General features: G+C 63.5%; 56 protein-coding genes (2 of these 56 only partly in view). 25 read left to right on the plus strand and 31 right to left on the minus strand.

Annotated features, from left to right (window positions below):
• From RFM68_RS01610 to RFM68_RS01640, 7 genes are all read right to left on the minus strand, one after another.
• Positions 1 to 232, minus strand: partial view of an anti-sigma factor gene (locus RFM68_RS01610; protein ID WP_320230898.1) — the beginning only. It extends 692 nt beyond the left edge of the window; only the first 232 of its 924 coding nucleotides appear in the window; its start codon is at positions 230 to 232; the stop codon falls past the left edge of the window.
• The gene (locus RFM68_RS01615) at positions 219 to 788 is read right to left on the minus strand and encodes a sigma-70 family RNA polymerase sigma factor (RefSeq protein ID WP_320230899.1); all 570 of its coding nucleotides are present in this window, start codon (positions 786 to 788) and stop codon (positions 219 to 221) included. The genes RFM68_RS01610 and RFM68_RS01615 overlap by 14 nt, the downstream gene beginning before the upstream one ends.
• Before the next feature lie 16 nt (positions 789 to 804).
• Positions 805 to 1,014, minus strand: coding sequence for a hypothetical protein (locus tag RFM68_RS01620; protein ID WP_320230900.1), 210 nt, complete (start codon positions 1,012 to 1,014; stop codon positions 805 to 807).
• 3 nt (positions 1,015 to 1,017) lie between these two features.
• On the minus strand, positions 1,018 to 1,143 hold the full coding sequence (locus RFM68_RS01625; protein ID WP_320230901.1) for a hypothetical protein: 126 nt from the start codon (positions 1,141 to 1,143) through the stop codon (positions 1,018 to 1,020).
• A 120-nt stretch (positions 1,144 to 1,263) separates the two neighbouring features.
• Positions 1,264 to 2,652, minus strand: a complete 1,389-nt coding sequence (chrA, locus tag RFM68_RS01630; protein WP_320230902.1) for a chromate efflux transporter — start codon at positions 2,650 to 2,652, stop codon at positions 1,264 to 1,266.
• Positions 2,649 to 3,467, minus strand: coding sequence for a chromate resistance protein ChrB domain-containing protein (locus tag RFM68_RS01635; RefSeq protein ID WP_320230903.1), 819 nt, complete (start codon positions 3,465 to 3,467; stop codon positions 2,649 to 2,651). The genes chrA and RFM68_RS01635 overlap by 4 nt, the downstream gene beginning before the upstream one ends.
• A 169-nt stretch (positions 3,468 to 3,636) precedes the next feature.
• Positions 3,637 to 4,425 (minus strand): 3-hydroxybutyrate dehydrogenase, encoded by a 789-nt coding sequence (locus tag RFM68_RS01640; protein WP_320230904.1) that lies wholly within the window; start codon positions 4,423 to 4,425, stop codon positions 3,637 to 3,639.
• Positions 4,426 to 4,648: 223 nt separating this feature from the next.
• Between RFM68_RS01640 and RFM68_RS01645 the strand changes: the two genes are divergently transcribed.
• The 3 genes from RFM68_RS01645 (at position 4,649) to RFM68_RS01655 (ending at position 7,618) form a co-directional block, all read left to right on the plus strand.
• Complete coding sequence (locus RFM68_RS01645) at positions 4,649 to 5,437, plus strand: acetoacetate decarboxylase (RefSeq protein WP_320230905.1); 789 nt, start codon at positions 4,649 to 4,651, stop codon at positions 5,435 to 5,437.
• On the plus strand, positions 5,430 to 6,590 hold the full coding sequence (locus RFM68_RS01650) for a patatin-like phospholipase family protein (protein WP_320230906.1): 1,161 nt from the start codon (positions 5,430 to 5,432) through the stop codon (positions 6,588 to 6,590). The genes RFM68_RS01645 and RFM68_RS01650 overlap by 8 nt, the downstream gene beginning before the upstream one ends.
• Before the next feature lie 185 nt (positions 6,591 to 6,775).
• A complete protein-coding gene (locus RFM68_RS01655) occupies positions 6,776 to 7,618 on the plus strand; it encodes a DUF8737 domain-containing protein (RefSeq protein WP_320230907.1) in 843 nt (280 codons plus the stop codon).
• A gap of 116 nt (positions 7,619 to 7,734) precedes the next feature.
• Here RFM68_RS01655 and RFM68_RS01660 read toward each other — a convergent pair whose 3' ends face one another.
• The 3 genes from RFM68_RS01660 to RFM68_RS01670 form a co-directional block, all read right to left on the minus strand.
• Positions 7,735 to 8,763: a CorA family divalent cation transporter gene (locus RFM68_RS01660; RefSeq protein ID WP_320230908.1), complete on the minus strand. Its 1,029-nt coding sequence runs from the start codon at positions 8,761 to 8,763 to the stop codon at positions 7,735 to 7,737.
• A gap of 78 nt (positions 8,764 to 8,841) precedes the next feature.
• Entirely contained in the window at positions 8,842 to 10,443 is a 1,602-nt protein-coding gene (locus RFM68_RS01665; protein ID WP_320230909.1) for an inorganic phosphate transporter, read from the minus strand.
• Between the two features lie 111 nt (positions 10,444 to 10,554).
• The gene (locus RFM68_RS01670; RefSeq protein ID WP_320230910.1) at positions 10,555 to 11,088 is read right to left on the minus strand and encodes a TetR/AcrR family transcriptional regulator; all 534 of its coding nucleotides are present in this window, start codon (positions 11,086 to 11,088) and stop codon (positions 10,555 to 10,557) included.
• 147 nt (positions 11,089 to 11,235) lie between these two features.
• On the opposite strand from RFM68_RS01670, the gene RFM68_RS01675 reads away from it, so the two are divergent.
• Together RFM68_RS01675 and RFM68_RS01680 are read left to right on the plus strand one after the other, a co-directional pair.
• Positions 11,236 to 12,543, plus strand: coding sequence for an efflux RND transporter periplasmic adaptor subunit (locus RFM68_RS01675; RefSeq protein ID WP_320230911.1), 1,308 nt, complete (start codon positions 11,236 to 11,238; stop codon positions 12,541 to 12,543).
• Positions 12,540 to 15,623 carry an efflux RND transporter permease subunit gene (locus tag RFM68_RS01680; protein WP_320230912.1) on the plus strand — a complete coding sequence of 1,028 codons (3,084 nt, stop codon included), beginning with the start codon at positions 12,540 to 12,542 and terminating at the stop codon, positions 15,621 to 15,623. The genes RFM68_RS01675 and RFM68_RS01680 overlap by 4 nt, the downstream gene beginning before the upstream one ends.
• A gap of 117 nt (positions 15,624 to 15,740) precedes the next feature.
• On the opposite strand, the gene RFM68_RS01685 is transcribed toward RFM68_RS01680, so the two are convergent.
• Positions 15,741 to 16,196: a L,D-transpeptidase gene (locus RFM68_RS01685; RefSeq protein ID WP_320230913.1), complete on the minus strand. Its 456-nt coding sequence runs from the start codon at positions 16,194 to 16,196 to the stop codon at positions 15,741 to 15,743.
• Positions 16,197 to 16,556: 360 nt separating this feature from the next.
• Between RFM68_RS01685 and RFM68_RS01690 the strand changes: the two genes are divergently transcribed.
• Together RFM68_RS01690 and RFM68_RS01695 are read left to right on the plus strand one after the other, a co-directional pair.
• Entirely contained in the window at positions 16,557 to 16,886 is a 330-nt protein-coding gene (locus RFM68_RS01690; RefSeq protein WP_320230914.1) for a hypothetical protein, read from the plus strand.
• Positions 16,887 to 16,919: 33 nt separating this feature from the next.
• Positions 16,920 to 17,084 carry a hypothetical protein gene (locus RFM68_RS01695; protein ID WP_320230915.1) on the plus strand — a complete coding sequence of 55 codons (165 nt, stop codon included), beginning with the start codon at positions 16,920 to 16,922 and terminating at the stop codon, positions 17,082 to 17,084.
• A gap of 74 nt (positions 17,085 to 17,158) precedes the next feature.
• Here RFM68_RS01695 and RFM68_RS01700 read toward each other — a convergent pair whose 3' ends face one another.
• On the minus strand, positions 17,159 to 17,860 hold the full coding sequence (locus RFM68_RS01700; RefSeq protein WP_320230916.1) for a winged helix-turn-helix domain-containing protein: 702 nt from the start codon (positions 17,858 to 17,860) through the stop codon (positions 17,159 to 17,161).
• Between the two features lie 94 nt (positions 17,861 to 17,954).
• Between RFM68_RS01700 and RFM68_RS01705 the strand changes: the two genes are divergently transcribed.
• Both RFM68_RS01705 and RFM68_RS01710 read left to right on the plus strand, forming a co-directional pair.
• Positions 17,955 to 18,680, plus strand: a complete 726-nt coding sequence (locus RFM68_RS01705) for a response regulator (RefSeq protein ID WP_320230917.1) — start codon at positions 17,955 to 17,957, stop codon at positions 18,678 to 18,680.
• Positions 18,681 to 18,816: 136 nt separating this feature from the next.
• On the plus strand, positions 18,817 to 20,916 hold the full coding sequence (locus tag RFM68_RS01710) for an ATP-binding protein (protein WP_320230918.1): 2,100 nt from the start codon (positions 18,817 to 18,819) through the stop codon (positions 20,914 to 20,916).
• A gap of 279 nt (positions 20,917 to 21,195) precedes the next feature.
• On the opposite strand, the gene RFM68_RS01715 is transcribed toward RFM68_RS01710, so the two are convergent.
• On the minus strand, positions 21,196 to 21,606 hold the full coding sequence (locus RFM68_RS01715) for a hypothetical protein (RefSeq protein ID WP_320230919.1): 411 nt from the start codon (positions 21,604 to 21,606) through the stop codon (positions 21,196 to 21,198).
• 463 nt (positions 21,607 to 22,069) lie between these two features.
• Here RFM68_RS01715 and RFM68_RS01720 point away from each other — a divergent pair, with 463 nt between their 5' ends.
• On the plus strand, positions 22,070 to 23,272 hold the full coding sequence (locus RFM68_RS01720; protein WP_320230920.1) for an aromatic ring-hydroxylating oxygenase subunit alpha: 1,203 nt from the start codon (positions 22,070 to 22,072) through the stop codon (positions 23,270 to 23,272).
• A 247-nt stretch (positions 23,273 to 23,519) separates the two neighbouring features.
• Here RFM68_RS01720 and RFM68_RS01725 read toward each other — a convergent pair whose 3' ends face one another.
• Positions 23,520 to 24,938, minus strand: coding sequence for an aminotransferase (locus tag RFM68_RS01725; protein WP_320230921.1), 1,419 nt, complete (start codon positions 24,936 to 24,938; stop codon positions 23,520 to 23,522).
• A gap of 291 nt (positions 24,939 to 25,229) precedes the next feature.
• On the opposite strand from RFM68_RS01725, the gene RFM68_RS01730 reads away from it, so the two are divergent.
• Genes RFM68_RS01730 through RFM68_RS01740 form a run of 3 tightly spaced genes read left to right on the plus strand, consistent with a single transcriptional unit; the run spans position 25,230 to position 28,070 of the window.
• Entirely contained in the window at positions 25,230 to 26,150 is a 921-nt protein-coding gene (locus RFM68_RS01730) for an ABC transporter permease (RefSeq protein ID WP_320230922.1), read from the plus strand.
• Positions 26,147 to 26,968, plus strand: coding sequence for an ABC transporter permease (locus RFM68_RS01735; RefSeq protein ID WP_320230923.1), 822 nt, complete (start codon positions 26,147 to 26,149; stop codon positions 26,966 to 26,968). Before RFM68_RS01730 ends, RFM68_RS01735 begins: the two co-directional genes overlap by 4 nt.
• 28 nt (positions 26,969 to 26,996) lie before the next feature.
• Positions 26,997 to 28,070, plus strand: a complete 1,074-nt coding sequence (locus RFM68_RS01740) for an ABC transporter ATP-binding protein (RefSeq protein WP_320231048.1) — start codon at positions 26,997 to 26,999, stop codon at positions 28,068 to 28,070.
• On the opposite strand, the gene RFM68_RS01745 is transcribed toward RFM68_RS01740, so the two are convergent.
• The 5 genes from RFM68_RS01745 to RFM68_RS01765 form a co-directional block, all read right to left on the minus strand.
• Positions 28,034 to 29,332 (minus strand): flavin monoamine oxidase family protein, encoded by a 1,299-nt coding sequence (locus RFM68_RS01745; protein ID WP_320230924.1) that lies wholly within the window; start codon positions 29,330 to 29,332, stop codon positions 28,034 to 28,036. The genes RFM68_RS01740 and RFM68_RS01745 overlap by 37 nt on opposite strands.
• Entirely contained in the window at positions 29,329 to 30,405 is a 1,077-nt protein-coding gene (locus RFM68_RS01750; RefSeq protein WP_320230925.1) for an extracellular solute-binding protein, read from the minus strand. The genes RFM68_RS01745 and RFM68_RS01750 overlap by 4 nt, the downstream gene beginning before the upstream one ends.
• A gap of 408 nt (positions 30,406 to 30,813) precedes the next feature.
• A complete protein-coding gene (locus tag RFM68_RS01755) occupies positions 30,814 to 31,896 on the minus strand; it encodes an ABC transporter substrate-binding protein (RefSeq protein WP_320230926.1) in 1,083 nt (360 codons plus the stop codon).
• A 48-nt stretch (positions 31,897 to 31,944) separates the two neighbouring features.
• A complete protein-coding gene (betI, locus tag RFM68_RS01760; protein WP_320230927.1) occupies positions 31,945 to 32,631 on the minus strand; it encodes a transcriptional regulator BetI in 687 nt (228 codons plus the stop codon).
• Positions 32,632 to 32,637: 6 nt separating this feature from the next.
• Positions 32,638 to 33,432, minus strand: coding sequence for a class I SAM-dependent methyltransferase (locus RFM68_RS01765; protein ID WP_320230928.1), 795 nt, complete (start codon positions 33,430 to 33,432; stop codon positions 32,638 to 32,640).
• A gap of 199 nt (positions 33,433 to 33,631) precedes the next feature.
• Here RFM68_RS01765 and RFM68_RS01770 point away from each other — a divergent pair, with 199 nt between their 5' ends.
• The 4 genes from RFM68_RS01770 to RFM68_RS01785 are packed head-to-tail and all read left to right on the plus strand — an operon-like array spanning position 33,632 to position 38,333.
• The gene (locus tag RFM68_RS01770) at positions 33,632 to 35,251 is read left to right on the plus strand and encodes a phytoene desaturase family protein (protein ID WP_320230929.1); all 1,620 of its coding nucleotides are present in this window, start codon (positions 33,632 to 33,634) and stop codon (positions 35,249 to 35,251) included.
• Positions 35,238 to 36,812 carry a phytoene desaturase family protein gene (locus tag RFM68_RS01775; RefSeq protein ID WP_320230930.1) on the plus strand — a complete coding sequence of 525 codons (1,575 nt, stop codon included), beginning with the start codon at positions 35,238 to 35,240 and terminating at the stop codon, positions 36,810 to 36,812. Before RFM68_RS01770 ends, RFM68_RS01775 begins: the two co-directional genes overlap by 14 nt.
• Positions 36,813 to 36,814: 2 nt before the next feature.
• A complete protein-coding gene (locus RFM68_RS01780; RefSeq protein ID WP_320231049.1) occupies positions 36,815 to 38,074 on the plus strand; it encodes an aminomethyl transferase family protein in 1,260 nt (419 codons plus the stop codon).
• 1 nt (position 38,075) lies between these two features.
• Positions 38,076 to 38,333 (plus strand): hypothetical protein, encoded by a 258-nt coding sequence (locus tag RFM68_RS01785; protein ID WP_320230931.1) that lies wholly within the window; start codon positions 38,076 to 38,078, stop codon positions 38,331 to 38,333.
• A 133-nt stretch (positions 38,334 to 38,466) separates the two neighbouring features.
• On the opposite strand, the gene RFM68_RS01790 is transcribed toward RFM68_RS01785, so the two are convergent.
• The 4 genes from RFM68_RS01790 to RFM68_RS01805 form a co-directional block, all read right to left on the minus strand.
• Entirely contained in the window at positions 38,467 to 39,525 is a 1,059-nt protein-coding gene (locus RFM68_RS01790; RefSeq protein ID WP_320230932.1) for a dipeptidase, read from the minus strand.
• Positions 39,526 to 39,796: 271 nt separating this feature from the next.
• Complete coding sequence (locus RFM68_RS01795; protein ID WP_027166574.1) at positions 39,797 to 40,096, minus strand: GNAT family N-acetyltransferase; 300 nt, start codon at positions 40,094 to 40,096, stop codon at positions 39,797 to 39,799.
• A complete protein-coding gene (locus RFM68_RS01800) occupies positions 40,097 to 40,726 on the minus strand; it encodes an alpha/beta hydrolase (protein WP_320230933.1) in 630 nt (209 codons plus the stop codon).
• A gap of 3 nt (positions 40,727 to 40,729) precedes the next feature.
• Positions 40,730 to 41,662, minus strand: coding sequence for a VOC family protein (locus tag RFM68_RS01805; protein WP_320230934.1), 933 nt, complete (start codon positions 41,660 to 41,662; stop codon positions 40,730 to 40,732).
• 214 nt (positions 41,663 to 41,876) lie between these two features.
• On the opposite strand from RFM68_RS01805, the gene RFM68_RS01810 reads away from it, so the two are divergent.
• Positions 41,877 to 43,445, plus strand: a complete 1,569-nt coding sequence (locus RFM68_RS01810) for an alkaline phosphatase family protein (protein ID WP_320230935.1) — start codon at positions 41,877 to 41,879, stop codon at positions 43,443 to 43,445.
• A 106-nt stretch (positions 43,446 to 43,551) separates the two neighbouring features.
• Here RFM68_RS01810 and RFM68_RS01815 read toward each other — a convergent pair whose 3' ends face one another.
• On the minus strand, positions 43,552 to 44,925 hold the full coding sequence (locus tag RFM68_RS01815) for a PRC-barrel domain-containing protein (RefSeq protein WP_320230936.1): 1,374 nt from the start codon (positions 44,923 to 44,925) through the stop codon (positions 43,552 to 43,554).
• 250 nt (positions 44,926 to 45,175) lie between these two features.
• Between RFM68_RS01815 and RFM68_RS01820 the strand changes: the two genes are divergently transcribed.
• Complete coding sequence (locus RFM68_RS01820) at positions 45,176 to 46,096, plus strand: diacylglycerol/lipid kinase family protein (RefSeq protein ID WP_320230937.1); 921 nt, start codon at positions 45,176 to 45,178, stop codon at positions 46,094 to 46,096.
• An 8-nt stretch (positions 46,097 to 46,104) separates the two neighbouring features.
• Here RFM68_RS01820 and RFM68_RS01825 read toward each other — a convergent pair whose 3' ends face one another.
• The 3 genes from RFM68_RS01825 to RFM68_RS01835 form a co-directional block, all read right to left on the minus strand.
• Positions 46,105 to 46,308, minus strand: coding sequence for a hypothetical protein (locus tag RFM68_RS01825; RefSeq protein ID WP_320230938.1), 204 nt, complete (start codon positions 46,306 to 46,308; stop codon positions 46,105 to 46,107).
• Positions 46,309 to 46,610: 302 nt separating this feature from the next.
• Entirely contained in the window at positions 46,611 to 47,075 is a 465-nt protein-coding gene (locus RFM68_RS01830) for a phage holin family protein (protein ID WP_320230939.1), read from the minus strand.
• A gap of 6 nt (positions 47,076 to 47,081) precedes the next feature.
• A complete protein-coding gene (locus RFM68_RS01835) occupies positions 47,082 to 47,408 on the minus strand; it encodes an ElaB/YgaM/YqjD family protein (RefSeq protein ID WP_320230940.1) in 327 nt (108 codons plus the stop codon).
• Positions 47,409 to 47,941: 533 nt separating this feature from the next.
• Between RFM68_RS01835 and RFM68_RS01840 the strand changes: the two genes are divergently transcribed.
• Positions 47,942 to 48,322: a response regulator gene (locus RFM68_RS01840; RefSeq protein ID WP_320230941.1), complete on the plus strand. Its 381-nt coding sequence runs from the start codon at positions 47,942 to 47,944 to the stop codon at positions 48,320 to 48,322.
• A gap of 38 nt (positions 48,323 to 48,360) precedes the next feature.
• Here RFM68_RS01840 and RFM68_RS01845 read toward each other — a convergent pair whose 3' ends face one another.
• Positions 48,361 to 48,912 (minus strand): RNA polymerase sigma factor, encoded by a 552-nt coding sequence (locus RFM68_RS01845; protein WP_027166584.1) that lies wholly within the window; start codon positions 48,910 to 48,912, stop codon positions 48,361 to 48,363.
• A gap of 3 nt (positions 48,913 to 48,915) precedes the next feature.
• Positions 48,916 to 49,119 (minus strand): NepR family anti-sigma factor, encoded by a 204-nt coding sequence (locus RFM68_RS01850; RefSeq protein ID WP_320230942.1) that lies wholly within the window; start codon positions 49,117 to 49,119, stop codon positions 48,916 to 48,918.
• A 203-nt stretch (positions 49,120 to 49,322) separates the two neighbouring features.
• Here RFM68_RS01850 and RFM68_RS01855 point away from each other — a divergent pair, with 203 nt between their 5' ends.
• The 5 genes from RFM68_RS01855 to RFM68_RS01875 all read left to right on the plus strand — a co-directional run bounded on the left by RFM68_RS01855 (position 49,323) and on the right by RFM68_RS01875 (position 52,823).
• Positions 49,323 to 50,117, plus strand: coding sequence for a response regulator (locus RFM68_RS01855; protein ID WP_320230943.1), 795 nt, complete (start codon positions 49,323 to 49,325; stop codon positions 50,115 to 50,117).
• 172 nt (positions 50,118 to 50,289) lie between these two features.
• Positions 50,290 to 50,454, plus strand: a complete 165-nt coding sequence (locus tag RFM68_RS01860; protein ID WP_018429836.1) for a DUF1328 domain-containing protein — start codon at positions 50,290 to 50,292, stop codon at positions 50,452 to 50,454.
• 233 nt (positions 50,455 to 50,687) lie between these two features.
• A complete protein-coding gene (locus RFM68_RS01865; protein ID WP_320231050.1) occupies positions 50,688 to 51,659 on the plus strand; it encodes a sensor histidine kinase in 972 nt (323 codons plus the stop codon).
• Between the two features lie 265 nt (positions 51,660 to 51,924).
• Positions 51,925 to 52,095 carry a hypothetical protein gene (locus tag RFM68_RS01870; RefSeq protein ID WP_320230944.1) on the plus strand — a complete coding sequence of 57 codons (171 nt, stop codon included), beginning with the start codon at positions 51,925 to 51,927 and terminating at the stop codon, positions 52,093 to 52,095.
• A gap of 482 nt (positions 52,096 to 52,577) precedes the next feature.
• A complete protein-coding gene (locus tag RFM68_RS01875) occupies positions 52,578 to 52,823 on the plus strand; it encodes a YMGG-like glycine zipper-containing protein (protein WP_320230945.1) in 246 nt (81 codons plus the stop codon).
• A 94-nt stretch (positions 52,824 to 52,917) separates the two neighbouring features.
• Here RFM68_RS01875 and RFM68_RS01880 read toward each other — a convergent pair whose 3' ends face one another.
• Together RFM68_RS01880 and RFM68_RS01885 are read right to left on the minus strand one after the other, a co-directional pair.
• A complete protein-coding gene (locus RFM68_RS01880) occupies positions 52,918 to 54,558 on the minus strand; it encodes a CHASE domain-containing protein (RefSeq protein WP_320230946.1) in 1,641 nt (546 codons plus the stop codon).
• A 252-nt stretch (positions 54,559 to 54,810) separates the two neighbouring features.
• Positions 54,811 to 55,403, minus strand: the 3' portion of a protein-coding gene (locus RFM68_RS01885) for an ATP-binding cassette domain-containing protein (protein WP_320230947.1). 208 nt of this gene lie beyond the right edge of the window; 593 of the gene's 801 nt are visible here — the last part of the coding sequence; its start codon lies beyond the right edge, outside the window; the stop codon is at positions 54,811 to 54,813.

Here is a 55,403-nt window from a genome sequence, read left to right on the forward strand (position 1 = left end):
CCAGGAAATCGTCGCTGACGGTCGGGCGCGGCACATTGGCGACAGCGCCGCTCAGCGCCACCAGGCGCGCATGTTCGGCGGCAAGCTCAGGATCGGCAGCCATCCGGCGCTCGACCGCCAGGGCGGCCGCGGCATCGAGCTCGCCATCGACAAGGGCGTGGATCATCAGTTTCATATCCTGCGGGTCTTCCGGCAATCCATCCTCACGCGGGCGATTTTCATGCGGGCTCATGGCGCCCTCCAAGTTCCGTCATCAAGAGGCCGCGGGCCCGTGCCAGCCGAGACATCACCGTGCCTTGCGGCACGCCAAGCATGGCGGCGATCTCGCGGTAGCTGAGACCGTTTATGTCGCGCAGCACCAGTGTTTCGCGAAACGCTTGCGGTAGCCTTGCGATCGCTGCTTCCACCGCCGCCGAATTCGCCTTGGCGATCAGCGCCGCCTCTGGGCTGTCGGCATCATTGTCCGGTGGCGGCGAGACGTCGTCGAGATCGGCGAGGTCGCCGACGGCCACCACGCTGCGCGAGCGATTGCGCGCCATCCACGTGTAGGAGGCGTTGCGCACGATGGTGAGCAGCCAGGCGCGCGCATTGCCGCCGGCAAAGCCGGCAATGCCCGCATGCGCCTTGAGGCAGGCCTCCTGCACCACGTCCTCGGCATCGGCTTGATTGCCGGTCAGCCAGCGGGCGAGCGACAGCGCGTCGCCGAGATGCGGCAGCACCACTTCGGCGAAACGCGCGGCCAGCATCTTTTCGCTCAACACCGTTCCGCCGTCGGGCGCTCCCGCCATGGGCCTGCCGCCGCCCTCAGCGGGAGGCAGCGATCTGTCCCCGCTCGTGCGGGCGAAGATCGCGACCGCAGGCGATGGCGCCTGCTTCGAGGGAGGAGAAGGCATTGGTGTCACCGGAGTCAAGTGTCTCGGAAGCAGGGGGCGCCTCGGAAGGGGATGGCGCATCGTTGGCTGCAATGAGATGCTCGCCGTCATGGTCGTGGATCTCGATGGTTGCGATCGGCACGGATCAGGACCGGCGGCGGGGCAGTATCGCCCAGAACAGATGCGCCCAGCTCATCCGCTCCAGAGGACGCCGGCAACTGATGCCTTCGCCCTCTTCAGTCTTCGCGCTTTTATCTTCATGCCGCTTCATGATCCTCTCCTGCCGTTGCGCACAAATGGCGCATGCCCTGGAGACCAGCGGACTTCGCCGTTTATTCCCGGCGGTCGGCTTTTTTCGTTCACGCTGATGTGATCGTTTGCTGGGCCGGCCTCACAGCGCCAGCAGCGCAAGCCCCGCCAGCGCCGATCCTGCCAGCGTCGGCAGCATGCCGAGTTTCAGCCTGAACATGGCGACCATCGCCGCCGCCGACAGCAGCGCGGCGCGCCAGTCGAGCGAGGACAAGACCGGAACCTCCACGCCCCAGCCGACGCTCTCGACCTTGCCGAAGACGACGTGCAGCGCAAACCACAGCGCCAGGTTCATGATCACGCCGACCACCGCCGCCGTGATCGCGCCGAGCGCCGCCGACAGCGCCTTGTTCTGGCGCAACTGCTCGATGTAGGGCGCGCCGAGGAATATCCACAAAAAGCACGGCGCGAAGGTGGCCCACAATGTCAGCCCCGCCCCCATTGATCCCGCCAGCAGCGGGCTGATCGGACCAGCGTGGCGGTAGGCGGCGGCGAAACCGACGAATTGCAGCACCAGGATCAGCGGCCCGGGCGTCGTCTCCGCTAGCCCGAGCCCGTCGACCATTTCTCCGGGCGACAGCCAGCCGAACGAGGTGACCGCCGCCTGCGCGACATAGGCCAGAACCGCATAGGCACCGCCGAAGGTGACGACGGCCATCAGGCTGAAGAAGCCGCCGATCTGCGCCCACACGCTGCCCGGACTTGTCAGAACCGCGATCAACGCCACCGGCCCGAGCCAGACCGGCAGCCAGATGGCGATGATGCGGATGGCATGCCACCGCTTCGGTATGGTGTGGCCGAGTTCGCCGCGCTCGAACATCAGGTCCACCGCGCCCTTTCCCTCGGCACCGGCGGTGCCCTTGCCGTGCGCCGAAGCGGAAAACAGTCTGGGCGCGAAGCGATTGCCGGCCCAGCCGATAAGTCCCGCTGCGAGCACGATCAGCGGGAACGGCAGCCTAGCGACATAGATGGCGAGGAACGCCGCCACCGCGATTGCCACCATGGCACGGTTCTTCAGCGCCCGCCTGCCGATACGGATCACGGCTTCGACGACAACGGCCAGCACCGCGGCCTTGACGCCGAAAAACAGCGCCTCGACCACCGGCGCGTCGTTGTAGAGCATGTAGAAGCTGCTCAGGCCCAGCATGACCAACGCGCCGGGCAGCACGAACAGGATGCCGGCGACGAGACCACCTGCCGTCCGGTGCAGCAGCCAGCCGACATAGATGGCGAGCTGCTGCGCCTCGGGCCCAGGCAGCAGCATGCAGTAGTTGAGTGCATGCAGGAAGCGCTCCTCGCCGATCCAGCGGCGTTCCTCGACCAGTTCCTTGTGCATCAGCGCGATCTGTCCGGCCGGCCCCCCGAAGGACAGCAGCCCGATCTTTGCCCACAATCGCGTCGCTTCGCGGAAGCTCGGCACGGCCGGGATCGCGGCCGGCCGCGCGGCGCTGTCCTTAGCGAGCGCTGTCATTGCGCCTTGCCTCCGACAGGCCAGTTGTGGGTCTCTTCCGCTGCGTCGCGGCACCAGCGGAAGAAGGCGTCGTAGAGCAGCATGCCGGCTTCGAGCTGCTCGAGATCGTCGCGGAACATGCGCGACAGGCCGAGCGAGGCGGCGAGGAACCCGGCCGCCTGCGGGATAAGGTCGAGGCGCGCCGTGTCGGCCGCGCGCACGATCAGCGCCAGGCGATCGAGCGCATCGACGCGCAGTCCGAATTCCTCGATCATCGTGTCGAAGCTGCAGCGATCGCCACGATGGCTCCAGAACACGCCTTCGATGTCGAAGGGAACAGCGGCGAAGCGATCGGCCACCAGAGTCACCTCGGCCGGATCGACGAACAGGAACACCGCATCGGGATCGACGAAGCGGCGGATCAGCCAGGGGCAGGCAATGCGGTCGACTTTTGGCCGGGACCGCGTGACCCATACGGTGCGGCCGTTCTCGTCGCGAGGCGGGATCGCGCTGGCCGCGACCAACGGCGCCTTGGCGGCGGCCCAGGCCTCGAAGCCGCCTTCCAGCGACTCCGCTGGAATGCCTTCGTGGCGCAGCCACGCGGCAACGCCTTGCGAGAGCTTCTGCCCTCTCTGGCAGATCACGACGACTTTGCGTCCGGAAAATTCCGCCGCCCAGGTCGAGACAGTCCTGAAATCGCGCCGGCATGACGCCGGCAACAGGCGCGGATCGGCTTCATAATCCTCGTCGGTGCGCACATCGACCAGGCAAGGCGCGTCGGGCAGACCGACGAGACGGGAAAGCTGCGGAACGGTAATTGCGGTTGTTGACGGCATGGCGTCCACCTCCTGAACAAAGAGAGTCTGGACGCGATCGTTGGGCTGACGCCTCACGGGGTCGTCGCGGGGAACCCCTTGCCAGGATGCTGGAGCGGCGTCAGCCGATTGTCAAGGAAGACGGCAGACGGCCTCTGCCACGCCTTCCTTTGAAAAACAGCTTTACGCCTTACTGAGCCGTCCAGCCGCCGTCCATCGGCAGGGTCGTGCCGGTGATCTGCTTGGCCGCGTCGGTGCACAGGAACAGCGCAAGTGCCGCCAGTTCCTCGACGGTGACGAATTCCTTGGTCGGCTGCGCTGCCAGCAGCACGTCGTGCTTGACCTGCTCCTCGGTCATGCCGCGTGCCTTCATCGTGTCGGGGATCTGCTTCTCGACCAGCGGCGTCCAGACATAGCCGGGCGCGATCGCGTTCACGGTGATGCCGTTCTGCGCCACTTCCAGCGCCACCGTCTTGGTCAGCCCGGCAATGCCATGCTTGGCCGAGACATAGGCCGACTTGAACGGCGAGGCGACCAGCGCATGCGCCGAGGCCGTGTTGATGATGCGACCCCATTTGCGGCTCTTCATGCCGGGCACCACCGCCTTGATGGCATAGAAGGCGGCGAGCAGGTTGATGCGGATGATGGCTTCCCATTTATCGTCGGGAAACTCCTCGATCGGCGCGACGTGCTGGATGCCGGCATTGTTGACCAGGATGTCGAGGCTGCCGAACGCCTCCTCGGCCTCGTGGATCATGGCGGTGACCGCGGCGCCGTCCATCATGTTGGCGTCCGAGTAACGGCACTTGACGCCGAAATCCTTCTCGATGCCGGCCCGCTCCTGCTCGATCGCCGCGGCGTCGCCCAGACCGTTGATGGTGACGTTGGCGCCCTTGGCGGCAAAAGCTCGGGCGATTGCCAGGCCGATGCCGCTGGTCGAGCCGGTGACGAGCGCATTCTTCGAAGACAGGGAACCCATGGGATATCTCGCAAGAAGTGGGAGGGACTGTTGGTGCAGATAGTTTGTGCGGCGCAACACGACAATGCCACGGCCATGTGTCGGCTCGATTACAGCCCCGCAGAGGCTTTGCCGGCTTTCGCCAGATCCCGTCTTCGCGCTGACACGGCATTGTCATGCTGCCGTGCAACATATTTGCCAGCGCATTCGCGCGGGTCATTTCAAACCTGTCGGGGCACCAGCTATGGAAATCGCCGATGTCGTGAAGCGCGCCTATGCGATGCCGCTCACCAACCCGTCCTTCCCGCCCGGCCCGTATCGTTTCTTCGACCGCGAATACGTCATCATCACCTACCGCACGACGCGCGAAGCGCTGGAAGCGGTCGTCCCGGCGCCGCTCGAGATCGACGAGCCGCTGGTCAAGTATGAGTTCATCCGCATGCCGGACTCGACCGGCTTCGGCGATTACACCGAGACCGGCCAGGTCATCCCGGTGCGATACAAGGGCCAGCATGGCGGCTTCGTGCACTCGATGTATCTCGACGACGACGCGCCGATCGCCGGCGGCCGCGAACTCTGGGGTTTCCCCAAGAAGCTCGCCAGCCCCAAGATCGTGCATGAAGGCGAAGTGGTGGTCGGCACGCTGCACTATGGCAGCGTTCTGTGCGCCACCGGCACCATGGGCTACAAGCACCGCGAGGCCGACCACGACCAGGTGCTCGCCTCGCTCGCCGCGCCCAATTTCCTGATCAAGATCATCCCGCATGTTGACGGCTCGCCGCGCATCTGCGAACTGGTCCGCTACTACCTCACCGACATCACGCTGAAGGAAGCCTGGACGGCGCCCGCCGCGCTCGACCTGCGGCCGCATGTCATGGCCGACGTCGCGAAGCTGCCTGTGCTCGACATCGTCTCGGCCGTTCACTTCACCGCCGATCTAACGCTCGGTCTCGGCGAAGTCGTGCATGATTACCTCGCCGGCCACAGCCAATCCGTTGCCGGCGCGAGCCAGTTGGAGAAAGCCAGTGCTTGAGCGCACCCGCAACAAGGCAGCTGCCGCCACCATCCAGGAAATCACGGCGCAATATGACCGTATCGCCCTGGTGTTCCAGGGTGGCGGCGCGCTGGGCGCCTACCAGGCCGGGGTCTATCAGGCGCTTGCCGATGCCGGCTGCGAGCCGACCTGGCTCTCCGGCGTCTCGATCGGCGCCATCAATGCCTCGATCATCGCCGGCAACGAGCCGAGCCGCCGCCTGCAGCGCCTCGAGCAGTTCTGGCAGACGATCTCGGGCCGCAAGATCTGGGCCTATACGCCCGAAGGCGACATCTATCGCGACATCCGCAACCAGACATCGTCATTCATGACGATGACGATGGGCCAGCCCGGCTTCTTCAAACCGCGCAGTCCCAACCCCTGGGTCCAGTTGTCGGGCGCGGAAGGCGCCACCAGCTTCTACGATACCGCCGAACTCAAGGACACGCTGGAAAGCCTGATCGACTTCGATGTGCTGAACGACGGCAAGAAGCGGCTGAGCGTCGGCGCGGTCAACGTCCGAACCGGCAACTTCGTCTATTTCGACACAGACAAGGTGCGCATCGGGCCGGAGCACATCATGGCGAGCGGCGCGCTGCCGCCGGCCTTCCCCTCGATCCGCATCGAGGGCGAGTACTATTGGGATGGCGGCATCGTTTCAAACACGCCGCTGCAATATCTGCTCGACCAGGAAGAGGACCGCTCCTCGCTGGTGTTCCAAGTCGACCTGTTCAGCGCCCGCGGCGTGCTGCCGCGCGGCATGGCCGACGTGCTGTCGCGCCACAAGGACATTATGTATTCCAGCCGCACGCGGCAGAACACTGACAATTTCGAGCGCATCCATGCGCTGAAGATGAAGCTGCTCGATGCGCTGAAGCGCGTGCCGCCGGACCAGCTCAAGGACGGCGAGAAGGAGCTGATCGCTGATTATTCCGATGCCGGCGTGGTCAACATCGTCCACCTGATCTATCAGCACAAAGGCTATGAAGGCCACGCCAAGGACTACGAGTTCTCGGGCACCTCGATGCGCGAGCACTGGGAGATGGGGCTGGAGGACACCGAGCGCACGCTGCGCCACAAGAAGTGGCTGATGCTGCCCACCAATGTCGAGGGCGTCGCCATCCACGACCTGCATCGCGAAGACCCGACCTGACACTTGCATCCGCCACAAGCGGAGCATCTCGAGAAAAAGGCACAGCGGTCACTCGCCTGGAAGCCCGTAAAACTGTGAAGCTCTGCTTCACAGGCCATCAACATTATCGCGGATAGCCGCTCGCCGAGAGCGGGCTTACGTCTGGGCGCCAGCAAAAAAGCGCTGGGCTCGATGGAGTACCGCTGATGACCGCCGAGGCTGCTTCCTCCTCTGCTATCGTTCTGTCGCGCTGGCGCGGCCTGCTCTGGTTTGCGCCGCTCACGGTGCTGTGGCTACTCTTGATCTATCGTTGGCCGGCGATCCCGGCCAGCGGCATTCCGACCACAGCCCACCAGCTCGCAGCCCACGGGCTCATCGCGCTCGGATTGTGGCTCGGCCTCGAACATACGAGCCTGACACCGGGTCAACGCCGCGCGACCTGGTTGGCGATCATGATCCCGGACACGCTGTGGCTCGCCGTCGCCTGGAGCGCCGCGATCAATGGCGTCTTCCACCCGGACACCACGTCTTTACCGGCGTTGCCATCGGCCATCTTCCTGCCGGTGATCATCGGCGCGCCGTTGTTGCTGTTTTCTAAGCGGATCGGGCAGGTGCTCGATGCGATGCCGGCGAGCTGGCTTATCGCGGTTCAGCTCTACCGCGTATTCGGCAGCTGGGCTCTCGCGGCGTGGCTGCATGGTGCGCTGCCCGGCGTCTTCGCGGTGCCTGCAGGCACCGGCGACGTGCTGACGGGACTGTTCGCGTTGCCGGCGGCGATCGCAGTGGCGACCGGCACAGCCGAGGGCCGGAGGGCGGCAACTCTCTGGAACATCCTCGGCCTTGCCGACTTCGCTGTCGCGATCACCATGGGTATGATCACCTCGCCCGGCCCGTGGCAGTTGATCGTTCCGGATGTGCAGAGCATCGGCGCTGGCGATTATCCGGGTGTGCTGACCCCTGCTTTCGTGGTGCCAAGCTCAATCCTGCTGCATGTTTTGTCGCTGCGCCAGCTGCGCCGCCGTAGCAGGGCGGAGGTTGCGCGACGATAGGAGTGCGCCTCGCGCTCTACGAATTCCGCATCAGCGCCGACTGGACCGAGTGCATTCGGCCCGTCACGTCGATATCGGGACTATCGAGGGAGCCGCTCCCGAAGGCGACATCCAATTTAGAATTTGAGATCGGCGCCGGCGCGCAGCAGCAGCCAGTAGAACAGCCCCGTCGCGCCACCCGCAAGCAGCATCGCCAGCAGGAAGCCGCCATGCGTATGCGTCAGCGGCAATCCTTCGGTGTTCATGCCGAAAATGCCGACGATCAGCGTTCCCGGCAGAAGCAGCGCGCTCATCACCGCCAGCGCCTTGAGGCTTCGATTGGATTCGTCCGCAAGCTCTGCCGCGACCTCTTCCTGCAGCAGCCTTGCCCGGTCGTTGACCATGACGACTTCGCGGTCGAGCCTTTTGAGGCGGGCCGACAGCTTGCCCAATATGTCATGTGCGCCGGCCGACAGCTCCCAGCCGGCGCGGTTCTCTTCCTGGAACAGCGCCGCCTGCGCCGAGATCGGCCGGTGCAGCGAGACTCCCAGACGGCGCACATCCTTGATCCGCCGCCGCTCGTCGGCCAGACGCTCGGTGACGAGATGGTCCTCGACCTCGTCCAGCTGCTTCGTGGCCAGCGCCAGCCGGCCGGTGGCGCTCTTGCAAAAGCCGAGCACGATCGCCCCGAACAGCTCGAAGGCCGTAGCCGGCTGAAACCCTTCCGACAGCGCTTTGTTGACTTCCTCGACAGCTGCCAGCGAGTGCCGCCGGCCGGTCACCAGCAGGCGGTCCGTCACGGCGAAATGCAGCCTGCCGATGGTGGTCGAACGGCGCCCAATCTCGCCATGCAGGTCGGCAGCGATACCGTGCACGACACCCTTCTCATGCGCCAGCGCCATGCTGTCCTCATGGCCTTCGAGGATCGCATGCGCCGATTGCGGCAGCGCGCAAGCCTGGCTGATCCAGGAATGCGCGCGCTGGTCGATAAGATCGACATGCAGCCATACCCAGCCGTCCTGCGCGGCGATCGCGGCCTCGATGTCTTTGGGAGCGATCGGCTGCGCCGGTGCATCGGCGTTGCCGCGATAGGCCCAGATCAGGCCGGGGGCATGATGCCGGCTGTCGTCCCAGGCAAGCAGCGTCAGATGCGATGCGTCGTTCATGGCCGCCACTCGTGCTCAAAAGCATGACGGCGCCGAAACCGGCGCCGTCTTTGTTACCGATCAGGCATGAACCGCCGCTCAGAAAACGTGGCGGAGGATCACGAACAGCACGAAGGCCAGCGCGATCGAGCAGGGCAGCGTGAGCACCCAGGCAAGCAAAAGGTTGCGCACGGTCGACCACTGCAGGCCGGAGCCGTTTGCCGCCATCGTGCCGGCGACGCCGGACGACAACACGTGGGTGGTCGATACCGGCAGGCCGAGGCGATCGGCCATGCCGATGGTGATCATCGCGACCAGCTCGGCGGCGGCGCCCTGGCCGTAGGTCAGGTGGCTCTTGCCGATCTTCTCGCCGACGGTGACGACGATGCGCTTCCAGCCGACCATGGTGCCGAGCCCGAGCGCCAGCGCCACGGCGACCTTCACCCAGAGCGGAATGAACTTCGTCGCGTTGTCGACCGCCTTGTGATAGTCGGTGACCGCCTTGAGGTCGGCATCCTGCATCGGCAGCAGCTTCTTCTTGTCGATCAGCTTCAGCGCTTCGCCGATCAGGTAGATGTCGTTGCGCGCGTTGCTGACCAGATCGGTCGGTACCTTGTCGACCGAGGCGTAGGGCTGCAGCTCGGCGGTCGTATTGTGGATATAGGTCTGCAGCGCGACGGTCGTCTGGTCGTTCCAGGTCTTGGTCCGCACGGCATCCTGCACGGCTGCCTTCGCATCGGCGACCGTAACGCCCGGCTTGACGTATTTGCCCAGCGCCGTCTCGACGGAGACCGAGGCCGCCTTGTAGGCCTCGAGATAATTGATGTCGGGCGTGCGGTTGAGCGCATAGGCCGTCGGCACCACGCCGATCAGGATCAGCATGATCAGGCCCATGCCTTTCTGGCCGTCATTGGAGCCATGCGCGAAGCTGACGCCGGTGCAGGTGAAGATCAGCAGAGCGCGGATCCACCACGGCGGCGGCGTGTTGCCCTTCGGCGCCTCATAGAGCGCCGGATTGCGCACCAGGAGCTTCATCACATAGAGCAGGATGGCGGCGGCGAAGAAGCCGATGATCGGCGAAACCAGCAAGGTGGTGCCGACATTGGTTGCCTGTCCCCAGTCGACGCCGCTGGTGGCGCTGCCGGCGGGAGCCATGAACTGGTTGGCGAGACCGACGCCGATGATGGAACCGACCATCGTATGCGAGCTTGACGCGGGCAGGCCGAGGAACCAGGTGCCCAGGTTCCACAGGATGGCGGCGACCAGCAGCGCGAACACCATGGCAAAGCCCGACGACGAGCCGACCTGCAGGATAAGCTCGACCGGCAGAAGGGACAGGATGCCGAAGGCCACCGCGCCGCTCGAGGTCAGCACACCGAGGAAGTTGAAGAAACCTGACCACATGACGGCGAACTCGGCCGGCAGGGAACGCGTGTAGATGACAGTGGCGACCGCATTGGCGGTGTCGTGGAAGCCGTTGACGAACTCGAAGCCCAGCGCAATCAGAAGCGCGATGCCGAGCAGGATCCAGGGCACCGTCTTGGCGATGGCCAGATCCTGGCTGAGCGCATAGCCGACATAAATGATGCCGACGAGCACCAGCACGCCGAAAGCCGGCAGGAACCATTTGGCACCGCCCGATTGTTCTAGGGGATGATCCGGTCTCGGGATCCCCGCCTCACTGGAAACTAGGTCCACCATTGTCCCACTCCTTTTGCATCGCAGCAAAGAACCGCGGAGAACGCTATGTCCGTAGGATGAAGCTGGTGTGACGCTCTTAACCGTTTGGTCACCACCAAACCGTCTGGTGACCTACCCGGCTATCTTCAGGAGCGAGGCGACCAGCAGCTCGCGCTCGCCCTGCGACAGCACGTCTGAATCAAAGAGATTCATGCTGCGCATCCCCTCGATGGCGAGAAAGCAAACCAGCAGCGAGCCAAGGTCGTTCGTCTCCTCCTTCAGCCGCTCGAACAGCTGTCGTTTGAACGCCTTTATCGGCGTCAGGAAATCGGGGTCCTCCGCGATCGCCGAGAACATCCAGGAAGCCGAGGGTTTCGGCTGCTCGCAATCGTCGGCCGACAGCTTGATATAGGCCGAGAGCACGCCTTCGTGGCCGGCCGCAGCCGCGCGTGCTTCCAGCGCCTTCTGGAAGTTGTTGAGATAGCTCTCGACAAGGCCCTGCATCAGCTTGGCCTTGGTGGGAAAATTGTAGAGCAGCCCGCCCTTCGACACGCCGGCGCGGCTGGCGACCGCTTCGAGCGACAGGCTTCCCGGCCCCGCCTCGCGCGCCACATCGGCGGCTGCGGCAAGTATCTTTTCGCGTGAGTTTGCTCTGCGTACTCTCATCGCGCCTCCCGTACATTAGCCTAGGCGGAATTGACAAGACCGTCCAGCCGGTACAGTAAGGCGCCCGCCATTTGAAATCGGGACTTATCGTCGATATGTGTCCCGGCATCGATTGTTTTGCCGGTTGCCGGCTCGAGGGGACTGTCCGTGAAGCGCTTTTTCATCATCGCCGGATTCTTGCTTTTGCTCGCCTTCGTGTGCGTCGGCATTGTCGGCTTCAACTTCATGCGCGATGCCGGCATCAAGCAGTATTTCGCCACCATGAAGCCGCCGGCCGCGACGGTTTCGACAGTGACCGTCAAGCCTTCGGAGTGGACGCCGGGCGTTGAGGCCATCGGTACCGTCAATGCCGTACGCGGCGTCGACCTCACCGTCGAAACGAGCGGCATCGTCAAGGACATCCTCTTCCACGCCAACCAGAAAGTCGCTGCCGACGCCGTGCTCTTGCAGTTGGACGACGCGGTCGAGAAAGCCGACCTGGTGGCGCAGAAGGCGCAGGCCGCCTCGGACCAGGCGGCGCTGGCCCGCGCGATCGAATTGCAGCGGCGCGGCGTCGGCACCGATGCCACTCTTGACGCCGCGAGGGCGGCGGCGGACGCCTCGGCCGCGCAGGTCAATAAACTGCAGGCCGTGCTTGACCAAAAGCAATTGTCCGCGCCCTTCGGCGGCACGGTCGGTATTCCGAAGATCGACATCGGCCAGTACCTGGCGCCAGGCAACTCGGTCGTCACGATCCAGGATCTAGATACGATGCGTGTCGACTTCACGGTTCCGGAACAGCAACTGCCCCTGTTGAAGATCGGCCAGACCGCCAAGCTCGGCGGCAATCTTTCCGACATGTCCTTTGCCGGCACCATCCGCGGCATCGACCCCAAGATCGATCCGGCTAGCCGGCTGGTCTCGATCCGCGGCGAGGTCGCCAATCCGGAAGGCAAGCTCACCCCGGGCCAGTTCGTCCAGATCCGGGTTGAGTTGCCGCAGGAAAACAACATCATCTCCGTGCCGCAGACGGCGGTGACGACGAGCCTCTACGGCGATTATGTTTTCGTCGTCGAGCAGGCAAAGCCTGCTGCCGCTGCTGCGCCGGCAAAGCCTGAGGACCAAAAGCCCGCCGGCGATGCCGCCAAGCCGCAGGCCGATGCTTCCAAACCCGCGACTGACGCGACCAAACCCGCTGACAATGCGATGAAGCCCGCGGACAAGGCCGACAGCGCCAAGCCGAATGCCGATGGACCCAAGCCGGCCGATGCCGCGCAGCAGCCGGCGCTCGTCATCTCGCAAGTGTTCGTGAAGCTCGGCCGCCGCAACAACGGCATGGTCGAGATCACCGAGGGCCTCAAGGCTGGCGACCAGGTCGTCACGGCCGGCCAGAACCGGCTCTTCAATGGCATGTCGGTTGCCGTCGACAACACCGTCGACCCCAGCAAATCGGCGAACAAGCAGGTTCAGCAATGAGCTTCTCCGACCTCTTCATTCGCCGGCCTGTCCTCTCGACGGTGCTGGCCTGCATGATCCTGCTGCTGGGGTTCCAGGGCATCTTCGGCCTGTCGATCCGCCAATACCCCAAGGTTGACGAGACCGCGATCACCGTCACCACGGCTTATCCGGGCGCCAGTGCCGACCTGATCCAGGGCTTCATCTCGGCCCCGATCGCGCGCGCCGTCGCCTCGACCGAAAACATCGACTACGTGACTTCGTCCAGCCGTCCGTCCTCGAGCACGGTGACGGTGCAGATGAAGCTCGGCTCCAATCCGGACGTCGCGCTCACCGAAGTGCTGTCCAAGGTCCAGGGCGTGCGCGGCACCTTGCCGGACGCCTCCAAGGATCCGGTGATCGTCAAGGGCACCGGGCAGCAGTTCGCGATGATGTACATCTCGATGCAGAATCCGAACATGACGAAGGAGCAGCTTACCGAATATATCGAGCGCGTCATTCGTCCGCGCATCTCGACCGTTGAAGGCGTTGCCGACGTTCAGATCTTCGGCGCCCAGGAATATTCGATGCGGATCTGGATCGATCCGATCCGCCTCGCCGCCCGCGGCGCCACGGCCGCCGATGTGCTGACCGCGATCAACAATTCGAACTTCCTGTCGGCGCCCGGCAACACCCAGAACGAGTATGTGGTTTCCTCGATCACCGTTCGCTCGACCCTGCAGACGCCCGAGGCCTTCGCCCAGTTGCCGGTCCGCTCGACGGATGGACAGGTGGTGCGCCTGCGCGACGTGGCGCGTGTCGAGCTCGGCGCGAAGAACACCGACACGAGGGTGAGCTTCAACGGTAAGCCGGGAACCTTCCTCGCCATCTTCCCGACACCGGCGGCCAACCCGCTGACGACGGCGGCGGCGCTCACCAAGCTCGTCCCGGTGATCCAGGAGACGTTGCCGAAAGGCATGACGATCGAGGTCGTCTACGACGCCACCGGGCAGATCAGCGCCTCGATCGAGGAAGTGTTCAAGACCATCGGCGAGGCGGTCGCCATCGTCATCGTGGTCATCCTTTTGTTCCTGGGTTCGTTCCGCTCGGTGATGATGCCGATCGTCACCATCCCGCTGTCGCTGATCGGCGTCTGCTTCATCCTGTTTGCGGTCGGCTACTCGATCAACCTTCTGTCGCTGCTCGCCATGGTGCTGGCGATCGGCCTCGTCGTCGACGACGCCATCGTGGTGGTGGAGAACATCCATCGCCACATGGAGGAGGATCACATGTCGCCGATGCAGGCGGCCTTCAACGGCATGCGCGAGATCTTCTCGGCCATCGTCGCCATGACCATCACGCTGGCCGCGGTGTTTACACCGCTTGCCTTTACCGGCGGTCTGACCGGTGCTTTGTTCCGCGAATTCGCGGTCACGCTTGCCGGCTCCGTAGTGCTGTCCGGCCTGATCGCGGTGACCATCACGCCAATGATGTCGGCGCGCCTCCTGAAGGCCGGCGCGCATGGCCGCTTCCAGCGTGTCGTCGACGGCATCTTCGGCCGCGTCGAGCATGTTTACGAGCGCGCGGTCACCGCCTCCCTGAGAAACCGGCCCGTGACGCTGATCATCGTCATCGCGCTGGTCGCGCTCACCGGCTTCATGTTCACCAAGACCTCGACCGAGTTGGCGCCGGAAGAAGACCAGGGCTTCCTGCTCTCGATCGTGACCGCGCCACGCTATGCGACGTCGGACTACACCGAAACCTACGTCAACCAGATGCTCGGCCTGGTGAAGGATATCCCGGAAACCAGGGCGCAGTTCTCGGCCGTCGCCTTTGGCGGCGCGACCAACGGCGCCTTCGTCGGCTTCGCCTTCAAGGACTGGGCCGAGCGCAAGCGCGGTTCCAAAGAGCTTCAGGCCGATATCCAGGGCCGCCTCGCCAAGGTGGCGGGCGTCGAGGCCTTCGTCTTCGCGCCGCCGACGCTGCCTGGCTCCGGCGGCGGCCTGCCCATCTCCATGGTGGTGCGCTCGACCGGCGACCCGTCCGAGGTCTTCGACCAGGCGGAGAAGATAAAGAAAAAGGCGCAGGCTTCCGGCCGCTTCATCGTCGTGCAGGATTCGATGTCCTATGACGCGCCGCAGGTGACCGTCACTATCGACCGCGAGCGCGCCGCGGCGCTCAACCTGCCGATCGCCGACGTCGGCCGCACGCTGACGCTGCTGGTCGGCGGCGCCGAAGTGGCGCAGTTCGACCGCGACTCCAACAGCTACGACATCATTCCGCAGGTGCCGCAGGAGTTCCGTGACAACCCGGAGAAGCTCGGCGAGTATTTCGTGCGCAGCGTGGACGGCAAGATGGTGCCACTGTCGGCGGTCGTGAAGATTTCGACCAATGCCTCGCCGGCGGCAATCGAGCAGTTCAATCAGCTCAACTCGGCGACGATCTCAGCCCTGCCTTTGCCCGGCGTGACCACCGGTGACGGCCTGAAGGTGCTGGAGGATCTTGCCAGGGAAACGCTGCCCGACACCTTCTTCATAGACTATTCCGGCCAGTCGCGGCAGGAGAAGGAACAGGGCAACACCATCCTGATCGCCTTCGCGGCGGCCGTGATCGTGATCTATCTCGTGCTCGCTGCCCAGTTCGAGAGCTTCCGCGATCCGTTGATCATCATGATGGCGGTGCCGCTGTCGATCTTCGGCGCGATCGTGCCGCTCAACATCGGCCTCGGCACGCTCAACATCTACACCCAGGTCGGCCTGATCACGCTGATCGGCCTGATCACCAAACACGGCATCCTGCTGGTGGAATTCGCCAACCAGCAGCGTGAAATACATGGCATGCGGCGCCGCGACGCCATCATCGCTTCGGCCAAGGTGCGCCTGCGGCCGATCCTGATGACCACGGCGGCCATGGCGCTCGGCGTCGTGCCGCTGATCGTCTCCAGCGGCGCGGGCGCGGCCGCGCGCTACTCGATGGGCCTGGTCATCTTCACCGGCATCCTGGTCGGCACCATGTTCACGCTCTTCGTCGTGCCGATGTTCTACACCTTCATCGCCAGCAAGGACCTGCCGCACCTTGCCGAAAAGCCCGATCCGAATCTGATGCCGGCGCTGCCGAGCTGAGAAAGCCGGCGCCGAAGAAAAGAGGCCGGAATTTCCGGCCTCTTTTTTGGCGGTGGCCTCACGGCTTCGGCATAAATAGCCGAAGGCGGCAACCTGCCTGCTACTTGAGCCAGCCTGCTACTTGACAATGACGATGCTGGTGTTGCCGGGGCCGAAGACCTCGACGAGCTGATAGAAATCGGCCGCGGCATCGGGATGCAGCCGCACACAGCCATGCGAGGCGGGACGGCCGAGGTGGCTGATGGCATAGGTGGCATGAACCGCGTAGCCGCCGCTGAAGAACACCGAATGCGGCATCGGCGCGTTGTCGTATTTCTTCGAATACCACATCTGGTGCATGCTGGTCGGCTTGAACGACCCGGTCGGCGTGATGTGCGCCCTGTCGCCTGTCGAGACCTTCCAGGTGAAGGTCGGCCGGCCGTCGACCGTGACTTCCATGATCTGCTGCGACAGCGAAACCTTGGCGACGATCTGATTGGCATGGGCGGCGTTGCCGGCGCCGAGGAACAGCGCCGCACCGGTGAGCACGGCGGCAGTAACATTGATGAGCTTGGCGGAAATGGCGGTATGCATGACGATCCCTCTGTTTCTTGCCGTTGTGTCCGGCTTCAATTTCGATGGACGTCTTATCGGGTTTGTCCGTTTCAGACCTATTTCGCTTGATGCTCGTTTATGTTTCGAATTCGTTTCGAAAAGTTAACAAGAAACCCGTGACGGGTACCGGCCAGATTCCTCCCAGATTCCTCCAGGCTTAGGCGATTGGGTATCGCACAATGAGCTCGGATCAGAAACGAAAGTTCATATCATGCGTATATGAAAGGCGTTGGGCTGTTTTCGAAACCAACTTGCAACAAAGCGCGGCTCCGGCGGCATGATGCTGATACAGGCCGGCATCAGATTTGACGCAACGGGAACAGACATACGCAAACGAAAATGGGCAGGAAATCGAAACTCCCCTCCTGGCTCAGGATCAGCGTCGCGGCCATCATCCTGGGTGGCGCCGGCTCCGTGGCCGGCAACGCTGTGACGAGGCTGGCGGCGATGAGTTCGGGCGAGGTTTCGACCCTGCACATGTCTCTGTTCATCGCCACGGTCTGGATTGTTTCCAGCCTGCGCGTCCACCGGCCGAAGGCCTTCTGGCGGGTCGGCTTTCGGTTGATGAGGACACGCGGCCCCTCCGGCTACTTGCGGCCGAGAGGACCGAAGGCCCGCGCCGCAGCGGGGGGCTCCGTCAGCGGCGCGGGCGCTTCGGGAGTTTCCTGAAGCACCACGATTTTCGAGTTAGGGATTAGACAGATGAAGACGAAATTCGCTGCCTCGGTGCTTTCGGCGCTCCTCTACGCGCAAGGCTTGCTCGGCTTTGCCGCACTGGCGACGGTGCTGATCAAGGAACGCGCCCAAACCGAGATAACCGCCAGCGCCGACGTTCCATCCGGCCCCTCGGTCATCGTGGTGCGCTGAGCGCCAGGCGTCGGACCCGAAATGACCGGCGGTTTGGGGGGAATCCGATGCTCAAAGGCCCAACTCACTCGAACTCACTCGTTGCGCGCGACCGGCGGATCGAAACGGTAGCCGGCGCCCCTGATGGTGGTGATGGTCTCGGTGTCGAGCTTGCGGCGCAGCCGCACGATGCGCGAGTCGATCGAGCGGTCGAAAGCGTCGGCATTCTCGGCCGGCGCCGCGGCAATGATGTCGTCGCGCGTCAACACCTTGCGCGGGCTCGCCAGAAACAGCTTGAGCAGCGCGACCTGCCCCGGAGAAAGCTGGTCCTCCGCTCCCGAGCGATGCATGACCATGGCCGACCGCAGGTCGACGGTGGCGTTCTCCAGCACGATCAGTTCCCCGGCGGCCCTGCCGCGTCTCATCAGCAGGCCACCGATGCGCGCGGCAAGCTCGCGCACGTTGAGCGGGCTTTCGATCACGTCGGCGGCGCCAAGCTCGAGCGCCAGCACCTTGTCGACGAGGTCACGCGGCCGGCAGATCAGGATGAAGTCGGGGCCGCCCTCGCCACCCCCTCCCTGGCTGCTATAGCGCCTGAGCAATTCGCGGCCCTCGGCCTGGGTGACATCGTCACCGACGACCACGACATCGATGCCGCCTGCCGAAAGCAGCGTCTCCGCCTCCCAGGGCTGGCGCGCCTGGCGCACGTCGTGCCCGCGCCGGTCGAGATGGTTGGCGAGAGCGCCCGCCACCACGTCGGCGACCGACACAAGCGCAATGACGGACCGTGCGGCCATTTTCTCCACCCCCGCCACAGACAACTCGAGATGAGTGCTGGACATCATGTTTATACCCAATCTACTTTCCACTGAAAGCGGGAGCGAGCGCGTCGTGAAGGCACGCATTATCGTCATCGAGGACGAACCGGATCTGAGGGAAGCCGTGGCCGAGTATCTCGGCGCCAGCGGCTTTGACGTCGCCACCGCCGAGAGCGCCGCGGCCGCGCGTGCCCTCTTCGAGACGCAGTCCTTCCATGTCGCCATCCTCGACATCGCCATGCCCGGCGAGGACGGGCTGTCGCTCGGCCGCTGGCTGCGTTCGAAGACGCATATCGGCATCATCTATGCCACCGCCGCGGGCACCGCGCTCGACCGCATCGTCGGGCTGGAGCTCGGCGCTGACGATTACATCGTCAAGCCGTACGAATTGCGCGAAGTGCTGGCGCGGGTGCGCAGCGTGCTGCGCCGCGTGCCGCAGCCGGCCGAACCGCAAGCGGCGAAAGCCGAAACCGGTAACCGCCGCCTCATGAATTTCGGAGGCTTCCAGGCCGATTTCGACGGCCGCCTGGTCATCGGCGCCAATGGTGCCGTCATCGAGATGGCCAAGAGCGAGTTCGACGTGCTCGAGGTCTTCCTCACCCGCGTCAACCGGCTTCTGACGCGGACCGCCATTTCCGAAGCCATCGGCTTCGTCGAGGACCCGGAATCGTCGCGCGCGGTCGACATCCGCATCATGCGGTTGCGAAAGAAGATCGAGGCCGATCCCGCCAATCCGAAATTCCTGCGCACGGTGCGCGGCGAAGGCTATATCTTCTCGCTGCCGAGCGACAGCAATTGAGCCTGCCCAATGCATGTTGTCCAAAAGTGCGCAGCGGTTTTGGAAAAACGACATGCATCAGAAACACGGGCTCAAGCGCGTCGCTCGATCCTTTTCGACACGACACGCTTAAGCGGGCTCCGAGAGACGGCCGACCATGACTGCTGATGCAGTGCGCACCGATATGCATGCCTCGCGTCCGGGCGGCGCCGCGATGGCGGCCGTTCATGTCGTGCGCCGCCTGCGCGAGGCCGGCGACTGGCAGCGCGAGATGGACGGCATACTGGGAACGATGTGCCGCAAAATGGACTGCCAGCGCGGCATCCTCTTCCGCCTGCGTGAACTGCCGGGCGAAGGTTTCGCCCAGTCGGTCGCCTCCTACTGGATCGACGCGGATTTCGGCGGCGAATTGGCGTCTCCCACGGTGATCATGCAGTCGATCATCAACTCGGACACGCTGCTGGGGCAGCTCCAGGAGGACGAGCGGCAGGGCAAGATTTTCTCCGGCCATACGCGCGACCTCGACGGTTTCCTGCGGGCCGATTTCGAGAAGCAGAACATCAAGTCGTTCCTGTCGGTCTCTGTTTTCGCCCATGGCCACCTCTGGGGCACGCTGGCCGTCAACGACTGCGTCGCCGAGCGCGAATGGACGGACGAGGAAGAAGCGACGCTGCACATCATCGCTTTGGCCATCGGCGACGCCATCGAGCGCTCGCCATCCGAGGCGCATGCCAGCGAAGTGATCCGCCGCACCATGCTGCAGGCCTCGCTCGACGCCATAATCGTCATCGACGAGGCGGGCTCGATCATCGAGTTCAACCCGGCCGCCGAGAAGATGTTCGGCTTCCAGCGCAGCGCCATCCTTGGCAAGGACCTTCTCGATACCATCGTTCCGATATACTACCGCAAAGGCTATGCCTCGGGTGCCGAATACATGGCCGGCCGCGGCGCGCCGATGGTCGGCCAGCGGCTGGAGACCGTCACTCAAAACGCCGCCGGCGAGATTTTTCCGATCGAACTGACAGCCACGGAGATGCGCGTTGCCGACCGCCGCCTGATCTTCGGCTCGATCCGCGACCTGCGCGAAAAGCTGCAGGCGGAGGAAGAGATCAACCGCCAGCGCGAGAAACTTCATCAGAACGAGAAGATGGCGGCGATGGGCTCGCTGCTTGCCGGCGTCTCGCATGAGCTCAACAACCCGCTGGCGGTGGTGGTGGCGCAGTCGACGCTGCTGCATGAATTCGCCAGTGACCCGCAGACCAAGGTGCGCGCCGAGAAGGTGCGTGCCGCCGCCGAACGCTGCGGCCGCATCGTCAAGAGCTTCCTGTCGATGGTGCGACTGCACCCGACCGAGCGAGCCGAGACCGATCTCAATCAGGTGGTGAGGGCGGCGCTCGAAGTCACCGCCTACGGCGCGCGCTCCAGTGGCATCATCATCGACGCCGATTTCGCCAACGGGCCGCTGCTTGCCATGGCCGACGCCGACCACGTCACCCAGGTCGCGGCGAACTTCCTCATCAACAGCCAGCACGCGCTGGCCGGCATCGGCGAGCGGCGCATCAAGGTGCGGACTTTCCGCAGCGAGCAAGGCAATCCGGGCTTCTCCGTCGAGGACAATGGCCCGGGCATTCCCGAGGCGATCCGCTCGCGCATCTTCGAATCCTATTTCACCACCAAGCCGGTCGGCGTCGGCACCGGCATCGGCCTGTCGATTTCGAAGTCGATCGTCGAGCGCCACAACGGCAACATCTGGTTCGAGGAGGTTGAGCCGCACGGCGCGCGCTTCGTCGTGCAGTTGCCGGCGATCGCGGGCAACAGCGCCACGCCCGGCGAAGGCCCTTCGCGTTCGAGCGGGCTGCGCCATGCTTTGGTGATCGACGATGAGCCGGACGTCGCGGCCTCTTTGTCCGACATACTCGAGCTGATGGGCCTGAAGTCGCGCATCGTGGCAAGCTGGACATCGGCCGCGGACGTGTTGAACGGTCATATGTCGCCGGACATCGTCTTTTCCGATCTGCGCATGCCAGGCATCAGCGGCATTGCGATCTACCGAGAACTGCTTTCGCAGCGGGCCGCGCTGGCCAAGCGTTTCGTGCTGGTGACCGGCGACATGATCGGCGCCAAGGCGGAGATTGAAGCGCTGCCGCCGCAGCAGCGCCCGCATATACTGGAAAAGCCTTTCTCGACGCTCGACGTCCGCGGCATCCTCTCGACCGTTGCCGACGAAGCCGCAGCCGATAACGGCGCTCATATCTGAGGTTGCTCCCGTCCCCCGTCTATCCAGATTCGGATCAGGCTGACCTGGAGAAAGCGCCTGCGCGGGGTCTGTTCAGATTCAGGTCAGGCCGAGTCGAAAATGACGGGTTCCGAGAACCGGAGCGGAGCGTACTCAAGGTACGCGAGCACCGGAGCGCAGGAAGCCGCCATTTGCAGACCGGCCTCACCTGAATATGGATAGACCCCAAAAAAGAGGCTCCCGACCGACTTCGCGGCGGGAGCCTGACTTGAGCGCAGGAGGAGCGCTCTGGGGAGGGCTTTAAAAAGTGTTCGGCGTGTTGGTGAGCGGCGCGGCGTTGGCGATCATGCGCACCGCGCGCTCCCGGTGCTGTCCGGACTGCTCGGCGATGGCACGCAGGCAGTCGACGCTCTCGGCGCCCCAGTTCTGGCCCTTGCAGGCAAAGTCGATCGAGGGTTCCGGCAGGCGGGCGGTCTTGAGCGTGGTCTGCGCACCCTCGACGACATTGGCCGGCGGATTGATCGAGGCGAAAGCCGGGCCCGAGGCAGGTGCGGCCAGCAAGCCGACGAAGGCGCAGGCGCCGATCAGCATGAACATCGTCATCGGATGATCGCTGGCGCGCTGGCGCAACGCGAGCTTCGGCCGGCGGTCGTTGCGCTCCGGGCCATTCAGGCGGCGATTGCTATTGGCAATCCGGACTTTCGCGAACATTGGTTAGTCCCCTTCGTTATCTTTCTTTTAGCCATGAAACGAACTTAATCGCACCAGGTAACAGCCGGATGGTTGGCGGCGATCGCCTGTGTAACAGGATTGAAACAAGCGCTGTACGCCGGCCTTCTCGACCTGCCGCAACCATTCGATGGCTGTCGAAGCTGGTCGCGGGACATATGCGCCTGTTGCGCCCTGCCGACTGTAAACGGCCTCACACAAGCGCGCTGAATCGAGAGCCGCCGACACACCTGAGCCCCATCGGAACAGGCCTCCTCGGAAGCAGCGTCCGCGCTCGGAATCGCTGCTACGCTTCCTCGATTAACACCCGGATTTTCCGGGATTTTTTCGGCTTGGGCGAGCCATAACGTGCCGCCACGGAATTTCCATATTTCCGCAAGCCATTGCATTTCAATGCAAAATATGTCTATATTGAATGAGTATTCAACAAAAAGAAGAGCATCCCATGAACCCGCACCTCCGTGACGTGGCGATCCCCAACGATTGGGACCGGCGGGGTTTGCCGGGGTGGAGTTACCATTCCAATGCCCTTCTCGAACTTGAGAAAGAATACGTCTTTCGCAATCACTGGCAGATCGCCGGCCACGTCTCCGACGTGCCGAATTCGGGTGATTATCTGACCATGGACGTCATCGGCGAGCGCGCGCTGATCGTGCGCGGCAAGGACGGCGTCGTGCGTGCCTTCAACAACATGTGCCGCCACCGCGGCAGCCGCGTCGTCGCCGACAGCCAGGGCACCTGCAAGAACGCGCTGGTCTGCCCGTTCCATGGCTGGGTCTACAATCTCGACGGCACGCTGCGCGGGGCGGCTCGCCCGCGCTCCTTCCCCGAGCTCGACAAGACCGAATTCGGCCTGATGCCGCTCGACCTCGAAATCTGGTTGGGCTTCATCTTCATCCGCTTCCGCAACGGCGGCCCTCAGCCTTCCGTGGCCGAGTTGTTGAAGCCGATCGAATCCGAGATGGCGCATTACAATATCGCCGACATGGTCCCGTCCTGGGGCATCTGGACGCAAAAGTCTCCGGTCAACTGGAAGTCGGTGCGCGACGTCGACAATGAAGGTTATCACGTCGCCATGGCGCATCCCGCCCTGCAGGACCTCTATGGCGCGACCTATTTCGACGAGCCGTTCATCAACGGCGTGTCGCGGTCCTTCGCCACCTACAATCCGCATGCGGGACGGCGCTGGAGCGTACGCGAATATATCAAGCTCGCGCCCGACGCACCCCACCTTCCGGAGCATCTGCGCAAGGCCTGGATCTATTACGGCATCTTCCCCAACAACGCGCTGTCGATCATGCCGGAATCCGTCCAGTTCTATCAGGAGTTCCCGCTGTCGACCGGCGAGACGTTGCTGCGCGGCGCCATCTATCGCTACAAGGACGAGACCAGGGAGCAGGCGGCGGCGCGCTACCTCGCCTACCGCATCGACCGCGACACGATGAACGAGGACGTTCAGCTTTCAGTGTGGTCGAACGAATCCATGCTGTCGGAGGCCTTCGAGGGCTTCTACCTCTCCGACCTCGAATATGGCGTGCGCACCCATCACGACCACTTGCGCAAGCAGGTTCCGGTGCTGAACCTCGAGACGGCGCCTGAGGAAAAGGACATGTGGGGGTTGAACGACGCGCTGAGGTCGCGGGGGTAAGCTCTTCCTTCTCCTCGTGAACGGGGAGAGGGTGCCCGAAGGGCGGATGAGGGGCGGCGCCAGCACCTGCGATTGGCTTGGCCCCTCAGCCTCGGAAAGCCATCGTCTGATTTGCAAGCCGGTGTAGCGCAGGCTGGCGAAGTTATCGATGACGTCCCTCATACGCGGCCAATCGCCAATGTCAGCGCCGCCCCTCATCCGCCCGTTGGGCACCTTCTCCCCGTCAACCGGGGAGAAGGAAGAACCTTTACCCGCGCCACACGCCCTCTTTCCTTAAATCGTCCATCGTGCGCGAGATCCCTTCGCGCAGGATCGCCACCATGTCGTCGACCTGCTCGCTGCTGATGATCAGCGGCGGCGACATCACGCACATGTTGATCAGCGGCCGCACCAGAAGGCCGAGCTCGTGGCAATGCGCGTCGATGCGTTTTCCCACATCCTTGTCGAGCTGCAGCGGGTCCTTGCTCTCGCGGTCGGCAACGCATTCGACGCAAGCCATCAGGCCGAGGCCGCGCACCTCGCCGACCAGCGGCAGCTCTTCCAGCGTCTTCAGCCGCGCCTGGAAATAAGGCGCGATCTCGCGCGCGTGCTGAAGTACGCCTTCTTCCAGCAAGTCGAGGTTCTTCAGCGCGACCGCGCAGCCGATCGGATGGCTGGTGTAGGTGAGGCCGTGGCCGAACAACGCGTCGGGATGGTTGGAGCGGCGCAGTTCTTCGAGCAACCGCTCCGAGATGATGACGCCACCGAGCGGGAAATAGCCCGAGGTGACGCCCTTGGCGAAAGTGATCATGTCGGGGTCGATGCCGAACACATCGCCCGATGCAAAGACGTGGCCGAGCCGCCCGAAGCCGGTCACCACCTCGTCCGAGACATAGAGGATGTCGTTCTCGCGGCAGATCTCGCGGATGCGCTTGAGATAACCGTCGGGCGGAACGATGACGCCGCCTGAAGCCTGCACCGGCTCGCCGACAAAGGCGCCGATCCGATCGGCGCCGACGCGCGCGACGGTGTCGCGGAACTGGTCGACCAGGAAATCGGTGAAGGCAGCGGTGCTCATGCCTTTCGGCCGGCGGAACGGGTCGGGCGAGGACAGCTTCACCACAAGGTCGTCGGCACCGTCCATCCAGTCGCGGTCGCGCGGGCGGCCGTTGAGCGAGGCCGACAGATAGGTTGAGCCATGATAGGCGCCGCCGCGGCTGAGAATCAGCTTCTTCTCCGGCCGTCCCCGCACATTGTTGTAGAACTGCATGAAGCGCAGCGCCGTCTCCACCGCGGAAGAGCCGCCGGTGGTGAAGAAGGTGTGGCTGAGATCGCCCGGAGCGGCATCCGCGATACGCTTCGCGAGTTCGGCCGAGGGCGCATTCATCGTGTACCAGGGCGTGTTGTAGGAGAGCGCCATCGCCTGGTCGTACATGACCTTCGCCAGCTCCTCGCGGCGATGGCCGACATTGATGCACCACATGCCGGCCGGCCCGTCGATCAGGCGCTTGCCGGAGGCGTCGGTGATATAGATGCCGTCGCCCTCGCCGATCAGCGCGCGGGCCTCATTGCCGACCGAGCCGGCATAGGGCCAGGGCTGGACGAGATGACGCTTGGCGAGCGCCACCGCGTCGTCATCGCCAGGCTCGATGATTTCGCTTGCCTTGATCTTGCTTTGAGCCGCCATTTTCGCCTCGCATCGCCAGTTTGCATAATTTTCATCGGATATCGAACGACGTGGAAAACCACGGAAATTCGGCTTTTCACCACTTCATTTTGAATGTCCGTTCAATCAATATTGCAGAAATAGCGCTTGATTTCAATCCGCGGATGCGCTCATGATGAAAGAACGCAGGCAAGCCAGGGAGCGATCGCGCTCCGAGCATAAATCGGGAACAGGCAGCCGGCGCCACGAATGGGAAGGCCGCATGGCGGGAAAGTCCGAGCCAGCTACTGAAATCACGCCCGGAGCGCAGCAATGACGGTGGCTGCGGAGGGGGCGCCGCCGCCGTTACGCATGGCGGGAGCCAGACGAAGTCCCCTTCTGCAATCGGAAGCCGTCCAGGGCTTTGCCCTGATCAGCCCGACTTTCGTTTATGCCCTTATTCTTCTCGTCCTGCCGATCCTGGTCGTCATCGCGCATTCCTTCTGGACGCAGGACTACCTCACCATCGACCACACATTCACGCTGGAGAACTACCGGATCGCGCTGACCGAGCCGATCTACCGCGACCTGCTCTGGCGCTCGCTCTACATCTCGCTGACGGTCAGCCTGCTGACCGTCGTGCTTGCCTACCCGGTCGCCTATTTCATTTCCTTCCATGGCGGCCGCCACAAGAGCCTTTGGCTCTTCCTCATCACCATCCCGTTCTGGACCAGCTACCTGCTGCGCGTGATGTCGTGGAAGGTGATTCTCGGCTACAACGGCGTGCTCAATTCCGGCCTGATGGGCCTCGGCATCATCGATGAGCCGTCGACGGCCCTGCTTTATAATTCCACCGCCGTCATCATCACGCTCACCCATGCCTGGGCGACCTTCGCCATCCTGCCGATCTTCGTTTCGTTGGAAAAGGTCGACCGCACCCTGGTCGAAGCGGCGACCGATCTCGGCGACGGGCCGTTGCGTTCCTTCCTGCGCGTGACCCTGCCGCTGTCGGCGCCCGGCGTCATCTCGGCGGCACTGATCGTCATGATCCCGACCGTCGGCGACTATGTCACGCCGAAGCTGGTCGGCGGCAAGGACGGCGTCATGATCGCCAACGCCATTCAGGCGCAGTTCGGCAAGGCCTCGAACTGGCCGCTTGGCGCGGCACTTTCGGTCACCACCATGGTCATCGTCTCGCTGATGGCAGGCGCTACCGTGCTCGTCATGCGCGCCCTGCAGAGGCTGGCACGATGACGGCGATCAGACGTTACCTGCCGGGATGGCTGTCGAGCTACGCCGCTCTCTACATATTGTTCCTTTATCTGCCCGTGATCTTCCTGCCGATCTTTTCGATCAACACGGCGGCGACGCCGAAATTCCCGCTCTCCGGCGTCACGCTTCATTGGTATGAGGATCTTCCACGCACGCCGGCGCTGATCGACGCCACCTGGAACAGCCTCATCGTCGGCGTCTCAGCCTCGATCCTGTCGACCGTGCTCGGCATCCTCGCCGCCCGCTCGATCACCCGCTACCGCTACCCCGGCCGCCGCACCATCAACGGCTTGATCATGGCGCCGCTGGTGCTGCCCGAGGTGATCGTCGCCATATCGATGCTGCTGGTCATGCTGCAGCTCGGCTTGAGCCTGTCGCTGTTCACCGTCGTGCTCGGCCATGTGCTGGTCTGTATCCCCTATTCGATGACGGTGCTGACTTCAGGCTTCGAAGGTTTCGATCGCAGTCTCGAAGAGGCTTCGGCCGATCTCGGCGAGAGCGCCTTCGGCACCTTCCGGCGCGTGACGCTGCCGATGGTCGCGCCGGCGATCATTTCCAGCCTGCTCGTCTGCTTCACCATCTCGCTCGACGAGTTCATCATCGCCTTTTTCCTCACCGGCACCGAGGCGACGCTGCCGATCTACATCTGGGGCCAGCTGCGTTTCGCGGCCAAACTCCCCGGCGTGCTGGCGCTCGGCACCTTGCTGCTCTTCGCGTCCTTCCTGCTGATGACAATCGCCGAAATCCTGCGCCGCCGCGCGGCGAGACGCACCCAGACCGAGGGAGGCCTCTATGCTTGAGCGGGTCCAGTCGCAATCAGATCGCACCATGATCGAGATCCGTGACGTCACGCGCAGCTACGGCGTCTTCAAGGCGCTGGACAATGCCTCGCTGGCGATCCGCGAGGGCGAGTTTTTCTCGCTGCTCGGCCCATCCGGCTGCGGCAAGACCACGCTGTTGCGGATGATCGCCGGTTTCGATAATCCGACCAGCGGCTCGATCGCCGTTGGCGGCCAGCCGATGGACGGTATCCCCGCCAACCGGCGGCCGACCAACATGGTCTTCCAGAGCTACGCGATCTTCCCGCATCTCAACGTCGAGCAAAATGTCGCCTACGGGCTGAAGCGCCTTAAGCTGCAAGGCTCGGAGGAAAAGCGCCGCGTCGAGGAAGCGCTGGCGCAGGTGTCATTGACCGGGCTCGGCAAGCGGCTGGCGACCGAGCTCTCCGGCGGCCAGCGCCAGCGCGTGGCGCTCGCCCGTGCGCTGGTCATGCGACCCAAGGTGCTGCTGCTGGACGAGCCGCTTTCGGCGCTCGACAAGAAGCTGCGCGAGCAGATGCAGGTCGAATTGCGCCGCCTCCAGCAAGCGGTCGGAATCACCTTCGTGCTGGTCACCCACGATCAGTACGAGGCGCTGGCCATGTCGGACCGCATCGCCGTGATGTTCGGCGGCCGTATCGCCCAAGTCGCGTCGCCGAAGGAGATCTACCAGCGCCCGGTCAACCGTCAGGTCGCCGACTTCCTCGGCGGCATGAACTTCGTCAAGGCCGAGATCGTCGAGGAAAACAGCGCTTCGCTGGTGCTCGACACGCTGGGCTTCGGCCGCGTCAGGACCGACAAGCCGAAGGCCTTCCTACACAATGGCGGCGGCACGACACTCGGCATCCGGCCGGAGCGGCTGCGCGTGCTGTGGGACAATGCGAGCGCGAAATTCGAGGTCGCCGGCAAGGTTGTCGAGCGCCACTATTTCGGCGAGATCACGCATCTGATCGTCGAGATACCGGGACTGGAAAAGCCGCTCTCGGTGACCGAGACCAACGATTTCGGCGCCGACGACATCCCGGTCGGCGCGCCGATCCGCCTCGCCTACGACCCCGAAGCCCTGGTGGCGATGGCTGACTGAATCTTCCCGGTCGCGATGCGACCGGCGACGATCGCGCCTTCGACATAGCCGGGAAAAGACGGCGAGACTTCCGAAGCGGCGAAATAGACGGGCGGCGCGCCGGCGAGGATGGTGCGCTCGGCATCGCGCGCGGTCACATCGACGATGAGGTCGCTATAGGCGCCGCCGCTCCAGCGGTCATGCGTCCAGTCGCGCGAGTTGAAGTCGATTATGTCGGCGGCCTGCGGGCCGAGCGCCTCCACGAGCCTTGCGCTGACTTCCGCGCGCAACGCCGCTTCGCCGAGCGGATGCCAGCGCAGCGCCAGAGGCCCGCCGACAAAGACGACGAGCGCGGCATGGTCGACATCCGTGCTGGCGTCGCAAGCAAACAGCCCCGGCTGGTCGCGCCACATGACCATGCCGCACAGGTCCCGCTCGCGCCAGAATGGACTGGCATAGCGCACCAGGATTTTGATCACCGCGCCGCTTTCCCAGACGCCCAAGGCCTTCGCAAGGTCCACCGGCAAGGCTGGCGCGAAGTCGAGCTTCGAGGCCGTCGCCGGCGGCAGGGCGATCAGGACTTCGCGCGCTTCGATGACCCCGTTGCTTGAGACGACACGAACGCCTTGCTGTCCACGCTCGATCCGCGTCGCGGCTTCGCCAAGCCGCAGCTGGCCGGCGAGGTCGCCGGCCAGATCGTCGGCCAACGACTGCATGGTCTCGCGCAAGAAATATTGTAGCTCGAACGTCTCATTGGTGATGCGGCGATCATTGTCGATCAGGTACCACAACGGCACCTTGTCCAGCGCCAGGCACCACAGGCCTTCGATCATCGAACGGAAAGCGGCCTTGGCGTCGGCCGGATCCTGCTGGCGTTCCAGCCATTCTGCGACGGTCAATCCGGCAATCGCGGGATCGTCCGGATCGATCCTGTTCATGCGCTCCCGGATCGCCATCGAGACATGGTAGGTGCGCTCGGTTCTCGCCGGGGTCAGCGACGGATGGGTGATGAATTCGCCGTCGACATAGGTCTCGACGAAGGTCTTGCCGCGCGCCCTGGCCAGCGCCATCAGCTCAGGCATGTCCTGGCACAGGAACTGGCCGCCGCTGTCGATCAGTTCGCCAAGCCCGTTTCGCGTCGCTTCCACGCGCCCGCCGACGCGGTCCCGTGCCTCAAGGACAAGGAAATCGATGCCTGCGCGCTTCAATTCGAGCGCGGCGGACAGTCCGGTGAAGCCGGCGCCGACGATGACGACGTCGGTTCTCTCGATGATGCTGTTCAATAGCCGGCCTTGATCTTCTCGAACTCGGCGACCATCCGCTGCTTGAGATCCGGCGCCACCGGCTGCTGGAACAGTGTCTTGTCGAGGAACTTGTCGAGATTGTCGAAGCCGCGGTCGGTGAGCAGCTTCTGATCCATCGCCGCCATGCCGGCGCTGTTGCCGTGACCGTAGCCGAAGGTCTTCACCATATACTCCGAAACATCCGGCGCGTTGACCGCGCTCAGGAAATCATAGGCCTGGTCGAGCTTGCCCGGCGCATCCTTCATCAGCACATAGCCGCAAACCCAGGTCGAGATGCCTTCCTTGGTGTCGCGGTTCATGGCGATCGGCATGCCCTGCCCTTTCAACGTCACATAGGTCTCGTTCCAGCCCCAGACCAGGTCGACCTCGTTGCCCGTGAAGGCCTGGTTGAGGTCGGTGTCGTCGGTCCAGTAGAAACGGACATTCTTGTGCACGTCGCGCAGGAAGGCGGAAGCTTGGCTGAACTGCTCGTCCGTCATCTTGGTCCAATCCTTCAGGCCGATGACGAGGCTTGCCAGCGCATAGGCGTCGTCGACATTGTCGCCGATGGTGACGCGGCCCTTGAACTTCGGATCGGCGAAGATTTTGAGCGATTGCGCCTCGTCCGCCGTCACCTTGTCGGTGCGGTAGAGCAGCGAGGTGTTGCCCCAGTCGAAAGGCATGAACCAAGCCTTGCCGTCGGCGGTGGTGGCGAGATCCTTCATCGCCATGATGCCGGGATTGAGGTCCTTCCAGCCGGCGATCTTCGAGGTGTCGAGCGGCTGCAGCAGCCCGGCCTCCCGCCATTTCACCACGCTTTGCGAGCAGGGATGCGCGATATCGGCCCTGAAGCCGGCGCGCATCTTCTCGAACGCCTCGTCCTCGTCGCCGAAGAAGGAGAAAGTCGGCTCGGCGCCATGTTTTGCCGTATAGGCCGGATGCAGCAGCGGGTCCTCGTAACCGGACCAGTCGAAGACGACGAGATCGCCGCCACCTTCGGCAAGCGCATAGGCGGTGCCCACGCCGACGGTGACGACGGCGGCCAAGGCAAGGCGGCGAAGCATGGATGTCATGGCGCGAGAACTCCCCCATCGCGATCGCTGCGGACGAAGTTAAGAGAATTCCCGAGCTTTGGCGAGCCCGCCTGCTTAAGGCGCTGGATACAGCAATTACTGTTCCAACTCATGGCCGAGAGTAATGCCGAGAGTAATATTGTCGAAGTCAGCGCTGCCCCTCATCGCCCTGCCGGGCACTTCTCCCCGTATAGTGACGGGGAGAAGGGGCTGGCCGCAACTTCAGCGCGCTTCTTGCAACGTTGGCGATTGGCGAAATCGCGATGAGAGCTTCCCTCTCCCCGTCACTATACGGGGAGAGGATGCAGGCAGGTGAAGGGCGGCACCAGCGCTCGAATCGAAAGGACGTTCAGGGAACCCGCGCGATCACCTTAGTTCCACTTCCAAGCGAGCACCCGAAAACAAGGCTCAATAGCCGGCTTTGATCTTCTCGAATTCGGCGATCATCTTGAGCTTGAGTTCCGATGGCAGCGGCTGCTGGAACAACGTCTTGTCGACGAATTTCTCGACATTATCGTAGCCCTTTTCCTTCAGCACCGCCGGGTCGACACCGGCCATGCCTTTTGCATTGGCCTGGCCGTAGCCCCAGTCCTTGACCAGCGTCTTGGCGATTTCCGGATCGTTGACGGCGTTGAGGTAGTCATAGGCCTTGTCGATGTTGCCGGGCGCGTCTTTGAACAGCACATAGCCGCACACCCAGGTCGAGATGCCCTCGTCGGTGTCCTTCTTCGACTTGATCGGCACACCGGCGGCCTGCGACTGCACCGCGGCGTCGTTCCAGGTCCAGGCGAGGTCGACCTCGCCGCCGGAGAGCAACTGGACGATGTCGGTGGTGTCGGTCCAGTAGGAGCGCACATTCTTGTGCACCTGGCGCAGGAAGTCGGAGGCCTGCTTGAACTGGTCATCCGTCATCTTCGTCCAGTCCTTGAGCCCGATGGCGAGACTGGCCAGCGCATAGGCGTCGTCGACATTGTCGCCGATCGAGACCCTGCCCTTGTATTTCGGGTCGGCGAACGCTTTCAGCGACTGTACGTCCTTCTCGTTGATCTTGTCGGAATTGTAAGTGAGCTGGGTGTCGCCCCAATCCCACGGCATGAACCAGGCCTTGCCGTCGGACGTCGTGGCGAGGTCCTTCATCGCCATGATGCCGGGATTGAGATCCTTCCAGCCGGTGATCTTGGAGGTGTCGAGTGGTTGCAGCAGCCCCGCCTCGCGCCACTTCACCACGCTCTGCGAGCAGGGATGGCCGAGATCGGACTTGAAGCCGGAGCGGATCTTTTCGAACGCCTCGTCCTCGTCGCCGAAGAAGGCGAAGGTCGGCGAATCGCCGTTCTTCTCGACATATTTGCCGTGGAAGCTCGGATCCTCGTAGCCGGACCAGTCGAACACGATCAGGTCCTTGTCGGCGGCCATGGCGAACGCCGCCGCGGAGGCCGCGAGCGCGCCGCCAAGCGCCAAAGTCAATGTCAGGCGTCGGCTAAGATTTTTCATGCTGTTCCATCCTCTTTTGGTCTTGCCGGTCTTGTGGGCCGGCTGTTGCTAACCGTAATGCTTCGGAAATGCGGCGGCCAAAAATGCGTTGGCCGCCTGCAAGGCGGTCTCGCGCGTGGTGTCCTCGGTGCCCATCATCAACCGCAGCCACAGCCCTTCCAGCATGGCCGACAGCGCCAGCGCCATCACCTGCGGCTCATAGGCATAGGAGCCGCTGTGCTTCAGCGTTGTGCAGAGGTCAATGAAGACCTGCTGGTAATAGGCGTCGCGCGAGCTGCTCAGCGCCTGGTAGGTCGGCCGTGACTTGGCCTCGCCCCAGAAGGCCAGCCAGGCGGCGAGCTTGCGCTTGTTGCAGATCGAACGATCGAAATCGGCCCATACCAGTTGCTGCAGCTGCCTGGCCGGATCGTCGCCGGCCTTCTGCAGGGCGGTGCGCCAATGCGCCGAATACTCGTCATACATGTGCTGCAGCGTGGCGATGAGCAGCTTTTCCTTGCTCTCGAAATGGAAATTGACGATGCCGCGCGACAGGCCGGCACCATCGGCCACGTCCGCCATCGTCGTTTCGGCATAGCCGCGCTTGGCCAGTGAATCGATCGTCGCCTCGATCAGTTGCACCCGCCTGACCTCTTTCGAGGCCTTGCGTCCACGCTTTTCGGCATCGCCTTTTCGCGCCGGTTCGGGGAGAGCGTCGCTCGCCTCTGCAGTCTTCATGGGTGTGGCGGCCTCCAGCATTGCCGGCTATCCAACCGGCTTCCAACCGCGCAGATGAGTGGGGCGGTGCTCGCCACTGTCAAGCACCTTCTGCATCGCCTCCCAGGTCTTGATGTTCTTGTCGACATAGGCCGCGCCGACCGCTGCCGCGGCCCGAGCGTAGAGCGGTCCATTCAGGCGCGCCAGTTCCTCCCGCGCGACCTCGCGGTACCATGGATTGCGGTCGCGGACCGTGATGTCGGTAAAGCCGGCGCGGCGCATCGCTTCGGCATAGCGCGCCGGCGAGGCCATGGCGAAGGAGAGCCCTTCGGCCGCGACATAGGCCTTCATTTGAAGCGACGGCTCGCCGTCATGCGCAATCATCCAGTTCGATGCGGCAAAGACCCCGCCCGGCTTCAGCACGCGGAAGATTTCGGCGAACAGCGCGTCCTTGTCCGGCACATGCAGCAGTGCGTCCTTGGAGAAGACGACATCGAAGGAGGCGTCGGTGAAAGGCAGCGGTCCCGGCGGCGCCTGGACGAAGCTGACGCGATCCTCGAGACCTTGCCTGCCTGCCCCTTGCCTTGCCGCCTCGATCACCGGCCTTTCGACGTCGAAGCCGATGGCTCGAGCAGCACCATGGCGTGCGACCAGATGCAGCGTGATGCCGCCGGCGCCGCAGCCTATGTCGAGAATCGTCTTGCCTTTGAGCGACAGGCCTTCGACCACGCGGTCGACCTCTTCCGGACCGCCTGGCGACAGGTAGCCGTCGCCCCAGAGCGCTTCGAGGAAACGGATGGCGGTGTCATCATATTCCGGCTCGACGTCAGCCGTCTCGATCATCGGATCTGAACTCCAGAAGCCTAAGCGGTCAGTCCAGAAATGTCGGCAAAGCCTAGCGCATCAATGGGAAAACGCAACACCATTTGTTGAACATTCATTCAATATGGCTGGACAAAAAACTGTGATCCGTGCCAAATTCGAGCAATCAGGGAACAAACCGCATCGAAAAGAAGGGCGGCCGGATGGAGGCTGAGCGCGCATGAAGGCGTGGGACGCGATCGTCATTGGCGGCGGTCATAACGGGCTGGTCAACGCCTGCTATCTGCAGCGCGCCGGCCTGGATGTGCTGGTGGTCGAGAAGAACGACTGGGTCGGGGGTGCCGCCACCAGCCGCGAGCTGACGCCGGGCTTCCTCTATTCGAATTGCTCTTACGTCTGCTCACTGTTCCGGCCCGAGATCATGCGCGATCTGGAGCTGCCGCGCTTTGGCCTGCAGGTGATCTCCTACGAAGGCGGCGCGGTGTTCACGCGCGACGGCGATTACCTCGCCAACTACCGCGACCACGACGCGCATCGCCGCGAGTTCGCGCGATTTTCCAGGCGCGACGCCGAGGCTTATGACCGCTACTCACGCGACGTCACAAGGCAGTGCCGCTTCATCCAGCCGCTGCTGATGCGTACCGCGCCCGACCCGACCAGCTTCAAGCCGCGCGACCTTGGCGAGCTGCTTTACCTCGGCAAGAAGTTCGCGGGTCTCACCGCCGAGGAAATGGCGCTGACCTTGCGCTTCTGGACGATGTCGATCTCCGACTTCCTCGACGAGCATTTCGAGACCGACGTCATCAAGGCCAACTTCGCGCTTTCCGGCATCATCGGCACCGCGCTCGGCCCGATGTCGCCCGGCACGGCCTATGTCCTGCTCCATCACTATATGGGCGAGGTCGATGGCTCGGTCGGCGCCTGGGGCTATGCGCGCGGCGGCATGGGCGCCGTCACCAAGTCACTGGCCGCTTCCTTCAAGGCTTCCGGCGGCACCATCCGCACCGGCGCCGAGGTCGACCATGTGCTGGTCAGGAACGGCAAGGCCAGGGGCGTGGTGCTTGCCGGAGGCGAGGAGATCCACGGCAAGCTCGTCATCTCCAACGCCGACGTCAAGCGCACCTTCCTGAAGCTGGTCGAGGAAAAGGAGCTGCCCGACATCTTCCTGCGCCGGGTCAGGAACTTCAAGATCCGCGGCTCGTCCGGCAAGGTCAACATCGCGCTCGATTCGCTTCCCGAATTCCCGGCTTTGCCCAAGGATTCGCCTGTCTATCGCGCCGACATGCACTTCACAGATTCCATCGAGCGCATGGAGCGCGCCTATGACGACTGGAAGGCCGGGCGCTGGTCGGCCGATCCCTTCCTCGACATGATGATCCCGACCACGCTCGACCCGACCATGGCGCCGCCGGGCAAACATTTCATGAGCTGCTTCGTGCAATACGCGCCGCCCAAGATCGACGGGCGCGACTGGACCGATGCCGACCGCGATGGCTTCGCCGAAAGCGTGATCGCGCAGATTGCCGAATACTCGCCCGGCTTCCGCGACCGCATCATCCACATGGAAGTGCGCACGCCACGCGAGATCGAGGCCGAGGTCGGCCTCACCGAAGGCAACATCTTCCAGGGCGAGCTCACCTTCGACCAGTTGCTCTTCAACCGTCCGGTGCCGGGTTACGCGCAATACCGCTCGCCGGTCGGTGGGCTCTATATGTGCGGTTCCTCCACCCATCCGGGCGGCGGCGTCATGGGCGCGCCCGGACGCAATGCCGCCGCCGAGATCCTGCGCGATCTGGCCAAGCCAGCCCTGCATATGAGCCCGGCCCATGACGTCATCTGATTTGAACTGGGACGCCATCGTCATCGGCGGCGGCCACAACGGCCTTGTCGCCGCCGCGACGCTGGCGAAATCGGGACGCAAGGTGCTGCTGCTCGAGGCCGGCAACGAAGTGGGCGGTGCCGCGCGCACCGAGGAATTCGCGCCCGGCTTTCGCGTCTCCGCGATCGCCCATCTGCTCAACCGCCTGCATCCCGACGTGGTGAAGACGCTGGAGCTGGAGCGCCACGGCCTTCGGGTCGAGCGCGGCGATTTCGTGCCATCGGTCGCGCTGTCGAAGGACGGTCCAATGGTGCTGCACGGCGCCTATGGCGAGGTGCTGACCGGCGCCAGCCCTTCGGAGCAGTCCGCCTGGAAAGACCTGCGCGCGCAGCTGTTGCGCTATGCCGGCATTCTGAAGCCGTTCCTGTCGCGCCGGCCGCCGGACCTTGCCGGCATGTCGCTCGCCGGGATGACCGGGCTCGGCCAGACCGCGCTGGCGCTGAAGAAGCTCGGCAAGGAAGATATGCGCGACTTCCTGCGTGTGCTTTTGATGAACGTTTACGACCTGCTCGACGAGCAGCTTTCGGACGACCGGCTGAAGGGTCTGCTCGCCTTCGACGCCACGCTCGGCTCGCATCTCGGGCCGCGCTCGCCGACTTCGCTGCTCGGCCTCTACTATCGGCTGGCCGGCGAGATCGGCGGCCTCGCCGGCGCGCAGATCCAGCCGAAAGGCGGCATGGGCGCCGTCGTCGCCGCCATCCGCTCGGCGGCGGAAAAGGCAGGCGTTTCGATCCGCCCGGCCTCGCCGGTCGCCAAGGTGATCGCCGACAAGGGCCGCGCCGTCGGCGTCGTCACCCAGAGCGGTGAAACGTTGCGCGCCAAGACCGTCGTCTCGGCCATCAATCCGGCGACGACGATTCTCGATCTGGTCGGCCCGCGCGAGGTCGACACCGGCTTCGTGCGCAAGGTGAAGAACATCCGCATGAAGGGCGATGCCGCAAAACTCCATCTGGCGCTCGACAGGCCGCCGCATTTCGCCGGCGTCGATGCCGCCGGTCACAAGGGCCGCTTCGTTATCGCCCCTTCGCCCGACCATGTAGAGCGCGCTTTCAACCCGTCCAAATATGGCGAGTTCTCGCCGGAGCCGGTGATGGAGATCACGCTGCCCAGCCTGGTCGATACCTCGCTGGCGCCTTCCGGCGCCTGCGTGCTTTCGGCCGTGGTGCAATACGCGCCCTATGAGCTGAAGCAAGGCTGGACCGCCGGCAAGCCGCCATTTCTCAAGGCGATCATGGCGCAGCTCGAAATCTATGCGCCCGGCATCGGCGCCACGGTGCGTCATGCCGAACTGCTGACACCGGCCGACATCGAGGCGCGCTACCGCATGCCCGGGGGCCACTGGCACCATGGCGAATTGCAGGCCGACCAGATGCTGATGTCGCGGCCGGTCTCCGGCTGGTCGGGCTACGACACGCCGCTCGAAGGACTGTTCCTTGCCGGCGCCGGCTCGCATCCAGGCGGCGGCATCTCCGGCGCGCCCGGCCTCAACGCCGCGCGCCGCATCATCGCGATGAGGGCATGACCATGGCGCAAGCAACCAGGAAGAAGCCCATCGACACAGAAATCGACGCAGCGCTCGAAGCTCGTAGCGCGGCACAGTCGCATTTCCGCACGCTGCGGCCCGGCACGCCGTTCCAGCCGCGCATCGACGTGTTGGGGCTGAAGCAGGACTGGTACAGCTGGGCCGGCTACCGCGCCCCGCATTCGCTGTGGGACGAGGAGCTCGAATATTTCGCCATCCGCAGCCAGGCGGCGCTGTTCGACATCTCGCCGATGACGAAGTACCGGATTGAGGGTCCGGACGCCGAGGCCTATCTCGACCGTGTCACCTTGCGTGACGTGACCAGGCTGAAGCCCGGCCGCGTCCACTACACCGCGTGGTGCGACGACGAAGGTTTTGTGCTCGACGACGGCACGCTGTTCAGGCTCTCGCCGACGCGCTTCCGGCTGTGCTCGCAGGAACGGCATTTGCCCTGGCTGCTCGACAGCGCTTTTCGGTTCGAGGTGAGCGTCGAAGAAGAGACCGAAGCCGTTGCCGGACTTGCGCTGCAAGGCCCGACCTCCTTCGCCATCCTGCGCGATGCGGGCTTCGCCGGCGTCGAGCGGCTGAAAGTCTTCGATCTCGCCGAGTTCGCGCATGAGGGCGCTGCCGTCACCATCTCGCGCACCGGTTTCACCGGCGATCTCGGCTACGAGCTGTTCGTGCCGGCGGACAGGGCGCTGAGACTGTGGGACCGTCTGATGACGGCGGGCGAACTGCGCGGCATCCGCGCCATCGGCTACACGGCGCTGAACCGAGCCCGTCTGGAGGCAGGCCTGATCGTCGCCAATGCCGACTTCACCACCTCCGAAAACGCCATCCGCACCGACCGGTTGCGCATGCCGGACGAGATCGGCCTCGGCTTCATGATCGATCCGGACAAAGGCCACTTCAACGGCCGCCGTGCGATCCTCGAGGCCCGAGCGAAGAAGAAGCTGCGCCATGTGCTGGTCGGGCTGGAGATCGAAGGCAACATCCCGGCCGAACATGCGATCGTCTACTATCGCAAAAGCCAGGAGGTCGGGCTGGTCAGCGCGGCGATGTGGTCGCCCATGGCCAAGCGCAACATCGCTCTGGCCTCCTTGCAGCGGCCTTACGGCGACACGATGGTCGACGACCTCTGGGTCGAGATTTACGCCATGCGCGAGCTGCAGTACCAGAAGCTCATGAAGAAGGCGAAAGTGGTGCCGCGGCCCTTCGTCAAGCTCGACCGCCGCACCGCCAACCCGCCGGCGGACTTCTGAGATGTCAAGCGAAGCCGAAGACCTGGACGCTGAGGCGGAAGCCGCCGAGCAGTGGCAGTTGGTCAACACGCCGCTCGGCGAAATGTGGTCCGGCCGCACCCGCTATGCGGCCGCCATGTTCTTCTACAAACGTGGCGAGATGAACGCCGAGACGCTCGAGGTTTACCGCATCTGCGCCCGGCTCGACCATGAGGATCCCATGCCGATCATCCGCGACCGCGGTGTCGGCAAGGAGTGGCTGAAGCGCAGCGGCGCTTAGGCCTTCCTCTACGGTCGTCATTCTAGGGCGGAGCAAGGAGCGAAGCGACGCGGCGCAGACCCTAGAATGACGACCTCGGGGAGCATTCTGGTCCCAATCCCGAACGTCCAGAATTGTCCTTTTCCGAGTGGCCTCAGCCAATCGTCCTTTCCAGCACGCTCAGCCAGTTCCGATAGGCTATCTTCTCGATCAGCGCGCGCCCAAAACCGCGCGCGGCGAGCGCATCGATGAGCTTGGGCAGGCCGGCGACGTCGCCGATGACAGCCGGGATCATGGCACCGTCGAAATCCGAGCCCAGCCCAACGCCGTCCTCGCCCAGCGCCTGCAGCAGCGAATCGATATGGCGCGCCATGATGTCGAGGCTGGTGTCGGCATTCATGCGGCCGTCCTCGCGCAGGAAGCCGGTGGCGAAGTTCAGGCCCACCATGCCGCCCGACTCTCGTATCGCGGCGAGCTGCCATTCGGTCAGATTGCGCGAATGGCCGCAGATCGCATGGACGTTGGAATGGGTGGCGACCAACGGCGCATCGCTAAGATCGGCCACATCGCGAAAACCCTTCTCGTTGAGATGCGAGAGGTCGATCATGATCCTGAGCTTGTTGCAGGCCTTGACCAGCGCCTTGCCGGCATCGGTGAGGCCAGGCCCGGTATCGGGCGAGGAGGGAAAGCGGAACGGTACACCGTTGCCGAAAGCGTTCGGTCGGCTCCAGACGATGCCCAGTGAGCGCAAGCCGGCGGCGTGCAGCACGTCGAGCATGGCAAGCCCGGGATCGATCGCCTCGACGCCTTCGATGTGGAACACGGCGGCGATCGAGCCCTTCGCCATGGCGTCGCGAACGTCGCCGGCGCTGCGGCAGACGGTCAGCGCGCCGGCGCGCTCCAGACGGAACAGGATCGAGGCCATGCCGATGGTCGAGGTGATCGCCTCGGCCTGCGGCAGTTCGGGCGGCAGCGGCTCATTATCGCTTGGCGCCGGCGGCACGGCGCTGCGTTTGCTCTTTTCGACCGGCGGCGGAAAGATCGCGAACATGCCGCCGGCAAAGCCGCCCTTTTTGGCGCGCGGCAGGTCGACATGGCCGCCCGGCGTTCCCTCGATGAACAGCTTTTCGACGTCAGCTTCCTTCGACTGGTAGAGTCGAAGAAGCGTGTCGTTATGTCCGTCGAAAACGGGGATCAGGTCGGTATCGGTCATCAGGGAAGCCATTTCAAATCAGTGACGGGCGGGACGACGAGTTTCGTCCGAGCGAACCGTCAACTTAGGCAAGATGACCGGGCCGTGCAAATGCCAAGGCTGCTCTTTCCTTCTCCCCTTGTGGGTCCCTTGTGGGAGAAGGTGGATCGGCGCGTTAGCGCCGAGACGGACAAGGGGTGCTCCAGCGGAGTGAGACGTTGGCTTTCCCTGGAACACCCCTCATCCGGCCGCTTTGCGGCCACCTTCTCCCACAAGGGGAGAAGGTAAAAGCTCACTGCTTCAGCACATCCGCCCATTCCGGGTGACGGCGGAACTGGGCGTTTGCGAAGGGGCAGAGCGGGATGATCTTCTTGCCGGCGGCGCGCGCGTCCTCGACCGCGCGGGTCACCAGCCGAAGCCCGGCGCCCTGGCCGCGAAAGACGTCCGGCACCTCGGTGTGATCGATGATGAGCTGGTGCTCGCCGATCTTGGTGAAGGTCATCTCGGCCTCGGCGCCACCTGGTCCGCGCAGCACGTAGCGCCCCTTGGAGCCGCGGTCCTCCAGTTCGATCTCGGGCAGTTGGTCAGCCATCTATTTGCCTCCTTCGGCAGCCGGCGCCAGCGCAAAGAGGCGCTGTGCCGCCTCGATTTCATTCGGCCGAACCTCATGCCCGCCGTCGTGCCATTCCACTTTGACATCGGCACCGTCGGCTCGCAAATAGGCCTCGAGCCGCGACGTCAGGTTGGGCGGGCAGATCGGGTCGCGCCTGCCGGCCGTGATCAGGATGTGGCGGCCGGCAAGGCTGCCCTGGACCTGAGGCTCGAACGGGATCAGCGGGTGCATCAGAGCCGTGGCATCGAACAGGCTTGGTTCCGCGAACACCATCGATGCCAGAAGGTTGGCGCCATTGGAGTAGCCGAGGCCGAACACCGCCGAGGGTTTCGCCGCCTCGACATACGCCTTGACGAAGCCCGCCATCTTCGATGTCGCGCGCGCCAGGTCGTCCATGTCGTAGACGCCCTCGCCGGTGCGGCGGAAGAACCGGGCAGCGCCGTGCTCCGACACGTCGCCACGCGGTGAAACTATCGTCGCCGCAGCCATAAGCTCGCGACCGAAACCAGGAAGCTGGTTTTCGTCGGCGCCGGTGCCGTGGAAGACGAAGAGCAGCGGGCTGCCCGGCGAACCGGGCAGGACTTTGTGGATGTAAGCGTCCGTGCCCATGGTTCAGTCTTCCAGCTTCTGCAGATGCTGTTCGAGATAGGGCCTGAGATGCTGGTGCTGCGTCGGCAGCTTCAGCGCCTCGCCGAGATGCGCGGTGTCCTCGTCGCGGTCGAAGCCAGGCTCGTTGGTCGACACCTCGAACAGCACGCCGCCCGGCGTGCGGAAATAGATCGCCCAGAAATAGTCGCGATCGATGACCGGTGTCACGCCGTAACCCGTGTCGACCAGCGCCTTGCGCACTTCGAGCTGCTTGGCGCGATCCTCGACCGCGAAGGCGACGTGATGCACCGAACCGGCGCCGAGATTGGCGAAGCCGGCGCTGGGCAGCGATTCGATGTCGACGACATCGGCGCCATTGCCGTTCTTGATCGCCAGCCGGCGGACGTTGCCCGACTTGTCGACCTCCTCATAGCCCATGAACTTCAGCAGCTCTTCGGTGGCGCCGCCGTCCTTCAGCCTGAGCGAGACCGAGTGAAAGCCGCGGATCGCCTCGTCGCCGGGAACCCCGCCCTTGACCCAGGGCGCTCTGCTGTCGGCCTTGTCCTCGACCAGCGCAAAGCTGTCGCCGTCGGCGCCGGTGAAGGTGAGGCGCTTCTCGCCAAAGCTTTCCGAGCGGGCAACATTGCCCACGCCCTCGTCGGCGAAGCGCTTTTCCCAATAGGCGAGCGTGCCTTCCGGCACCGAGAATACCGTGGCGCCGACCTCGCCGACGCCATGCCGGCCCCTGGCGATATCGGGGAAGGGGAAATAGGTCATCACCGAGCCCGGCGTGCCGACCTCATCGGCGTAGTAGAGATGGTAGACGTCCGGCGCGTCGAAATTGACCGTCTTCTTGACCCGGCGCAGGCCGAGCTTCTTGGTGAAGAACTCATTGTTGCGGCGCGCATCGCTGGCCATCGAGGTCACGTGATGCAGGCCCCTGATCTGATCGAGCATGATGTTGCTCCTTCCCTTGTCCTTGTGCGGCCCTCGCCGCTGTCCACGCCAATATGAGGATAGCCTGGCCGGCGGCAAAGCGGGCAAACACAGAATGGACTGTGTCATAAAAGTGAACGATCATGCGAAATATGTTCACCAATCTGTCACCGCGGGTTGGCTTGCAACGCCGATGATTTCCGTTCCATCTGGGCGCTTCCACAAGGAGAGGATCTTGGACAATCCGACGCGCCGCCCGAATGTTCTTCTCATCACCTGCGACCAATGGCGTGGCGATTGCCTGTCGGCGGCCGGCCATCCGGTGGTGCAGACGCCGAATGCGGATGAGCTCGCCGCCGAGGGCGTGCTCTTCCGCCGCCACTATGGCGGGGCCGCGCCTTGCTCGCCGGCCCGCGCCTGCCTCTATACCGGCCTCTACCAGATGAACAATCGCGTCTGCCGCAACGGCACGCCGCTCGACGCGCGCCACGGCAACATCGCGCTTTCGGCGCGCGCTGCGGGCTATGACCCGACCCTGTTCGGCTACACCGATGTCTCGCTCGATCCGCGCCTGCTTGCGGCCCAGGATCCTCGGCTGCGCAGCTATGAAGGCGTGCTGCCCGGCTTCACCGTTCGGCAGTTTTTGCCCGAGCATCAGAAGCAATGGCTGTCATGGCTGCGGGCGCAAGGTATCGACACCAGCGCCGGCAGTCCTGACATCCACCGTCCGGCCAACGGGCAAGCGCGAGGTGACATAACCAACGCGCCGCCGGTCTATGCGAAGGACCAGACGCCGGCCGCTTTCTTAGCCGGCGAATTCATCCGCTGGCTTGGCGAGCAGGAGAAAAACTTGCCATGGTTCGCGCACATCTCCTTCATCAGCCCGCACCCGCCCTTCATCGTGCCGGAGCCCTACAACACCATGTACGACCCAGCCGACGGTCCCGCTTTCAGGCGCGCGGCAGACTGGCAAGCCGAGGCCGGGAGCCACCCCTACCTCGCCTACGATCTTGCCAAGCAGAAAAGGACAAAGTTCGCCCCCGGCATCGAAGGCATGGTGCCGGAATGGAGCGAGGAGAACTTCCGCCGCATCCGTGCGATCTATTACGGCATGATCTCCGAGGTCGACGCACAGCTTGGCCGCATCTGGCAAGCCATCAAATCAGCGAGCGCCTGGGACGACACCGTCATTGTGCTCACCTCCGACCACGCCGAGATGATGGGCGACCATTTCATGCTCGGCAAAGGCGGCTTCTTCGACGCCAGCTACCATATTCCGCTGATCATCCGCGATCCGGGCCGCAGAGCCGCGGCCGGTTCATCCGTGGACCATTTCACCGAGGCCGTCGACATCTTCCCGACCTTGCTCGACCTGATCGGCGCTCCTGCGCAGCGCCACCTCGACGGCCATTCGCTCGCGCCTTGGATCGACGGTAAGGAGCCGGAGACCTGGCGCGACGCCGCGCACTGGGAGTTTGACTTCCGCACGGTCGCCGGGGGCGAAGCCGAGTGCCATTTCGGCATCGGGCCGCGCGGCTGCAACCTCGCCGTCATTCGTACGGCGGACTTCAAATACGTGCATTTCGGCGGTGGCCTGCCGCCGCTGCTTTTCGACCTGACCAAGGATCCGGGCGAACTGAACAATTTGGCTGACGATCCGGCCTATCTGCGGCTGCGACTGGAGTTCGCCGAGAAGATGCTTGCCTGGCGCGCCGCGCAGCTCGATCAGTCGCTGGCGTTGGCCGAGCTGACGGAAGACGGCGTGGTCGGCCACGTGGCCGAGGCAATAGGCAGTAGGCAGTAGGCAGTAGGCAGTAGGCAGTAGGCAGTAGGCAGTAGAACCATCGCAAGCGGCGCGGTGCCTGGCCAGCTGATGTTCCCTGTTCCCCCTACTGCCTACTCACTGATCCCTACCGTATGATCATCCGCTGCTGGTCGCGCTTGGCGGCATAACTGCCCTTGTCATAGGCCGTCTGCGCCTGCAGCTGTTCCTTGGTGAAGTTGGTGTAGAGATATTTCTTGCCGTTCTTGTCGGTCATGAATTTGAGCTTGTCCATGCCGACCGCCACTTCCTTGGCGCCGATGCCGAGGAAGCCGCCGACGTCGACGATCACCGCATCCGGCTTGTTGTTGTCGGGCATCAGCACGACGTCGCCGATGGAACCGATCTTGGCATCGTTGGCGCCATAGACGGTGGTGCCCTTGAGGTCGTCGACCCTGATATTGCCCATCGGCATCTCGGTCAGTGTCGACTTGTCGATCGAGGCGGTCTTCGTCTGGTCGGTAGCGGCGGCACTCGTGTCGGCCGGCTTGTTCTCAGCCGTGGTGGCCGGGGCCGGCGTCGCGGGCTTGGTCTCGGCGGTCGCCTGGGCCGGCTGCGCCGGCTTGGCTCCCTTGTCGGAGGTCGTGTCCGACGATGCCACCGCAGGCGTCGTCGTGACCGGGGCATTGTTTGCAGCCGCGGTAGAGCCGGGTGCCGGATCATAGGCCTTGCGGTTGAAGTCGGGCTGCGCCTGCATCTCCTCCTTCGTCGTCTCGGCCACCAGCCAGCGGTTGCCGTTCTTCTCAGCCCATTTTGCCTTGGCGAAGTCGAAGGTGACATTCTTCGTGCCGATGCCAAGGAAGCCGCCGACGCCGATCACCAGCGATTGCGCCTTGCCGTCCTTGGCCAGCACGATGTCCATTACGTCGCCGATCTTCTGGGCGTCGTCCGCGGTTCCGTTATAGACCGACGCGCCCATGATGTTGGTGGCGAGGTTGCCGTCCGCTTTCTTCACCGGTTCGGCCGGTTGCGCGGCGGCTTGCTTCTGCGTTCCTGTGGTATCGGTCGCCGCAGGCTGCGTCGCGTCGGCCGACTGCGCCGGCGCGGGATCATATGGCTTGCGGTCGAAGGCTGGCTGGGCGTTCAGCTCATCCTTGCTTGTCTTGGCCACCAGCCAGCGGTCGCCATTCTTCTCGGCCCATTCAAGCTTGCTGTAGTCGAAGGCGACATCCTTCTTGCCGACGCCGAGAAAGCCTCCGACTCCGATAATGGCGGATTTGGCCTTGCCGCTGGAATCGAAGACGACATCGTCGACCTTACCGATATTCTGGGCATCGTTTCCGGTGCCGTTATAGACTGACTCGCCGATGGTGTTGGTCATCAAGGTTCCATCGGCACGGATCACAGGAGCCGGATTTTCGGCTGCCGGAGGCTGCGATGGCGCAGGCGTGGCCGTCTGCGCAAAGGCGCCGGTTGCAAGCAGCGTTGCAAGCGCGGTTGTCGCAAAAAGAGTGCGGATCATGATGGTCTCTCCTCGTGCCTGATTCATGCGCGCCGCACCGCCGGCCTGGCCACCTTGGCGCGCAGACCGCATGCGGCTTGTTCCACAGCTTCACAACGTTGTGACCAAGGCGTTGTTCCCGAAAAGCTCCTACCGCGCCGCCGTTCCGGATTCCCGGCTGGTCAAGGAACCTTTGCGCCGCCTTTTCGTTTCAGCTTGCGGCTGAGGGGTTCTTTATCGACCTGAAATGATTGAAAAAACGGAGCGGGGCATGCGTTTTGCTGCGGTGCTGAACCGGGACGGCGGCACCTTGCGCACCATCGATATGGACGCGTTTTCCGATCGGCTCCGCCAGACGCTCGAAGCGGCAGGGCATTCGGTAGAGATCGATATCGTCGCCGGCCGCGACATCGCCACGGCGCTGGAAAAGGCTATCGCCAGGCGCAATGTCGATGTTGTTCTCGCCGGAGGCGGCGACGGCACGATTTCCACCGCGGCGTCCCTTCTCATGAACAAGAAGAAGGCGCTGGCCATTTTACCCGCCGGCACGATGAACCTCTTTGCGCGCGGCCTGGGCATCCCGCAGACACTGGAAGCGGCGCTGCAGTCCTTTGCCGATGGCGAGGTGATCGCCGTCGATATGGCGACCGCCAACGGCCGGCCTTTCGTACATCAGTTCTCGGTCGGCATGCATGCCAGGATGGTCCAGCTGCGCGCGACCATGGATTTCGGTTCGCGCCTTGGAAAGATGCAGGCTTCAGTCCGCGCCGCATGGGCGACGATCAAGAACCCACCCGCTCTCAAGGTCAGCCTGAGCGTTGGCAAGACCGAGATCGTCACCCGCACGACCGGCATCGGCATCACCAACAATCTGTTCGGCGAAGGTCATCTGCCCTATGCCGACAACCCGGCCGGCGGTGTGCTCGGCATTTATGTCAGCGTCGCGCGCCGGCGTCATCACCTGGCGAAGCTGCTGCTGGACATGCTGCGCGGCAGGTTGCGCCAGAGCGCGCATGTCGAAGTGCATCAGGCTGGCAAGGTTGTGCTGAAAATCCACTCGCCCACCAGGAAGTTCCGTGCCGTCATGGATGGCGAATTGATCAGGCTCGAGCGCGAAACCACGATCGAGATTCACCCCGGCGCGCTGAACGTGCTTGTTCCGTCACGCAACGCGCAGGCTAAGGCGGCGTGATGGAAAGATCAGCTTCCCTGGGTGGATTTCTGCGCGGCGGGCGGAGCCGCCGGCACGGTCTGCTGCGTCGTCGGCGACTTGATCAGCTCTCCGTAAATCTCGACCGCCCCCCACGCAATGAAGGCCAGCAACAGCCCGGCGATCAGGATTCTGAGAGCATGCCAGCCCCAATGCCCTTGGCGTGCTTTGTCTTCAGGTACGATCTTGGTCACTATTGGCCTCCATACTGCGCGGCCGCGGGCGCTTCAGGCACGTATATGGTCGGGTAACGGGCACTGTCCGGGAAGGTTCCGCGTCGGGGGCGGCGTTCAACCAAGCAACTTATTGCGTGTATGCGGCGACCCGATTGCGTGATGTTGTGGGACCTGCAAGGCGGGATAGTTTGCGTCGCCAGGGCTTTGGTTCGATCCTCATCCGCCGCAGCCTTGCCAAGGTCATCGACAGCGACGCTCGAGCCGTTCTTCGAGCCGTTCTTGAAGTGAGCGGCTCGTCGTTTGTGTGCACCGATGTACTTCTAAGGCATGTCTTCCGGGTCCGGCTTGAACGGCCTGGGCTTGGCGTTCTCGCGATAGATGGCGTAGGCGACGACCGCCAGGGCGGGCGCGACAATGGCCCCCAGCCCGCCCTTGCTCTTGGCAAGTGCCGGAAGCAGGGCAAGTGCTGCGGTAATGCCAACCGCCGTCATGTCGGCCTGCCGCCGTCGTGCGCGCCGTCTGTTGCGCATCCCGGTTGCCAGCTTGTGGATGACCAGGATCAAGCCCGCAACCACCAGGAATCCGATGCCGATGCCAAGGCTGGTCGCCAGTGGTCCGTAACGCGCCGCCAGCCAGATATAGGCGGCGCCGATGAGGAAGCCGACTCCGCACAAGGTAAAAATGGCGGCAAGTCCGTAAAGAATTGCCGTCGTCCTCGCTCTTTGCAAAGCAGCCATGGCCTCGCCCGAGGCAAGGGCCGAGATCAGCGAGACAAGCGCCCCCATTTGCGGTTAGCGGCGGGAAAGAAGGGCGAAGAGGAAGCCGATGCCTGCCGCGATCGCCAGCGACGTCACCGGCTTCTCGCGCACTTTCGCTATCAGCTGTGCTTCTACATCCTCGGCGCTTCCGCGCATACTCTCGAACGCGGCTTCACCCTGAGCGCGCAATTGTTCGACGCCATCCGCGGCAGCGCGTCGGGCCGCGCCATAGCCATGTTGGCCGGTCTTGGCGAGTTGCTCGGTGAGTTTCTGGATATCCGCTTTGAGTTGCTCGATATCGGCCTCCAGGTCGGCGGTGGTTGCTTCGTTCGTCGCGGATTTGCCGGCAGCGGTTGCCATTCTCTAACTCCTTGCGTTTGCTTGGATTTCAACGTCTGTTCTGCGCCAAGGTTCCGGGGGTTCGCGGTCAAATCCCTAATCAGCGGCCTGGGTTCTTCGCCGAGGCCTTCCCAGCGGGCGAGCTTCTTCAGTCCGTCGTAATCGATCACTTCGCTTGTAGCCAAACGCCCAGCCCGAAAGTGCCGTATAAAGAGAGCGCTATGGCTGCCCTCGACCAATACGGTCACCCCTTTGTCGACTGACGGTTCGCCGCGCTTGAAGTTGCTGATAAATGACAATTCCTGCTTGTCGAATTTGCCAAAAGCGGGCAACGGCCACAGCGGGCATTCTTCGCAAGGGTATTGACGACTGGCAACCGGACGTGCGCTTTGGCTGGACATTTCGACCCCTCTTCGAAATCCCTGCCCTTACGGGCGCAGGAAAACGCTTGAGAACGGTACGGGTTCCGCCAGGCGTCACGCCCATGTCTTTTTTAAATGACATGCCGACGAATTCCACGCATGAGTGCGGCCCTGCCGAGGAGACACTGATAAGTGCCAGCATTGCTTGACGGACTGCGTATTCTCGTCCTGGAGGACGAGTTTCTGATCGCGATGGACGTCGAGCAGCTTTGCCGGGAGCACGGCGCCGCGGATGTGACGGTCGCGCGCGAGCTTGGCGAGATCGACGGGCTGGCGCTGCCTTCGCGCTTCGACGCCGCAGTGGTCGATCTGATGCTTGACGGCGTTTCGACCCTGGATTTCGCCGCGCGGCTGCGCAGCGAGGGCGTGCCGTTCGTATTCGCGTCAGGCTATTCGGATTCGGATGAAGTCAAGGACTCATTCCCGGATATTCTGCTGGTGACCAAGCCTTACTCGGGCGGCGATCTGATCGAAGCCGTGGCCATCGCCTGCGGGCGCGCGAGCGCGGGTTGACGGGGCCATCGCCGCGGTAAGCATCGTAGTGGTTCGGCTCAAGCCGCGTTCGAACCCGTCACCTGCGCCGAAATCGCGTCGGGCCCGAACTCGTCCTCTCCGGAAATCTTGAGAATCTCCTGCAGCCTGGTGCGCGCCCGGCTGACCCGGCTCTTGATCGTGCCGACCGCGCAACCGCAGATTTCGGCCGCTTCTTCGTAGGAGAAGCCGGAAGCGCCGATCAGGATGATGGCTTCGCGCTGATCCTCGGGCAGTTGCTCGAGCGCGCCGCGGAAATCCTTGAGGTCGAGCTGGCCGTGCTGAGCCGGGTGAACGGCAAGCCTGGCCGTCATGATGCCGTCGCTGTCTTGCACTTCGCGGCCGCGTTTGCGCATCTGCGAATAGAATTCGTTGCGCAGGATGGTGAATAGCCAGGCCTTGAGATTGGTGCCCGGCTGGAAACTCTCATGCTTGTCCCACGCCTTGACCAGCGTTTCCTGGACGAGATCGTCGGCCCGGTCGGCGTTCTGCGTCAGCGACACGGCGAAAGCGCGCAGGCTCGGGATCGCACCGAGCAGCTCGGTCTTGAAGCTCTGGGATACCGCCGCCATGCCTCAGTCCTTTTTCTGGGCAGGTTCGGTCTTTTCCAGCTGGCTGAGCAACTGAGCGAAACGGTCCGGCACGTGATCCGAAACCAACTCGTCATAATATTGCTTGAGCTTGCGGGCAATTTCGGAGTTTGCTCCAAGCGGGTTGCCATCCCCGTTCCGATGCCTGCTTGCGGCATCAGCCATCTGTTTTTTTGACATTTCTTTCATAGTCGCCCTAATTTCCAGCACGCGAACCGCTCTTCGATTTCAAACCACAACGCAAGCGGAACCCTTGTCTGGTTGCCCATCCCGAACCGCGAAACGCCCGCCTGCTAATTTAGTTCCACTCCCGGCGGAACTTTTTCTGAAAGCCGGCGTTTGAAATCAGCATGGCCTTAAACGTGCAGCGTCATCTGAGGGAGACGTAAATAATGAGTTTGTCCGCAACCATCGCCCCGCATCTTCCGTTCCTGCGCCGCTTCTCGCGGGCGGTATCGGGATCGCAGGAGAGCGGTGACGCGCTGGTCGCAGCGATGCTGGAAGCCATCATCGCCGATACCGACATCTTCCCCGAAGCCTCCAGCGACCGCATCGCGCTGTACAAGGTTTTCGCCAGGCTGTTCACGTCAGTGGCCATCCGCGTGCCGCAGGAACAGGCCCAGACCGCCTGGGAACAGCGGGCCGCGGCCAATCTGAATGCGATCGCGCCCCTGCCGAGGCAGGCTTTCCTTCTGGTGGCCGTCGAGGGCTTCAGCGAGGACGAGGCGGCGGAAATCCTCGATGTCGACGAGGATGAGTTCTCGGAACTGCTTGCCCAGGCGAGCAACGAGATTTCCCGGCAGGTCGCGACCGACGTGCTGATCATCGAGGATGAGCCGCTGATTGCCATGGACATCGAGGAGATGGTCGAAAGCCTCGGCCACCGCGTCGTCGGCACGGCGCGCACGCATGCCGAGGCGGTGGCCATGTTCGGCAAGACGCGGCCGAAAATGGTCCTGGCCGACATTCAGCTTGCCGACGGCAGCTCGGGCATCGAAGCCGTCAACGAGATTTTGTCCTCGACGCCGGTGCCGGTGATTTTCATCACCGCCTTCCCGGAACGCCTGCTGACCGGCGAGCGCCCGGAGCCGGCCTTTCTGGTCACCAAGCCGTTCAATCCCGACATGGTCAAGGCTTTGATCAGCCAGGCGCTGTTCTTCGACCGTCAGGCTAAAGCCGCCGCCTGATCCCTTCCGAAGCCTATGGATTTGAGCGTCTTGCGAGGCCTTTGCGCCTCGTTTGACGCCTGTCTGTTTTGCGGTCTGAAAAGCCCTTTCAAGGGGATCGTCTTTTTCAGCAAATGGTGGAACAAACGGCACCGGGCCACGTTCTTTTCCCGACATAAGAAGGAGACGCATCATGCTGTACTGGGCGCTCGTATTTCTCGTAGTTGCAATCATCGCCGGCGCGCTTGGGTTCGGCGGCATCGCCGGTACATCGGCAGGCATAGCGCAGATCCTGTTCTTCATCTTCCTCGCCTTCCTGGTGATTTCGCTCATTGCAGGTCTCTTCAGGAGAGCCTGACCGCAACACTGGAAGCCGCACCCCTCAAACGGTTTCCAGCCACCGCCGGGCGGCGCCTCCAAAGGGCACTGTCCGGCGGACCGTTTTTGGAGCCAACAATTTCGGGGCGTCGGTGCCATGCGGAACCAGTTGCGAATTGAGCCGTTCAAGGACCGAGTGCGGGGATGTTTCCAATACCTTCCGAGGGTCCCACGAAAGACAGGGTTGAAAAGCAGGACGGCGACGTGATCGCGATGCATCCCGCAGAGAACGGGATGCATCTGGGGCGGGCCTTGCTTCATGCCCTGCACAATGCCGGAATTTCGGTGCTCTACCAAGATCGGCAGATGGAGACCGTCTGGGCGCGCAACATGAACGCGCCTTGGGCATCCGAAACGGCTGATGGCAAGGATTTGCTTTCGCAGGCGCAGGCCGAACGCATAAGGGCCGCCAAACTCAAAGTGATTGAATCCGGCAATGCGGAACAGTTCGAGCTCAGTCTTCCGGGAAGCCAGGGCGCCCGTTGGTTTCAGCTTTGGATCGATGCCGACCGCGGGGAAGCCGGCGAAGTCCTCGGTGTCGTCACCACTATGGTGGAGACGACAGAGCAGAAGCGCCGCGAGCAGACGCTGAAGGCGTTGTTGCGCGAAGTCAGCCATCGATCGAAAAATCTCCTGGCTATCATCCAGAGCATCGCCACCCAGACCGGGCGCTATACGGAGACGCTTGGCGAGTTCCTGGCGCGGTTTCGGGGCAGGCTGCAATCGCTCGCTTCCTCGCAGGACCTGGTCACATCCTCCAACTGGCGGGGAGCCGCGCTGCAGGAGCTTGTATCCGGCCAGGTCGGCCGCTACAGCAGCGATCTGGCGCAAAGCCTGCGCTTCGCGGGCGAAAATCCTTATCTCAATCCCAACGCCGCCCTGCATATCGGCCTGGCCATGCACGAGTTGGCCGTGAATTCCGTGAGCTATGGCGCGTTGTCGCGGCCGGACGGCCACGTCGAGGTGCGGGCAAGGCTTGAGCCTGAAGCCGGACCCTCGCCCAACCTTTTGCTGACCTGGAGGGAGGCGGTCGGCGACGCGCCGCGCAATGAAAAGCGCTTTGGCAGCGTGGCACTGGAGCGCGTCGTGCCGATGTCGCTGAATGGCTCCGCGACGCTCGAAATCGGCAAAGACCGTATGGAATACCGCCTCACCGTCCCGCACGGAAATTTCGAGACGGATTGATTGCGCCGCCGGTGTTCCGGAGCTTTGCCGGCTAGAGCAAATTCAGGAAAAGTGGGAACCGGTTAGGCTCGACGCCTTCGCCGTAGCCTTCCGTCCGGAATTGCGTTGAAACAAAGAGATAGAGCGGTTCAGCGTCTCCGTGAAACGCTGACCCGCTCTACGGCCCTTAACCGGCTGTTCACCATAAAGCCCGATCCTGTGCTCCCGGCTAACGATGCGCCGGAAAACCCATCCGCGCCCCGGCGCGCGACCTGGGAGACTAAAAATGATGGCTGCCGACATGAACAGGCTGGAGCAGGCCGCCCGCGTCTCGATGAGCGGCTTCCAGGATGCCGAGCCACCGCCGGCGCCACGATCATCTCATCTTTCGCTCCGCCTTGGCGCGATCGCCCTTCTCGCCGCCGTGGCCCTGGCCGCGGCCTGGCAATTGTTCTGACCCCCCGCGCGCGACTTTGACACCCGACTGATGCATGTCGCCCAAAAATGCGCAGCGGTTTTGGGCGACATGCATCAAAACGAAGACTTAAAGCGCGCCGCTTGAATCCGTTTCATCGCGACGCGCTCTAAAGTCCGGACCCGGAACTTCTGTTCGCCGGGAATCGTTGTGCGCACGCTTGTGACGCCGAAATGCACTTCGCCCTCGGCGATCTGCGGGGTCAGGCGCCCCGCATCATCGGCAAATGCCTCGCCGTCGATCCGGCGCTGGAGGACGATTACGACCAGATCGTCTGGAAGTGCACCCCGACGGCACGCTGGTCGCACCCCTGGAGGTTTCCGGCATGCTTGTCGCGTCGAACGGCGAGCGTCCCCGAAAGACTATCTTAGGCAACAGTGAAATCGAACGGGCACAGCATGCTTTTTCATGCTAAATGGCTGCTGGCACTGCCAAAAGCGAGGACAAAAGTGAGGAGCAATTCTATGCGGAACATGATCATTGCCATGATTGCCCTGGTCGCTGTCAGCGGCTGCACCAGCACCGAGAAGGACGTCGTCGGCGGCGGCCTGATCGGCGCCGGGATAGGCGGCCTGGTCGGCGGCGGCAAAGGTGCGCTGATCGGCGCGGCGGTCGGCGCCGGGTCGGGCCTCCTGGTTCGCAACCTGCGCAACGGCTATTGCCAGTATCGCGATCATCGCGGCCGGATCTACACGGCTCGCTGCAACTAGCACCGGAAAGAACCGGAGGCCGGGAACCGGCCTCCGGTTCTTTTGAATTCAAAATTCAAGTCGCTGCTTCGCCCGCCACCAAGGGTTTTTGGGCTCACATGGCCTGCGGGATCCTGATTTCCACCTTTAGTCCATCGTCGCGGTAATCGCGCGCGATCGTGCCGCGCAATTCGCGCGTGACGTTGAGATCGATCAGCTTGGTGCCGAACCCCGTTTTGGCCGGCGCTTCCAGTTTCTTCTGACCCGCTTCGCGCCAGTTCAGAACCAGCGTCCGCTCGCGGCCGCGCCCTTCGACGCTCCAGTCGACCTTGAGAACCCAGCTTCCCTTCAGGGAATTGGTCGAGCTGCCGACTTCGCCATATTTCAGCGCGTTGGTGGCGAGTTCGTGGAAGGTCAGCCCGAGTGCCTGCGTCGTCGTCTCGTCGAGCAGCACTTCCGGCCCGGACAACACGCCTTCGGGGAGGTCCTTGCCGAACACCTGCCCGAGTTCGATACGTAGAAGATCGCCGAGAGCGGCCTTCTGCCAGCGCGAGCGCGTGAGCATATCCTGGGATGCCGCCATGGCCTGGAGGCGTGCCGAGAACGATGCGGAAAACTCCTTGACGTCGGTGGCTTGCGAGGCCGTCTGCCGCGCGATCGCCAGCACGCGGGTGATCGAATTCTTGATGCGATGCTTCATTTCCTGCAGGATCAGGTCCTTTTCCAGCAGGCTCTTTTCGGTCGCCTCGTGCAGCGCCGATTTCGCGTCATAGGCACGCTCCTGATAGCGCGCCACCAGGGCGATAGCGCCGGCAAGCAGCAATCCGAACATTCCAAGCATCACCGGAATGGCGCGCGAGGACGGTGGCTCGAAGGCGCTTGTCGGCCTGAACAGCACGGTCCAGGGCCGGCCCGCGACGACGATATCGCGACGCGCCAAAAGCCTCGCGCCGATACGTTCCGCCGGTGGTGCTTCCGAACGGAAAAGCAGATTGCCGGCCTCCGGCTTGCCGTCATAGACCTCGACATTGACCGGCAGCAACGGCGAATGGCTGAGCGCGACCTGGAACAGGTCGCCGGCGCGGAATGCGGCATAAAGAAAGCCGGCCGTCGAGGAGCGGCTTGCATTGATGACGTCGGGGGCGGTTTCGACGTTCAGCCGCACGAACACCAGGAAACCCGTGAAGGTTTGCGCCACGCCGGCGCCTTGGCCAAGCTGCACCACGCCGCTCGCATGTTGCTGGTCGTCGGCCATCGCCTTTTCGATTGCGGCGCGCCGTACCGGCTCGCTGAACATGTCGAAGCCGATGATCGACTGGTTGGACGTGTCGAGCGGCTCGAACAGCACGATGGGCGTCCGCCACGGCTGGGTCGTGGCGGGATATACCGGGTGGGCCGATCCATGCTCGTGCAGGATGTCGCGTTCGACCGCGGCCTCGTCGCCGGTTTTGGCGAGCCTGAGGAAGCCTATGCCGCGCAGGCCGGCAAAGTTGTCGCCGATGTTCAGCGCGGTGAAGAAAGCGTTGAATTCGCCGCGCGTGATGTCGCCGTTGCGCGCATCGAACAGCGCCTGCGTCGAGCGCAGCAGCGACAGATGCAGGTCGATGCGGCTTTCGATGCGGCTGAGCGCGTCGTCGGCGATGCCTTCGAATTTTATCCGCGCCGCCTCTTGCGTCGCGAAATAGGCGAAGCCCGCCATCGTCAGGCTGATCAGCGCGACGGCTATGAAGGCGACGATGGGAAAGAGTTTCTTCAACAGCCGGAGGTCCAGGAACGGTCGGACCTTTATGGGCAAGTCTGGATGACAAGACAATGGCGAGGCCAAACCATCAAGGCGGCTGGTATAGGAGCCGGCCGCCGACAGCCGGCCAGAGCGGTTCACCGTTTCATGGAAACGGCGAACCGCTCTGTCTCTTTGTTTTGACGCAATTCCGGACGGAAGGGCTACGGCGAAGGCGCCGAGCCTAACCGTTTCACACTTTTCCTGGAATTGCTCTGATTCATCGTGTCATGCCGCGATCTTCAGCGCGCCTGGCCCGGGGATGGCGCCAGGTGGGCATTTGCCGAGGATAATCATGCCGAGCACCTCGTCCTGGGTGACATCGGTCGTGCGCGCGGTGCCGACCACCTGGCCGTTCTTCATCACGCAGACCCGGTCGGCGAGTTCGAACACGTCGTGGATGTCGTGACTGATCAGGAAGATGCCGATGCCGTCGGCCTTGAGCTGTCTGACCAGTTCGCCGACCTGGGCCGTCTCCTGCGGGCCGAGTGCGGCCGTCGGCTCGTCCATGATCAGGATGCGGGCGTCGAACAGGATCGCACGCGCGATCGCCACCGACTGCCGTTGTCCGCCCGACAGCTTGATGACCGGCTCCTTGAAGCGCTGGAAGCGCGGATTGAGCCGACCCATCACCTTGCGCGCCTGGGCTTCCATGGCGGCGTCGTCGAGCGTGCCCCAGCCCGTCATAAGCTCGCGGCCGAGGAAGAGATTGGCCGCGGCATCGACATTGTCGGCCAGTGCCAGCGTCTGGTAGATCGTCTCGACGCCGTATTTCTTGGCGTCGCGCGGGTTGGAGATCGAAGCCTCCTCGCCATTGACGA

This window comes from Mesorhizobium montanum (assembly GCF_033977145.1).
In the GTDB taxonomy this organism is placed as follows: Bacteria; Pseudomonadota; Alphaproteobacteria; order Rhizobiales; family Rhizobiaceae; genus Mesorhizobium; species Mesorhizobium montanum.

Excerpts from the sequence above, each read along its gene's own strand:
- RFM68_RS01805 (WP_320230934.1), bottom strand. The coding sequence starts at position 41,662 with ATGCTCGATCAGATCAGGGGCCTGCATCACGTGACCTCGATGGCCAGC.
- RFM68_RS01730 (WP_320230922.1), top strand. The coding sequence starts at position 25,230 with ATGACGGTGGCTGCGGAGGGGGCGCCGCCGCCGTTACGCATGGCGGGA.
- RFM68_RS01680 (WP_320230912.1), top strand. The coding sequence starts at position 12,540 with ATGAGCTTCTCCGACCTCTTCATTCGCCGGCCTGTCCTCTCGACGGTG.
- RFM68_RS01710 (WP_320230918.1), top strand. The coding sequence starts at position 18,817 with ATGACTGCTGATGCAGTGCGCACCGATATGCATGCCTCGCGTCCGGGC.
- RFM68_RS01700 (WP_320230916.1), bottom strand. The coding sequence starts at position 17,860 with ATGGCCGCACGGTCCGTCATTGCGCTTGTGTCGGTCGCCGACGTGGTG.
- RFM68_RS01775 (WP_320230930.1), top strand. The coding sequence starts at position 35,238 with ATGACGTCATCTGATTTGAACTGGGACGCCATCGTCATCGGCGGCGGC.
- RFM68_RS01665 (WP_320230909.1), bottom strand. The coding sequence starts at position 10,443 with ATGGTGGACCTAGTTTCCAGTGAGGCGGGGATCCCGAGACCGGATCAT.
- RFM68_RS01740 (WP_320231048.1), top strand. The coding sequence starts at position 26,997 with ATGATCGAGATCCGTGACGTCACGCGCAGCTACGGCGTCTTCAAGGCG.
- RFM68_RS01715 (WP_320230919.1), bottom strand. The coding sequence starts at position 21,606 with ATGTTCGCGAAAGTCCGGATTGCCAATAGCAATCGCCGCCTGAATGGC.
- RFM68_RS01780 (WP_320231049.1), top strand. The coding sequence starts at position 36,815 with ATGGCGCAAGCAACCAGGAAGAAGCCCATCGACACAGAAATCGACGCA.
- RFM68_RS01755 (WP_320230926.1), bottom strand. The coding sequence starts at position 31,896 with ATGAAAAATCTTAGCCGACGCCTGACATTGACTTTGGCGCTTGGCGGC.
- RFM68_RS01645 (WP_320230905.1), top strand. The coding sequence starts at position 4,649 with ATGGAAATCGCCGATGTCGTGAAGCGCGCCTATGCGATGCCGCTCACC.
- RFM68_RS01845 (WP_027166584.1), bottom strand. The coding sequence starts at position 48,912 with ATGGCGGCGGTATCCCAGAGCTTCAAGACCGAGCTGCTCGGTGCGATC.
- RFM68_RS01670 (WP_320230910.1), bottom strand. The coding sequence starts at position 11,088 with ATGAGAGTACGCAGAGCAAACTCACGCGAAAAGATACTTGCCGCAGCC.
- RFM68_RS01875 (WP_320230945.1), top strand. The coding sequence starts at position 52,578 with ATGCGGAACATGATCATTGCCATGATTGCCCTGGTCGCTGTCAGCGGC.
- RFM68_RS01830 (WP_320230939.1), bottom strand. The coding sequence starts at position 47,075 with ATGGGGGCGCTTGTCTCGCTGATCTCGGCCCTTGCCTCGGGCGAGGCC.
- RFM68_RS01660 (WP_320230908.1), bottom strand. The coding sequence starts at position 8,763 with ATGAACGACGCATCGCATCTGACGCTGCTTGCCTGGGACGACAGCCGG.
- RFM68_RS01625 (WP_320230901.1), bottom strand. The coding sequence starts at position 1,143 with ATGAAGCGGCATGAAGATAAAAGCGCGAAGACTGAAGAGGGCGAAGGC.
- RFM68_RS01685 (WP_320230913.1), bottom strand. The coding sequence starts at position 16,196 with ATGCATACCGCCATTTCCGCCAAGCTCATCAATGTTACTGCCGCCGTG.
- RFM68_RS01790 (WP_320230932.1), bottom strand. The coding sequence starts at position 39,525 with ATGACCGATACCGACCTGATCCCCGTTTTCGACGGACATAACGACACG.
- RFM68_RS01800 (WP_320230933.1), bottom strand. The coding sequence starts at position 40,726 with ATGGGCACGGACGCTTACATCCACAAAGTCCTGCCCGGTTCGCCGGGC.
- RFM68_RS01750 (WP_320230925.1), bottom strand. The coding sequence starts at position 30,405 with ATGACATCCATGCTTCGCCGCCTTGCCTTGGCCGCCGTCGTCACCGTC.
- RFM68_RS01815 (WP_320230936.1), bottom strand. The coding sequence starts at position 44,925 with ATGATCCGCACTCTTTTTGCGACAACCGCGCTTGCAACGCTGCTTGCA.
- RFM68_RS01865 (WP_320231050.1), top strand. The coding sequence starts at position 50,688 with ATGCATCCCGCAGAGAACGGGATGCATCTGGGGCGGGCCTTGCTTCAT.
- RFM68_RS01735 (WP_320230923.1), top strand. The coding sequence starts at position 26,147 with ATGACGGCGATCAGACGTTACCTGCCGGGATGGCTGTCGAGCTACGCC.
- RFM68_RS01655 (WP_320230907.1), top strand. The coding sequence starts at position 6,776 with ATGACCGCCGAGGCTGCTTCCTCCTCTGCTATCGTTCTGTCGCGCTGG.
- RFM68_RS01870 (WP_320230944.1), top strand. The coding sequence starts at position 51,925 with ATGATGGCTGCCGACATGAACAGGCTGGAGCAGGCCGCCCGCGTCTCG.
- RFM68_RS01835 (WP_320230940.1), bottom strand. The coding sequence starts at position 47,408 with ATGGCAACCGCTGCCGGCAAATCCGCGACGAACGAAGCAACCACCGCC.
- RFM68_RS01860 (WP_018429836.1), top strand. The coding sequence starts at position 50,290 with ATGCTGTACTGGGCGCTCGTATTTCTCGTAGTTGCAATCATCGCCGGC.
- RFM68_RS01690 (WP_320230914.1), top strand. The coding sequence starts at position 16,557 with ATGGGCAGGAAATCGAAACTCCCCTCCTGGCTCAGGATCAGCGTCGCG.
- betI (WP_320230927.1), bottom strand. The coding sequence starts at position 32,631 with ATGCTGGAGGCCGCCACACCCATGAAGACTGCAGAGGCGAGCGACGCT.
- RFM68_RS01720 (WP_320230920.1), top strand. The coding sequence starts at position 22,070 with ATGAACCCGCACCTCCGTGACGTGGCGATCCCCAACGATTGGGACCGG.
- RFM68_RS01695 (WP_320230915.1), top strand. The coding sequence starts at position 16,920 with ATGAAGACGAAATTCGCTGCCTCGGTGCTTTCGGCGCTCCTCTACGCG.
- RFM68_RS01725 (WP_320230921.1), bottom strand. The coding sequence starts at position 24,938 with ATGGCGGCTCAAAGCAAGATCAAGGCAAGCGAAATCATCGAGCCTGGC.
- RFM68_RS01855 (WP_320230943.1), top strand. The coding sequence starts at position 49,323 with ATGAGTTTGTCCGCAACCATCGCCCCGCATCTTCCGTTCCTGCGCCGC.
- chrA (WP_320230902.1), bottom strand. The coding sequence starts at position 2,652 with ATGACAGCGCTCGCTAAGGACAGCGCCGCGCGGCCGGCCGCGATCCCG.
- RFM68_RS01795 (WP_027166574.1), bottom strand. The coding sequence starts at position 40,096 with ATGGCTGACCAACTGCCCGAGATCGAACTGGAGGACCGCGGCTCCAAG.
- RFM68_RS01765 (WP_320230928.1), bottom strand. The coding sequence starts at position 33,432 with ATGATCGAGACGGCTGACGTCGAGCCGGAATATGATGACACCGCCATC.
- RFM68_RS01850 (WP_320230942.1), bottom strand. The coding sequence starts at position 49,119 with ATGAAAGAAATGTCAAAAAAACAGATGGCTGATGCCGCAAGCAGGCAT.
- RFM68_RS01635 (WP_320230903.1), bottom strand. The coding sequence starts at position 3,467 with ATGCCGTCAACAACCGCAATTACCGTTCCGCAGCTTTCCCGTCTCGTC.
- RFM68_RS01770 (WP_320230929.1), top strand. The coding sequence starts at position 33,632 with ATGAAGGCGTGGGACGCGATCGTCATTGGCGGCGGTCATAACGGGCTG.
- RFM68_RS01785 (WP_320230931.1), top strand. The coding sequence starts at position 38,076 with ATGTCAAGCGAAGCCGAAGACCTGGACGCTGAGGCGGAAGCCGCCGAG.
- RFM68_RS01640 (WP_320230904.1), bottom strand. The coding sequence starts at position 4,425 with ATGGGTTCCCTGTCTTCGAAGAATGCGCTCGTCACCGGCTCGACCAGC.
- RFM68_RS01820 (WP_320230937.1), top strand. The coding sequence starts at position 45,176 with ATGCGTTTTGCTGCGGTGCTGAACCGGGACGGCGGCACCTTGCGCACC.
- RFM68_RS01615 (WP_320230899.1), bottom strand. The coding sequence starts at position 788 with ATGGCGGGAGCGCCCGACGGCGGAACGGTGTTGAGCGAAAAGATGCTG.